Origin of the sequence: Actinomadura rudentiformis (assembly GCF_008923185.1) — a bacterium.
GTDB classification, from domain to species: Bacteria; Actinomycetota; Actinomycetes; order Streptosporangiales; family Streptosporangiaceae; genus Spirillospora; species Spirillospora rudentiformis.
On record NZ_WBMT01000033.1, the window covers coordinates 1 to 56,063 of the forward strand.

General features: G+C 66.9%; 59 protein-coding genes and 1 pseudogene (1 of these 60 running past the window's edge). 31 read left to right on the plus strand and 29 right to left on the minus strand.

Annotated features, from left to right (window positions below; translation table 11 throughout):
* The 6 genes from F8566_RS50650 to F8566_RS46640 form a co-directional block, all read left to right on the plus strand.
* Nucleotides 1-294 (plus strand): hypothetical protein (locus F8566_RS50650; protein ID WP_225994159.1); only part of this gene is annotated, 294 nt, incomplete at its 5' end.
* A complete protein-coding gene (locus F8566_RS46620; RefSeq protein ID WP_151570380.1) occupies nt 281-739 on the plus strand; it encodes a hypothetical protein in 459 nt (152 codons plus the stop codon). The genes F8566_RS50650 and F8566_RS46620, both read left to right, overlap by 14 nt.
* A 239-nt stretch (nt 740-978) precedes the next feature.
* Nucleotides 979-1,947, plus strand: coding sequence for a hypothetical protein (locus tag F8566_RS46625; RefSeq protein ID WP_151570382.1), 969 nt, complete (start codon nt 979-981; stop codon nt 1,945-1,947).
* 54 nt (nt 1,948-2,001) lie between these two features.
* A complete protein-coding gene (locus F8566_RS46630) occupies nt 2,002-2,769 on the plus strand; it encodes a vWA domain-containing protein (protein WP_151570384.1) in 768 nt (255 codons plus the stop codon).
* Between the two features lie 39 nt (nt 2,770-2,808).
* Nucleotides 2,809-3,627: a PP2C family serine/threonine-protein phosphatase gene (locus tag F8566_RS46635; protein WP_225994160.1), complete on the plus strand. Its 819-nt coding sequence runs from the start codon at nt 2,809-2,811 to the stop codon at nt 3,625-3,627.
* The gene (locus tag F8566_RS46640; protein ID WP_225994161.1) at nt 3,624-4,823 is read left to right on the plus strand and encodes a hypothetical protein; all 1,200 of its coding nucleotides are present in this window, start codon (nt 3,624-3,626) and stop codon (nt 4,821-4,823) included. The genes F8566_RS46635 and F8566_RS46640 overlap by 4 nt, the downstream gene beginning before the upstream one ends.
* 50 nt (nt 4,824-4,873) lie before the next feature.
* Here the strand turns inward: F8566_RS46640 and F8566_RS46645 are convergent, their stop codons facing one another.
* The 3 genes and pseudogenes from F8566_RS46645 to F8566_RS52005 all read right to left on the minus strand — a co-directional run.
* Nucleotides 4,874-5,332, minus strand: coding sequence for a hypothetical protein (locus F8566_RS46645; RefSeq protein ID WP_151570386.1), 459 nt, complete (start codon nt 5,330-5,332; stop codon nt 4,874-4,876).
* Entirely contained in the window at nt 5,322-6,698 is a 1,377-nt protein-coding gene (locus F8566_RS46650; protein ID WP_264159547.1) for a WD40 repeat domain-containing protein, read from the minus strand. The genes F8566_RS46645 and F8566_RS46650 overlap by 11 nt, the downstream gene beginning before the upstream one ends.
* 85 nt (nt 6,699-6,783) lie before the next feature.
* Nucleotides 6,784-7,578: pseudogene (locus F8566_RS52005) on the minus strand (CHAT domain-containing protein); the annotation flags it as partial.
* A 132-nt stretch (nt 7,579-7,710) separates the two neighbouring features.
* Between F8566_RS52005 and F8566_RS52010 the strand changes: the two are divergent.
* Complete coding sequence (locus F8566_RS52010) at nt 7,711-8,064, plus strand: nucleotide pyrophosphohydrolase (protein WP_225994162.1); 354 nt, start codon at nt 7,711-7,713, stop codon at nt 8,062-8,064.
* A 528-nt stretch (nt 8,065-8,592) separates the two neighbouring features.
* Here the strand turns inward: F8566_RS52010 and F8566_RS46665 are convergent.
* Complete coding sequence (locus F8566_RS46665) at nt 8,593-9,018, minus strand: ATP-binding protein (protein WP_151570390.1); 426 nt, start codon at nt 9,016-9,018, stop codon at nt 8,593-8,595.
* A gap of 333 nt (nt 9,019-9,351) precedes the next feature.
* Between F8566_RS46665 and F8566_RS46670 the strand changes: the two genes are divergently transcribed.
* The 7 genes from F8566_RS46670 to F8566_RS46700 all read left to right on the plus strand — a co-directional run bounded on the left by F8566_RS46670 (nt 9,352) and on the right by F8566_RS46700 (nt 12,603).
* Nucleotides 9,352-10,233, plus strand: coding sequence for a helix-turn-helix domain-containing protein (locus F8566_RS46670; protein ID WP_151570392.1), 882 nt, complete (start codon nt 9,352-9,354; stop codon nt 10,231-10,233).
* Nucleotides 10,230-10,412, plus strand: coding sequence for a DUF397 domain-containing protein (locus F8566_RS46675; protein ID WP_151570394.1), 183 nt, complete (start codon nt 10,230-10,232; stop codon nt 10,410-10,412). Before F8566_RS46670 ends, F8566_RS46675 begins: the two co-directional genes overlap by 4 nt.
* 13 nt (nt 10,413-10,425) lie before the next feature.
* Nucleotides 10,426-10,674 (plus strand): DUF397 domain-containing protein, encoded by a 249-nt coding sequence (locus F8566_RS46680; protein WP_151570396.1) that lies wholly within the window; start codon nt 10,426-10,428, stop codon nt 10,672-10,674.
* Complete coding sequence (locus F8566_RS46685; RefSeq protein ID WP_151570397.1) at nt 10,631-10,813, plus strand: DUF397 domain-containing protein; 183 nt, start codon at nt 10,631-10,633, stop codon at nt 10,811-10,813. Before F8566_RS46680 ends, F8566_RS46685 begins: the two co-directional genes overlap by 44 nt.
* A 13-nt stretch (nt 10,814-10,826) precedes the next feature.
* On the plus strand, nt 10,827-11,012 hold the full coding sequence (locus F8566_RS46690) for a DUF397 domain-containing protein (RefSeq protein ID WP_151570399.1): 186 nt from the start codon (nt 10,827-10,829) through the stop codon (nt 11,010-11,012).
* A gap of 23 nt (nt 11,013-11,035) precedes the next feature.
* Entirely contained in the window at nt 11,036-11,221 is a 186-nt protein-coding gene (locus tag F8566_RS46695) for a DUF397 domain-containing protein (RefSeq protein WP_151570401.1), read from the plus strand.
* Nucleotides 11,222-11,646: 425 nt separating this feature from the next.
* A complete protein-coding gene (locus F8566_RS46700) occupies nt 11,647-12,603 on the plus strand; it encodes a HEAT repeat domain-containing protein (RefSeq protein ID WP_192810249.1) in 957 nt (318 codons plus the stop codon).
* A gap of 178 nt (nt 12,604-12,781) precedes the next feature.
* On the opposite strand, the gene F8566_RS46705 is transcribed toward F8566_RS46700, so the two are convergent.
* The 5 genes from F8566_RS46705 to F8566_RS46725 all read right to left on the minus strand — a co-directional run bounded on the left by F8566_RS46705 (nt 12,782) and on the right by F8566_RS46725 (nt 16,674).
* A complete protein-coding gene (locus F8566_RS46705; protein ID WP_151570405.1) occupies nt 12,782-13,366 on the minus strand; it encodes a dihydrofolate reductase family protein in 585 nt (194 codons plus the stop codon).
* Between the two features lie 387 nt (nt 13,367-13,753).
* The gene (locus tag F8566_RS53210; protein WP_192810250.1) at nt 13,754-13,981 is read right to left on the minus strand and encodes a helix-turn-helix domain-containing protein; all 228 of its coding nucleotides are present in this window, start codon (nt 13,979-13,981) and stop codon (nt 13,754-13,756) included.
* On the minus strand, nt 13,948-14,490 hold the full coding sequence (locus F8566_RS46715) for a Crp/Fnr family transcriptional regulator (RefSeq protein WP_151570407.1): 543 nt from the start codon (nt 14,488-14,490) through the stop codon (nt 13,948-13,950). Before F8566_RS46715 ends, F8566_RS53210 begins: the two co-directional genes overlap by 34 nt.
* A 6-nt stretch (nt 14,491-14,496) precedes the next feature.
* Nucleotides 14,497-14,691 (minus strand): hypothetical protein, encoded by a 195-nt coding sequence (locus F8566_RS46720; protein WP_151570409.1) that lies wholly within the window; start codon nt 14,689-14,691, stop codon nt 14,497-14,499.
* Between the two features lie 603 nt (nt 14,692-15,294).
* Nucleotides 15,295-16,674: a cytochrome P450 gene (locus tag F8566_RS46725; RefSeq protein ID WP_151570411.1), complete on the minus strand. Its 1,380-nt coding sequence runs from the start codon at nt 16,672-16,674 to the stop codon at nt 15,295-15,297.
* 569 nt (nt 16,675-17,243) lie between these two features.
* Between F8566_RS46725 and F8566_RS46730 the strand changes: the two genes are divergently transcribed.
* Nucleotides 17,244-19,127, plus strand: a complete 1,884-nt coding sequence (locus tag F8566_RS46730) for a DUF2075 domain-containing protein (protein WP_225994163.1) — start codon at nt 17,244-17,246, stop codon at nt 19,125-19,127.
* Between the two features lie 140 nt (nt 19,128-19,267).
* Here the strand turns inward: F8566_RS46730 and F8566_RS46735 are convergent, their stop codons facing one another.
* Nucleotides 19,268-19,564, minus strand: a complete 297-nt coding sequence (locus F8566_RS46735) for a hypothetical protein (RefSeq protein ID WP_151570413.1) — start codon at nt 19,562-19,564, stop codon at nt 19,268-19,270.
* Between the two features lie 377 nt (nt 19,565-19,941).
* Between F8566_RS46735 and F8566_RS46740 the strand changes: the two genes are divergently transcribed.
* Nucleotides 19,942-21,105, plus strand: coding sequence for a hypothetical protein (locus F8566_RS46740; protein WP_151570415.1), 1,164 nt, complete (start codon nt 19,942-19,944; stop codon nt 21,103-21,105).
* A gap of 215 nt (nt 21,106-21,320) precedes the next feature.
* On the opposite strand, the gene F8566_RS52520 is transcribed toward F8566_RS46740, so the two are convergent.
* On the minus strand, nt 21,321-21,449 hold the full coding sequence (locus F8566_RS52520) for a hypothetical protein (RefSeq protein ID WP_264159548.1): 129 nt from the start codon (nt 21,447-21,449) through the stop codon (nt 21,321-21,323).
* Between the two features lie 252 nt (nt 21,450-21,701).
* Nucleotides 21,702-22,661, minus strand: a complete 960-nt coding sequence (locus F8566_RS46745; RefSeq protein ID WP_151570417.1) for a hypothetical protein — start codon at nt 22,659-22,661, stop codon at nt 21,702-21,704.
* Nucleotides 22,662-23,300: 639 nt separating this feature from the next.
* On the opposite strand from F8566_RS46745, the gene F8566_RS46750 reads away from it, so the two are divergent.
* Together F8566_RS46750 and F8566_RS46755 are read left to right on the plus strand one after the other, a co-directional pair.
* Complete coding sequence (locus tag F8566_RS46750; protein WP_151570418.1) at nt 23,301-23,486, plus strand: hypothetical protein; 186 nt, start codon at nt 23,301-23,303, stop codon at nt 23,484-23,486.
* Between the two features lie 313 nt (nt 23,487-23,799).
* Nucleotides 23,800-25,257, plus strand: a complete 1,458-nt coding sequence (locus F8566_RS46755; protein WP_151570420.1) for a lysyl oxidase family protein — start codon at nt 23,800-23,802, stop codon at nt 25,255-25,257.
* A 160-nt stretch (nt 25,258-25,417) separates the two neighbouring features.
* Here the strand turns inward: F8566_RS46755 and F8566_RS46760 are convergent, their stop codons facing one another.
* Complete coding sequence (locus F8566_RS46760) at nt 25,418-26,356, minus strand: LysR family transcriptional regulator (RefSeq protein ID WP_225994164.1); 939 nt, start codon at nt 26,354-26,356, stop codon at nt 25,418-25,420.
* A 68-nt stretch (nt 26,357-26,424) separates the two neighbouring features.
* On the opposite strand from F8566_RS46760, the gene F8566_RS46765 reads away from it, so the two are divergent.
* Entirely contained in the window at nt 26,425-27,372 is a 948-nt protein-coding gene (locus F8566_RS46765; RefSeq protein ID WP_225994165.1) for an EamA family transporter, read from the plus strand.
* A gap of 248 nt (nt 27,373-27,620) precedes the next feature.
* Entirely contained in the window at nt 27,621-27,923 is a 303-nt protein-coding gene (locus F8566_RS46770; protein WP_151570422.1) for a hypothetical protein, read from the plus strand.
* Nucleotides 27,924-28,154: 231 nt separating this feature from the next.
* Here F8566_RS46770 and F8566_RS46775 read toward each other — a convergent pair whose 3' ends face one another.
* Nucleotides 28,155-29,402: a vanadium-dependent haloperoxidase gene (locus F8566_RS46775; protein WP_225994166.1), complete on the minus strand. Its 1,248-nt coding sequence runs from the start codon at nt 29,400-29,402 to the stop codon at nt 28,155-28,157.
* Between the two features lie 114 nt (nt 29,403-29,516).
* Here F8566_RS46775 and F8566_RS46780 point away from each other — a divergent pair, with 114 nt between their 5' ends.
* The 3 genes from F8566_RS46780 (at nt 29,517) to F8566_RS46790 (ending at nt 31,805) form a co-directional block, all read left to right on the plus strand.
* Nucleotides 29,517-30,077: a hypothetical protein gene (locus F8566_RS46780; protein ID WP_151570426.1), complete on the plus strand. Its 561-nt coding sequence runs from the start codon at nt 29,517-29,519 to the stop codon at nt 30,075-30,077.
* A gap of 88 nt (nt 30,078-30,165) precedes the next feature.
* Nucleotides 30,166-30,780, plus strand: a complete 615-nt coding sequence (locus tag F8566_RS46785) for a TerB family tellurite resistance protein (protein ID WP_192810251.1) — start codon at nt 30,166-30,168, stop codon at nt 30,778-30,780.
* Between the two features lie 146 nt (nt 30,781-30,926).
* Complete coding sequence (locus F8566_RS46790; protein ID WP_225994167.1) at nt 30,927-31,805, plus strand: DUF72 domain-containing protein; 879 nt, start codon at nt 30,927-30,929, stop codon at nt 31,803-31,805.
* 32 nt (nt 31,806-31,837) lie between these two features.
* Here the strand turns inward: F8566_RS46790 and F8566_RS46795 are convergent, their stop codons facing one another.
* Nucleotides 31,838-32,641: an SAM-dependent methyltransferase gene (locus tag F8566_RS46795; RefSeq protein ID WP_151570433.1), complete on the minus strand. Its 804-nt coding sequence runs from the start codon at nt 32,639-32,641 to the stop codon at nt 31,838-31,840.
* Between the two features lie 252 nt (nt 32,642-32,893).
* On the opposite strand from F8566_RS46795, the gene F8566_RS46800 reads away from it, so the two are divergent.
* The 4 genes from F8566_RS46800 (at nt 32,894) to F8566_RS53215 (ending at nt 37,248) form a co-directional block, all read left to right on the plus strand.
* A complete protein-coding gene (locus F8566_RS46800; protein WP_225994168.1) occupies nt 32,894-33,751 on the plus strand; it encodes a helix-turn-helix domain-containing protein in 858 nt (285 codons plus the stop codon).
* Between the two features lie 325 nt (nt 33,752-34,076).
* Entirely contained in the window at nt 34,077-35,432 is a 1,356-nt protein-coding gene (locus F8566_RS46805) for a hypothetical protein (protein ID WP_151570437.1), read from the plus strand.
* A 287-nt stretch (nt 35,433-35,719) separates the two neighbouring features.
* On the plus strand, nt 35,720-36,346 hold the full coding sequence (locus tag F8566_RS46810; protein ID WP_151570439.1) for a hypothetical protein: 627 nt from the start codon (nt 35,720-35,722) through the stop codon (nt 36,344-36,346).
* Entirely contained in the window at nt 36,343-37,248 is a 906-nt protein-coding gene (locus F8566_RS53215) for a J domain-containing protein (protein WP_192810252.1), read from the plus strand. Before F8566_RS46810 ends, F8566_RS53215 begins: the two co-directional genes overlap by 4 nt.
* Nucleotides 37,249-37,370: 122 nt before the next feature.
* On the opposite strand, the gene F8566_RS46820 is transcribed toward F8566_RS53215, so the two are convergent.
* From F8566_RS46820 to F8566_RS46860, 9 genes are all read right to left on the minus strand, one after another.
* Nucleotides 37,371-38,138 carry an SDR family oxidoreductase gene (locus F8566_RS46820; RefSeq protein ID WP_151570441.1) on the minus strand — a complete coding sequence of 256 codons (768 nt, stop codon included), beginning with the start codon at nt 38,136-38,138 and terminating at the stop codon, nt 37,371-37,373.
* The gene (locus F8566_RS46825; protein ID WP_192810253.1) at nt 38,135-39,136 is read right to left on the minus strand and encodes a sugar-binding transcriptional regulator; all 1,002 of its coding nucleotides are present in this window, start codon (nt 39,134-39,136) and stop codon (nt 38,135-38,137) included. Before F8566_RS46825 ends, F8566_RS46820 begins: the two co-directional genes overlap by 4 nt.
* A gap of 69 nt (nt 39,137-39,205) precedes the next feature.
* Nucleotides 39,206-40,696, minus strand: coding sequence for a sugar ABC transporter ATP-binding protein (locus tag F8566_RS46830; protein WP_151570443.1), 1,491 nt, complete (start codon nt 40,694-40,696; stop codon nt 39,206-39,208).
* 92 nt (nt 40,697-40,788) lie between these two features.
* Nucleotides 40,789-41,736 (minus strand): sugar ABC transporter substrate-binding protein, encoded by a 948-nt coding sequence (locus F8566_RS46835; protein WP_151570445.1) that lies wholly within the window; start codon nt 41,734-41,736, stop codon nt 40,789-40,791.
* 98 nt (nt 41,737-41,834) lie between these two features.
* Nucleotides 41,835-42,848 carry an ABC transporter permease gene (locus F8566_RS46840; protein WP_151570447.1) on the minus strand — a complete coding sequence of 338 codons (1,014 nt, stop codon included), beginning with the start codon at nt 42,846-42,848 and terminating at the stop codon, nt 41,835-41,837.
* Nucleotides 42,849-42,863: 15 nt separating this feature from the next.
* Nucleotides 42,864-43,631, minus strand: coding sequence for an SDR family oxidoreductase (locus tag F8566_RS46845; protein ID WP_151570449.1), 768 nt, complete (start codon nt 43,629-43,631; stop codon nt 42,864-42,866).
* Complete coding sequence (locus F8566_RS46850) at nt 43,628-45,115, minus strand: FGGY family carbohydrate kinase (RefSeq protein ID WP_151570451.1); 1,488 nt, start codon at nt 45,113-45,115, stop codon at nt 43,628-43,630. Before F8566_RS46850 ends, F8566_RS46845 begins: the two co-directional genes overlap by 4 nt.
* The gene (locus tag F8566_RS46855) at nt 45,112-46,062 is read right to left on the minus strand and encodes a transketolase family protein (RefSeq protein WP_151570453.1); all 951 of its coding nucleotides are present in this window, start codon (nt 46,060-46,062) and stop codon (nt 45,112-45,114) included. Before F8566_RS46855 ends, F8566_RS46850 begins: the two co-directional genes overlap by 4 nt.
* The gene (locus tag F8566_RS46860; protein ID WP_151570455.1) at nt 46,059-46,940 is read right to left on the minus strand and encodes a transketolase; all 882 of its coding nucleotides are present in this window, start codon (nt 46,938-46,940) and stop codon (nt 46,059-46,061) included. Before F8566_RS46860 ends, F8566_RS46855 begins: the two co-directional genes overlap by 4 nt.
* 582 nt (nt 46,941-47,522) lie before the next feature.
* On the opposite strand from F8566_RS46860, the gene F8566_RS46865 reads away from it, so the two are divergent.
* Nucleotides 47,523-47,942 carry a hypothetical protein gene (locus tag F8566_RS46865; protein WP_151570458.1) on the plus strand — a complete coding sequence of 140 codons (420 nt, stop codon included), beginning with the start codon at nt 47,523-47,525 and terminating at the stop codon, nt 47,940-47,942.
* A 42-nt stretch (nt 47,943-47,984) separates the two neighbouring features.
* Nucleotides 47,985-48,455 carry a hypothetical protein gene (locus F8566_RS46870; protein WP_151570460.1) on the plus strand — a complete coding sequence of 157 codons (471 nt, stop codon included), beginning with the start codon at nt 47,985-47,987 and terminating at the stop codon, nt 48,453-48,455.
* Here F8566_RS46870 and F8566_RS46875 read toward each other — a convergent pair.
* On the minus strand, nt 48,421-49,599 hold the full coding sequence (locus tag F8566_RS46875; RefSeq protein WP_225994169.1) for an ArsR/SmtB family transcription factor: 1,179 nt from the start codon (nt 49,597-49,599) through the stop codon (nt 48,421-48,423). The genes F8566_RS46870 and F8566_RS46875 overlap by 35 nt on opposite strands.
* Nucleotides 49,600-49,886: 287 nt before the next feature.
* Here F8566_RS46875 and F8566_RS46880 point away from each other — a divergent pair, with 287 nt between their 5' ends.
* On the plus strand, nt 49,887-50,330 hold the full coding sequence (locus F8566_RS46880) for a lamin tail domain-containing protein (protein WP_151570462.1): 444 nt from the start codon (nt 49,887-49,889) through the stop codon (nt 50,328-50,330).
* A 55-nt stretch (nt 50,331-50,385) separates the two neighbouring features.
* Here the strand turns inward: F8566_RS46880 and F8566_RS46885 are convergent, their stop codons facing one another.
* Nucleotides 50,386-51,423, minus strand: a complete 1,038-nt coding sequence (locus tag F8566_RS46885) for a peptidoglycan-binding domain-containing protein (protein WP_151570464.1) — start codon at nt 51,421-51,423, stop codon at nt 50,386-50,388.
* Between the two features lie 150 nt (nt 51,424-51,573).
* Between F8566_RS46885 and F8566_RS46890 the strand changes: the two genes are divergently transcribed.
* Nucleotides 51,574-52,863, plus strand: coding sequence for a hypothetical protein (locus F8566_RS46890; protein WP_151570466.1), 1,290 nt, complete (start codon nt 51,574-51,576; stop codon nt 52,861-52,863).
* A 35-nt stretch (nt 52,864-52,898) separates the two neighbouring features.
* Here the strand turns inward: F8566_RS46890 and F8566_RS46895 are convergent, their stop codons facing one another.
* The 3 genes from F8566_RS46895 to F8566_RS46905 all read right to left on the minus strand — a co-directional run.
* Nucleotides 52,899-54,716 (minus strand): ABC transporter ATP-binding protein, encoded by a 1,818-nt coding sequence (locus F8566_RS46895; RefSeq protein WP_225994170.1) that lies wholly within the window; start codon nt 54,714-54,716, stop codon nt 52,899-52,901.
* 141 nt (nt 54,717-54,857) lie between these two features.
* Nucleotides 54,858-55,418, minus strand: coding sequence for a TlpA family protein disulfide reductase (locus F8566_RS46900; protein ID WP_151570468.1), 561 nt, complete (start codon nt 55,416-55,418; stop codon nt 54,858-54,860).
* 400 nt (nt 55,419-55,818) lie between these two features.
* Nucleotides 55,819-56,063: the 3' portion of a pentapeptide repeat-containing protein gene (locus F8566_RS46905; protein ID WP_151570470.1), read on the minus strand. 1,723 nt of this gene lie beyond the right edge of the window; the window shows 245 of its 1,968 coding nt (coding positions 1,724-1,968); its start codon lies beyond the right edge, outside the window; it ends in the stop codon at nt 55,819-55,821.

Here is a 56,063-nt window from a genome sequence, read left to right on the forward strand (position 1 = left end):
CAGCAGGCCGCGCCGCAGCAGGCCGCGCCGCAGCAGGCCGCGCCGCAGCAGGCCGCGCCGCAGCAGGCCGCGCCGCAGCAGGCCTGGCCGCCGCCGGAGGCCGCGGAACGGATCCGCACCCGTAACGAGGAACTCGCCGCCAAGAGCGGCTCGCAGGCCGGTGTCTCACAGACCGGTGGCTCGCAGACCGGGACGTCGATGCGTTCCTGCCTGTTCCTGCATGCCCAGGCGCTCCTCGATGCCGGGCTGACCGGCCAGATGGTCACCGAGGCGGTGTCGCGTGGCAGGTCATGAGGCGTTCGGCGGTCCGGCCGCGCTCGAGGTCGGCGCGCACTGGCATTGGATGGTCGAGAATTGGGCGACGCGCAATAACATCCGCGCCACGACCGGAACATCCTCGATCAGTCTTGAAATCGATCTTCCAAAGGCCGATCGCGTCGTCACGATACGATTCACCACGGCCAGTGGATTGCTCGTCGCGTTCATCACCGACGGCCGTTCCCTCCAGCGAGATCAATTGGCTCTCGCCGCGGCGGCCGCGAACGCGTGGAACACCGAGCAATTGATCCCGATGCTCTCGGTGTGGGACGTCCGCGGGCCACACCCCTTCCTGGCCGGAGTGTGCGTATTGCCGCTGGCCAGCCAGATGAGCCAGCCGATTTTCGACGATCTCGCTGATCATTGGCTGGCGCAGGTGCGGCAGATGTTCACCCGGTGCCATCAGGTATTCAAGCTCTAGGGATTCGCCCCGAATACGGCTGAATGACCGGGCATCTGGTGGCGGTCTTGTCGTACAATCAGGTGCCTTCACGACCCAAAGGGGGCACCATGGGTCAGAGGATCTTCAGCACTGCGATCCGGGGGATCTCTCTCGCAATTCTGATCACGGTGCTGCTGCCGCCCGGGAATGCGGCAGCGACCTCATCAGAGCCCGCCTGCCCGGCAAATGATCCTTACAGCGCACAATTGCCCTGCCTGATGCGGCAGGTCGCGGCCGCGAAGGGAAAGCGGATCACCGCCCCCCTCCCGGCGCCCCTCGCGATCGACAAGGAGATCGCCGACCCGGCTGCCTGGAAGGAGTACGCGCAGGATCTGAAGGGCGGCGACCTCGTGGTATCGGTCCCCGCTCGCGGTCAGAAGGGCGAAGGTCAAGGCCGGGGCCAGGGCGAAGGCCGGGGCCGGGGCCAACCTCAGGTGTCCGAGGAAACCGGGCCTGGCGGGACCGTCCTGCTGATCCTCGCGCGCAAGGAGAATCGCCGCATCTCACCGGACATCACGGTCAGCGCGCTCAGGCCAGAGACCCTCAGGCCGCTGATGGAAGCCGGGCTCTGCGACGACGGCCTCTGCGACGCAGTCAGCAAGAACACCAGCCCGTCAGCGCGGGACCTCATCAAGAACGACCTCGCCACGGACATCGAGGACTCGGGCGGCGGAGGGCCACGGATCCTCTGGTTCCTGGTCGCGTTCGGTGTCGGGCTGGCTCTGCTCGGGTGGCTGCTTCTCATGGTGCGCCGAGGCTCGGGACGCGCACGCCGCCCAGCATTTGCCACCGAGCCCTCCGAGCGCCTCCAGCCCAGGCCCATGTATCACGGCGTCCACCCCGAGCCAGCCGGCCACGCCGGTCCAGCCGGTCCAGCTCAATGGGAGAGCCGCCGCATACCGATGCCGCGCGGCCCCAAGCGCACCGCCACCGTGCGCACCGCACTTCACCCCCAGGGATACGTCGAACTCGACCGCTGCCTCTACCGGGCCGTCTGGGCAGACCTCGTCGCGCCGCCACCGACCTTGGGCGACGACGTCGACGTGGTCGAGGGAACGGGTAAGGACGCCGACATCCTCTTCGCTTTCGCACGCCCGTCACGGACCCGGCCAGGCCCCGGGGCCGGCCCGGGGTCCCGACCTGGTTCTGGACCTGGTTCCGGACCCGGCCGACGGGTCGACCACTGACCGGCAACACGACAGACCGACGACACAACATGGGGAGAACGGGGAGAACAGCACATGCGACGTGACCAGCAACCACGCCCCAAAAGCCCTCCGGCGGACTTCGCTCACATCGAGATCGGCAACAACGCGCAGCGTCTCCCGCTCGTGCTCTGCCTCGACACGTCCCATTCCATGCGAGGGACCCCCATCGAGTCGCTGAACGAGGCGCTCCGTTCCTGGACCCGAGACCTGCGCGACGACGTGAGCCTCAGCGCCAGCGTCGAGATCGCGGTCATCACGTTCGGCGGTCAGTGCGTCAACGCCTGGCAGGGCCCGTACCCGCTGCCGCCCCAGGCAGGGGTCAGCCCGTTCGTGTCGGCCGGAGCCTTCCAGCCGCCGCAGCTCATGGCGTCCGGGGTCACGCTGATGACCGAGGCGCTGGAGCTCGCCATGCAGATCGTGATGGCGCGCAAGCAGGAGCTGCGGCAGTCCGGACTCCAGCACTACCGCCCGCAGATCTGCCTCGTGACCGACGGCATCCCGACCGACCGGAACGGTCACCCGACCGACCGCTGGCGGCGGCTGGTCCCGGTGCTGTCCCACGAGCAGCAAGAACGTCGCTTCCGGCTGTACGCCATCGGCGTCGGCGGCGTCACGTCCCACGGCGCGCAGGTCCTGGAGGCGCTCGCACCCAAGTTCAACGCCCGGCTTGAAGGCTTCCCGTTCCGGGATCTCCTCCAGATGATGTCGGCCAGCGCCAGCGCCGAGCAGAAGGGCGCGGGCGACGAGGTCTTCGAGAAGATCTTCAGCCGCTTCACCCAGCGGCCGGCATGGGAACACTGAGCGGGAGGCCGGGGTCGTGACGAGCGAGAGGCCGGGATCGTGAGCGGGCGCGGCGACGGGATCGTGAACGGACGTGGCGAACGGCGGCGTACGGCATGGCGGGTGCACGGCCTGAGCGTCACGGGATACCGGCACCGGCGCGACGGCGTTCCCTGCCAGGACGCATGGCGCGCCGATGACACCGGACCGGTGACGGTGCTGGCGGTCTCCGACGGCGCGGGCAGCCGCTCCCGTTCCGCCGAGGGATCCAAGATCGCGGTCAAGCTGGCCACTGACCGCTTCGGCCGGCGCGTGTCCGGCCGCCGCACGGAGGCGACGGCGGTGCACGGGCTGCTGCGCGCGGCCTACCGGGAGGTGCGGGACGAGTTCCTGCGCCAGACCGCCGAGGCCCCCGACGACTTCGCCGCGACGCTCACCGTGGTGGTGCTCGCGCCGACCTGGATCGGTCACTTGAGCGTGGGCGACGGCTTCGTCCTCCTGCGCGCCGGAGTCGAGGACGGCGAGCCGCAGTTCCATCTGCTTCCGACCGCGCCGGAGGTCAGCGAGTACAGCAACGAGACCGTGTTCCTGACGTCGTCCGACGCCGAGAAATGGGTGCGTACCGCCTGCGTACGCGACAGCGGCGTCGATGGGGTCCTGCTCTCCACCGACGGTCTCGCCCAGGCCGCGCTGGCGAACTCCCACGGGCGGCCCCAGATACCCAACGCCTCGTTCGCCTCGACCATGTTCGCCTCACTCGAAAACGCGGGAGACGATCCCCACGCCGACACCGAGGCGCTGGCCGCCTTCCTCCGTTCGGACCGGGTGACCGCCGTCAACGCCGACGACAAGACCGTCCTGCGGGCGGTGCGGTCATGACCGGGCCATTGGGAAGCACGCCCGTGACCGGGCCAGCGGTCCTCCTCGACGGCGAACCAGTAAAGCTCGCCGACCGTCCACTCAAAGCCGGTGGTCAGGCGGCGGTGTTCCCCGTCATCTCGAACGAGGGCATCGTCGTCAAGCTCTACCGCGAACCTCCTGGCGCAGACCAGGAGCGCCGCCTCCAGCGGATGCTGACGATGGCGCCCCTAGGGGGCCGTCCTACACACTCGTCCCAGCCGCCAGAACTGGCGTGGCCGACCCAACTGGCCCGTAGCCCGAGCGGTCAGTTTCTGGGATACGCCATGCCGAAGTTCGGCGAGCCAGAGCATGTCCAGTTGGTTGCGCTGTTCGGACGTTCAATGAGACTCCGGCACTTCCCGCAACGCGCTGATTGGCGTTTCCTGCTCGGCATCAGCTGGAACCTCGCCTTCATGGCAGCACGCATGCACCAGGAACACCTGGTCATCGGCGACTTCTCCAGCAACAACGTCGTGGTGGACCGCGACGGCTTTGTGACGTTCCTTGACTGCGACTCCATCGCGTTCACCGATCCGGGGACAAGCGAGTACTTCCCTTGCCTGATGCAGACTGCCGACTACAGCGCGCCTGAACGCCAGAAGGGCAGCCCAGCATCTCCTGCCACAGACGACTTCGCCTTGGCCGTCCTCATCTACCAGCTACTGACCGGCGGCAACCATCCCTTCGGGGGCGTACGCAGGGACAGCGACTCGGAGGCGACCGTTGCGGACAACATCGCCGCAAGCTGTTCCTACGTCGTCTTGCCGCAACAAGTCATCGTCCCTCGCGGCGTCATCGATCCCGTCGTTCTGCCACCGTCACTCCTGGAATTGGCCCGTGAAGCCTTCGGCCCAGGCGTGCTCAACCCCGCCGCGAGGCCCACTGCTCGTGACTGGCTACGCGCCCTCAACGCAGAACGGAGCCGCGTCCAGGTGTGCCCGGATCGTCCAGGCCACACGTACGGCTCGCATCTTCAAAGCTGCCCTTGGTGCACCCACACCGCCGCGACAGGCCAAGACCTCTTCAACGAGATGACCACGGCGCCTTCGCCTGCCTACCCACTCGCACCAGCGCCAGCCGGGGGCCTGCAAACACGAACAGCCCTGATCGCGATCAGCATCACCGTAACGATCCTGGTCGTACTCCTCCTCATAGCCCTGATAGCAAACTCCTGACGCCCGCCCGGCGAACGCCCTCCGGACGCCGCTCCGGACGCCAAGGCTCCCTACGAGCCTTCCGACCGCCAAACACCACGGTGCCGGTCGTAGCGAATCGTCCCCTTGCCAAGGCTCGACAGGTCTGTCGAAACCAGCGCCGCGTACGCCTCGTCCGGCAGGTCGGCTTCCAGTGCGATCTGCAGGCGCGTCACGGGATCTTGCAGAACGAGAACGGGCGCTTCGCCGGCCGCCCCGCGGCGCCCACCGACCGCTTTCCCGACCAAGCCCTTGAGCCCACGCGTGGCCTCGCCCGCCAAGGTCGTGCCGATCCCACTCAGGAACGCGTGCAGCGGCAATGCCGCCAGCACCAGCCACTGCAGATCCCCCGGCCCTCGCCGGACGGGAACGACCCGTACCCGCGGCTCGACCCCGAGTTGAGCGAAGGCCGACGCCACGGCACGTTCCTCGCCCTCCCGGAACTCCGAGCTGACCAGAATCTCGGCCGCGATCCGCCCCTCACCAACCATCGCCGGTGTTCCCCTCCGTGATTCGCCAGATATGCGCGGTGCTGTCGCTTCCGGCGGTGGCCACCCGGTGCCCGTCCCCGCTGAACGTCACCGCACGCAACGAACTGTCGTGGTGAAGCCCGAAAAGCTCTCGCCCATCCCCCGCATCCCACACTCGCGCGACGTTGTCCCAACCCGCAGTGGCCAGCCGTCGCCCATCCGGACTGAACGCCACGGCCCGCACCGAGCTGTCGTGCGCAAGACGCAACAGCTGCTTCCCGCTACCCGCGTCCCACACGCGCACGGACTTATCCTCGCTGGCCGTCGCAATCCGACGCCCATCGGGATTGAACGCAACCCCTGGCACCGAAGCCTCATGCCCCAACTGCACAATCAAACGTCTACTCACCACATCCCACACACGCCCAACCCCATCCTCACTACCGCTGACCAACCGCCTCCCGTCCAGGCTGAATGCGACGCTCCGCGCCGAAGCACCAATCGCAAGGCGCGACAGCTCCTGGCCGTTGACCGGATCCCACAACCGCACCGACTTGTCCTGGCTGGCCGTCGCTACACAACGCCCATCCGGGCTAAAGGCCACACTCGCCACCGAGCCCTCATGGCTCAGCCGCACAACCAAACGTCCACTGGCCACATCCCACACACGCCCAATCCCGTCCTCACTACCTGTGGCCAGCCGTGTCCCATCCGGGCTGAAGGCCACCGAGGTGACGACGTTGAGCCAACCTGGGTGCTTAAACGAATGTGTCTGGCGCCCACTGACCGAATCCCACAATCGCGCCGTACCGTCACTACTTGCTGTGGCGAGCCATTGCCCGTCAGGACTGAACGCGACTCCAATGACGCTCTTGCGATGCCGCACGGTCAGCTCATTTCGGAATCGCCAAGGCGACCGTGCCGAATCCTCGCTGGTGACCGAAGCCCGCGTCTCCGCAAGAGCCGCCCTCGCCGAAACGAACAATCCATCCGGATCCTCCGCAGCCGGATCCAATGCGAGCAGCCGTTCCCTCACTTCCAGAACAGCATCCCAGCGTCCAGCCGCGTGATGCCCTCGTGCCTCCTCGTACAACGATTGCCGCTGCCGAAGCGCACCCTCATCAGGCGCTTCCACCCGAAGCGTGTAGGTCGCCTTCTTCAACAAGGTCTGCGGGCCAGGCGCGCCGTCAGTCGCAAAAATATGGCCGTCATCCGTGGCTCGCAGGTAGAGCACCGGAGTGCCCCACTCCAGCGTGTCCTTCTTGGCCCTCCGCATGGCCCGCCGCGCCCGCATGACACTGGTGTCGACCGGCAGGCCCTTGGCCACGTACTGATAGAACGTCGTCCCGAACGTGATCGCGGCCGGATCGCTGATCCCGAACTGCATGGCCACCACGGCCGGGATCCCCCTGCGCACAGCCGCCCCCGCCGTGCTCGAAAAGACATCCAGAGCACTCATGCCCGGTGTCACAGGCATTCAGCACGACCAACCTCAGCGTCGAATGCTCGCCGAGCAATCGGCTCAGGTCATCCGCGCCAACCGGATCCGTCCCACCCCGCTCGTCCGCCAGCGAAATGGTCCCCTCTCCGCTATCCCGATCCCATCCCCCATGGCCCACAAAATGAAAAACGTGCCAGGGCCCTTGGTCCAGCGCGTCCTCCAGATCCCCATAAGTCTGGCCATCGACCCAGGCCAGCTCGACAAGCCCCCGACGTTCCAGCTCAGCCAGAGCCGCGGCCAGCAGCCGCTGCTCCTCCTTGACTTCCAACGCAGCCTGATCCCCAGGCCGCGCCACCATCCCAAGAATCCGCAGCGGCGCCGCGACGACCAGCGGCTGACGCCCAGCCAGCACATGCGGATATCTCACCACCGGTTGGCTCAGCCCCAGATAGTCATGCCGCACCGGATCGAACAAGAACTCCCACGGCAGCCGAGCCAGCTCCGGCGCCCTGATCCGCAACACGAGCCGCGGCACGGTCCGCTCATGAAGGCTGGCCATGTAGAGCCCGTGCACCCGCCCGGTGAACAGCGCCTCGAAAAGCCGCCGCCCCAATTCCTGCACCGGCTCTTCGTCCCTGGACGCCACCCGCCGCGCGACCGCCGACGAGGCCAGCACGAACCCACTGATCGCCGCGAGCTCGTGGTCCAATTCGTCCACCGGCAACGGCAGCCGCATCGCACTGTCAACGACCTCAGCGGGCGTGCGCACCCTGACCGGATAGATCCCCGCTTCCCCCGGCCCGATCTCGATCTCGAAATTCTGCATGCTCGCCCCTCGGGCGACTACCCCCGCAGCCTAAATTGCGAGCCCTGCCCCGATCGTACGCAATCCCCCAAAAGGCGTCATCAGCTTTGCATTGATCACTCCGCACACTTTGATCGCCCGTACGCTGGCCCTGTGACGAGCATCAATGACCTGGCCGACCGTCTCCGCGCCTTCGCCACGGAACGCGACTGGGAGCAGTTCCATACGCCCAAAAACCTGGCGATGGCCCTGGCCGGCGAAACAGGCGAACTCCTAGCCGAGCTCCAATGGCTGACTCCCGAAGAGTCCTGGAAGGTCATGGACGACCCCGAAGCCGCCGCCCGCCTGAAGGCCGAGTTCGGCGACGTCTTCCTCTACCTGATCCGCCTAGCGGACCTCCTGAACGTCGACCTCCTGGAAGCCGCAGCCACCAAGCTCGACCAGAACGCCCAACGCTACGACGCCGACACCTACCGAGGCTCAGCCCGCAAGGCCCCGCCCCTCTAAAGCTCGCCCCGCACGTAAGTGCGATAACTAGAGATCAGCTGCTCACCGGTCAACTCCAAAGGCCATCGGCTCATCACACCACTACAGCGGTCGACCACCAGCAACGTCCCACCGGCGCAAGGCCGAGCAACAAAGACCTCCTCAAACTCCTCGATCACCAACGGGTCCCACCAAAGAAGACATCAGCCCGCCGCCAAGCCTCCGCCCGATCCACGACCATCGGCCGAACGGAGTAGGCGGCGAAGACGTCCCTCACACTCTTCAGCGTCCGGCACTCAGACGTCCCGCACCCACGGCAGACCAGGCGCCCATACGGATCGCCCCCTGGCCGATGCGCTCCCAAGATCGTGGACAGCGCCGCACTGGATGCCAGAACAAGCCGCCGGCTCTCGCGAACGAAATCCCGGCTACAGACATCAAGCTGCGATTCATCAAGGCCGACCAAGACCCTGTCGATCGCAGCCGGATCAGCCCGCAACGCCCCGGTCATCATCGAGTGAACGCATTGCTGGACGCGTTGCTGCGTCGTCACGATGCCCACTCCCCCGCGAATACGGCAGTGACCGTCCGCCCCTCCTCGTTCCCGTGCCAGCTCCAACTCGCCGCAGTCAGCGCCACGGTCCGCAAACCACGCCCCGATTCATCGAGCTCTTCGGCGTCTCGCGCCACGACCTCGCCCGGACCGCCCTGGTCAGCGACCGAGACCGCGACCCCGTTGGCCCCGCGCATGATCTCGATGGTGAACGTCCCACCATCCTGACCGGACTTCGTGTGCCGGATGGCATTGACGACAAGCTCACCGGCGACCAGCAGCACCTCATCGAGATAAGGACAGCCGTCCAGCAAACAGGCGACGAACCTCCGTACGGCGCGAGCCTGCTCCGGGCCGCCGGGAAAGGATCGCCGCCAGTACAGCGGCACGGGTCCAGCCTCGAAGACCATCGCCGTGGACATGAGCACTCCTCGATGTGCAGATCACGTGGAACCCGGGCCGTTCCGCAGTTCCATCGTCACAAGAGGTTGCCATCAGCTCACGAGAAATAGCCGTTAGATGGCCTTCCAGGCTCGATTCGCACAATCCACTCCGCAACATTCACGCCGCGCACGTCCAGTAACCGCACGTGCAGTACCTGAACGTGCAGAAAAATCTTGACGCAATCGCCTGGCCAGCACCTTTACCGTCGCCATGACCTGATCCGGCCATACCATTGCCCATCAGGCATCAGTTGCAGAAAGTTATTGATCCATACGCACCGTAATCAAGGCTCCGTTCAAGGGAGAACGGCCATGCCAAGCCCCTACGTCCGCCGTCGCCGTCTCGCAGTCGAACTCCGCAAGATCCGCGAGGAGCGCGACATGACCGCAGACGAACTCGCCCGCATCGTCTACCAGTCCCGCACCAAGATCACTCGCCTGGAGACCGGCGCCATCCGCCCGGACCTAGCCGAGATCATGGACCTGCTAGACCGCCTAGGCGTCACGGGTCCGCGATACGACAAGGTCGTCCGCCTAGCGCGAGACGCCGCCCAGAAGGGATGGTGGGATTCCTTCGGCGATTCCATGGGCGCCCGCCAGCGCCTCTACGCCGACCTCGAGTCCGGCGCCGCCACCATCCGGGGTTACAACCAGACCGGCTTCCCTGCGGTCTTGCAGCTGCCCAACTTCATCAAGGCCCTTGTTCAGCTCGACGAGCACCAAGGGCTACTGGACTATCGACCAGACCGGATGGCGGATGCTCGTGCACACCGCCAGCGCCGCCTTCTTCAACCGGACGGTCCCTCATACGAGACCGTGCTTGACGAGTGCGTTGTTCACCGACTGGCCGTGCCACCAGCATTGATGGCTGACCAGCTGAGACACTTGATCGACGTGGTCACAGAGGAGCCGCGTATCTCCATCCGGCTTCTGCTCCACAACGCTCGCGTTCCTGGAGGGCTACTGCCCAAGTCGTCCTTCTTCCTCTACACCTTCGCCGAGCCAGCCGACCCGACGATGGCGGTGATCGATACTGTCGCGACCGACCTTGTGCTTACTGACCGACGCGCCGTGGCTCGGTATACCGAGCACTTCAATCGGCTTCAGGAAGCTGCACTGTCCAAGGCAGACAGCCTCGCCTTCCTCGACCAGGTAGCCGACCGGCTGATAAACGAGGCAGGATCGGAGGCATGACCAAGCACTACACCGGCTGGCGCAAGGCAAGCCACAGCGACCCCAACGGCGAGTGCGTCGAAGTCGCAAAAAGCCCGGACGGCAGCATCGGCCTCCGCGACTCCAAGGCACCAGGCCCCATCGTCGAGCTGACTCGGACCGAATGGATCTCCCTGCTCATGGCGCTAAAACACAGCTGATCGAACATGCGCCATGAACAGTCACGCGAGCTGGCGCAAGTCAAGCCACAGCAACCCCGATGGCGACTGCGTCGAGGCAGCCCAGGCGAACGATGACAACATCGGCACCCGTGACTCCAAGGACGGCGCCGGGCCGATCATCGAGTTCGCTCCTACGGCATGGGCCGCGCTGATCGCGGCCTCCGTCTCCGCTGACCAGGCGAGGCAGGATCGGAGGCATGACCAAGGACTACACCGGCTGGCGCAAATCAAGCCGCAGTGAGCCAAACGGACACTGCGTCGAGGTCGCCCTCGCCGTCGATGGAGCCGCCGGGCTCCGCGACTCTAAGGCGCGGGCCCCAATCGTCGAGCTGACTCGGACCGAATGGACGTCCCTGCTCACGACACTGAAGAACGAGTAATCAAGGCGCACCCATGAGCACCGACGGCACAGGATGGCGCAAGTCAAGCCACAGCGACCCCGATGGCGACTGCGTCGAGGCAGCCCGGGCGAGCGATGGCAGCATCGGCGTCCGCGACTCCAAGGACGGCGCCGGGCCAATCATCAAGTTCACCCCCACAGCATGGGCCGCACTACTAGCGACCCTCCGAACCCGCTGACCACGCGAGGCAGGATCGGAAGCATGACCAAGCACAACACGGGCTGGCGCAAATCAAGCCACAGCGAACCGAACGGCGACTGCGTCGAAGTCGCCCGCGCCGCCAACGACACCTTCGCCCTGCGCGACTCCAAGGCGGCCACTGGCCCGCTCCTAACGCTCACCAACACGCAATGGGCGGCCTTCCTCGCAACTCTCCGCAACCACTGATCCGTCGTACGCGGCCGCTTCTCGCTCGAGCGCCTCGCCAAACGTTCTCAGGCGCAGCTGTCTGAAAGTGTGTTGGCGGGTGCCAGGCACCGGAAACGCTGCACCGCGAGGTCGATGCCCTTCCGCGTTCGTTCGAAGCAATGTCGTCCAGCCTGCGGCGGCACCGGCCATGTCGGTGCCTGGGCACGGCCCCGCGAGCCGGGCACATGGCCTTGGTCCTGATCGTCCGGGCGGAGAGCATCACAGCAGATGGCGCCTCGCGGCCACAAGCCAGGATCCCCCCGAATCGATTCGACGCAGCGTGAACGATTCGCCACAATCTGATCTGGACCGTTGGTACGACCGGCATCACACACCGCCAGAGTCCCGAGATGGAGACAGTCGGTAGGGGTAGGCAAGAACTCACAAGGTGCTCAGGGGAATCGATGGCGTGGTGGAAGAGAAAACCTGTCACTCGCTGCGAACTGTGCAGCACAAAGCTGCCGGCGGGGTCGGTGATTGCGGGCTTCGAACAGGTCTATGTGGCCGACGGGGAGACGAAGCTTATTGAGCTAATCTGTGATGCTTGTTGGCAGCGCCATCTGCCCTTCGCGGCTGAGGCTGATGCCAGATTCCGGCGCGAAAACCCGTTCGAGGAGGTATGCGCCCGGCTCCGGGATGGCGACGCGGAGGTGCGTGGCACCGCGGCACGGCAACTGGCGCGCCTGGGGGACGAGCGAGCGGTGGCCGCCTTGTGCGATGCCTTCGCGCGGGAGGAGTGGCGTTTTCCAGTCGCCGGGGAGATCCTCGACGCGTTGGCCGCGCTGGGCGGTCCCGAGGTGGAGAGCACGCTGATCGCCGAGTTGAACGACGTATCGGCGTGGCACAGGCCGTCCTCCGGCGACCAACCGATGCGATCTCATGCCGACTACATCGCTCGCGCCCTGCTGAAGATGGGCGGGGCGCCACTGCTGTTGCGGGTCCTGTTCGACACGATGGCATCGACGACCCTCCAGCCCGCCATCAGGGCGGGTGCAGCGAGTTACCTGTCCCACATCGCCTACAACTCCGCAGTCGGCTACAGCATGACCGGATGGGGCGACGGGAAAATGACCGCCGTCGACCGCGATTCGATGGTCGAACCCCTGATGCGCGCGCTGCGCGACGAGTCCGCGAGGGTTCGGGAACATGCGGCAAGAGCCTTGGGGCACCTCGGCGACAAGAGGGCGCTGCGGAGCCTCCTCGAGCTGCTCGGCGACGAGAATCGCAGTGTGCGCTATCGCGCGGCGCAGGCGTTGGGCGACCTGCGCGACAAGCGCGCGGCCCCAGCGCTCCGCCAGGCACTGAAGGACGACCGCGAGATCGGCGCGGCGGTCCGGGAGGCGCTGGCCCAGCTGAGGTGAGCTCAAGCTGTTCACCGATCCACTCGTGGTGGAACATGCGGTGAACCTGGTCGCGTTGTACCACAACCTTCCCGGGCGGGCGGGTTGTGCGTGGATGCCGATATGGGAGACCGTCACGGCCACCGCCCGCGAGGTAACGAACGGCGATCGCTGTGGTCGTTCGACCTCCCCCGCAGATTTATGCCGCAGCCCCCTCCTTCACGACGCGGAACCGCAGGTGCGTGACCGCGTTGGAGGCGATCACCTGCGTGCGCTCCAACTCGATGTGCCCCAGGTCGTCCAGCAGCCGGGTTCCGGCGCCCAGCACGACCGGCACCAGGTTGATCTGCAACTCATCCAGCAGCCCCGCGTCCAGGAACTGCCGTCCCGCCTGGGCGCCCATCACGATCACGTCCTTGTCGCCGGCAGCAACCTGGGCGGCCTTGAGCGCGGTCTTGATGCCGTCGGTGACGAAGGTGAACGTCGCGCTCTTCATGACAAGTTCGTCGCGGGCCTGGTGGGTGAGCACGAAGGTCGGCACCGGATACGGGGTGTCCTGCCAATGGGGCAGACCGACGTCGAACGTACGCCTGCCGACCACGACCGCGCCCGCAGAGGCGTTCATCCCGGCGACGACCTCCTTGTCGCGCGGATCGGGCCGGTCGGTGAACATCCACTCGTGCAGCCGCATGCCGCCCTTGCCCATGGGATGCTCCGCGCCGATGTCCGGACCGGCGACGAAGCCGTCCAACGACATGCTCTTGTACAGCACCACGGTGCCCATCGAGACCTCCTGAACGTCGTCCTCAGGAGTTGGACCGCCCGGTCTCCCCAAACTCATCGGCACAGCTGGGAGCGGATTCCACAAGATCCTCCGCAGAATCATGCGAGACAGACGGACCAGCACCAGCAGCGCTTGACGGCCAGGAGCCACAATCCGCCAGCACGAACCGATCCGGAGCCGATGCCTGGAACGAGTTCGGCCACGAACGCACGGACCTTGCAGGACCTCACCCACGTAGCCGCATCCGTATGGGATGAGCACCCAGAGCAGGGATGGCGAGCGCCCTGTCCATTACGCCGTCCTAACCCACCTTGTGCGTGCGTCGCGCAGTAGGGCAGCTGACTTCGAGACGCGCCCTAGACGCAGCCCAGCGCCCCCACCATCGAGCTAAGCCGCCCCCGGGTGGGGAAAGCTCCTGCCGTGACCACCTTGCGCCGACTCGAAGTCCGGCATCGCAACACGAGCGGTGCGTGCCAGCTCGCGCACCCGAAGAACCCGGATCGACCGGTTCCCGGTGGCGATGAGCCCGCGCTGCCGCCACTCCCGCAACTTCTGCTCGACAGCCTCCCGCGTGCAACCGATCAGGCTGGCCAGTTCCGCCTGCGACAGTGGCACCCGAATGGCGCTACCCCCTCGGCCACAGCCTGATCAATGACGATCAAGTCCAGCAGGGCTTTCGCCAGCCGCCACCCGACCGGCTCGTAAGCGATCTGAGCCGCGTGCTGCTGCGTCCACGCCGCACGACGCGCAAGATCGCGAGTGACCGTCTCCCAAGCCGTCGGTTTGCTGTTGAGAAACGACATGAAGGTGACCTGGCTCATCACGACGGCGTCCACGTCGGTGAAGGCCGACGCGGTGCCCAGCGCGTAATCATTCACGGCATCGCCGACTCCGGCGATGTCACCGGGGCCGATGACCGGAAACATCAAGGCCGATCCGCCGGGCGCGGCCACGGTCACCTTGACCAGGCCGGTCCGGACAAGGGCCACCACGAGTGGCCGCCCTTCACCGTAGATCACCTCACCCGGGCCGAAACGCCGGCTGCGGCCGACCCTCATCAGCTCCACCCGCTCGCCTGGCCTCAGCCGGCCGTAGAAGGAATGCTGAGGCCACCACACCGCCACGCCGGCTCACCTGCCCCGGAGAGCTTTGATGATCGGCGGCACGGCTCCCAGCAGCGCGCCGAGCGCGACAAGCACCCCCGCGATCACCTCGGGCTCGTTCGGGCCGAGCCAGAAGATCACAAAGGCTGCCAGCGCAACCACGACCAGCACCACTACCGCGCCGACCCACAGCGCCAGCGGATCGTTCACATGCTTCTGCACCTGCGTGTCCCTTCGTGCCATTCGCCGAGTCCATGCGACGTGCGGGGAAGTCACGAGTCGGCGCCGCCTGTGGAAGTGGAGGCGATCCCGCACCGGGGCCCGGGGGGCTCTCTCGTGATGCACGTCACTGCTGCGGGATCAACGGTAGACGTTGGCCGTCACGCTGAATAGCCGGACGAATACCATGCGGTATACGAAAGTCACTAGCAGTGATCGCCGGTTACCCCGCGCACCGAGGCGCTGGAACATGTGCGAACATGCAGAAAGCCCCCGGGCTTCCACCCCCAGGGGCCCTATCTGCGGCGATGCATCGGACTCGGCGAAGAGACACGACCGCGCCTGTTCACACCGTAGGCCAAACGCTGAGTGAACCCCTCCGACCAAGTTCGGAGTGCACGGACATTTCGTCCAGAGTTACGAAACCGCGACCTTTGCCGCGCGCCTGCCATCCAGTTTCGAAACCGCGGCTGATGCATGTTCGGAGGCCGACGCGTCTCCTCTGCAGACATGCGGTTCATCCAGGAAGAGCCAAGAAACGGCGGCACCGCCGGGTTTCGTCCGCCCCGGTCGGTGACCGCCAGAGAGCTACCGTGTCGCGCACCGTCACCAGGCGACGGGCAAAGCCTTCGGCTGCCGGATGACGCCTGTCCACTGCCAGACGAGGTCCTCAGGCGCCGCGGCAAGACGCAACGCGGGCATTTCCTCCAGGAACAGTTTGAAGGTGACTTGAAGCTCCATGCGGGCCAGTGGAGCGCCAGGGCAAACATGGGCTCCCGACACGAACGCGAGGTGCGGGTTCGGTGACCGCTCAAAGTCAATCCGCTGCGGGTCGGCGAAGACTCGCTCGTCCCGCGCCGCCATGTCATGTGACGGGATCACAAGCTCTCCGGCTCGGACAAGGACACCGCCGAGCTCCACGTCAACGAGGGCGCGCCGTGGCTGCGACGCTCCATAGATGCTGTTCGGAACGACGCGCAGCATCTCCTCGACCGCACCCGGCACCAGATCCGGCTGGCTACAAAGCCGACGGTAAAGCAATGTGCCGTCCTCATCGAGGCTGGTCAGCAGGAGGTAGGCGAACATCACGATGGACGCGGCGGTGCTCTCCCAGCCCGCCACGACCAGGCTCGCGCCGAGCAGAGCAGCCTCCTCCGCGGAGACCCCGGCGGCATCAGCGTTCGTGATGATCACCGACAGCAGGTCGTCGACCGGAGCAGAGCGGCGCGCAGCCATGACCTCGGCCATGTAGCCACACATCGCGTACACGGCCGCCTGGTTCTTCTCGTGAGCACCGGGCCCAGTGGCCATCAAGCCCTGCCCCCATACCCGGAACTTGGAGCGATCCTCCTCAGGGATGCCGAGTTGCCCGCCGATGGTCCCCAGCGTCAACGGCATCGCAAAATCCTCGAACAGGTCCGCCTTGCTGCCGGACGACATCATCCGGCGGAGGACATCAGCCGCGAGGCTCTCCACCATCGGCCGTAGCCGTTCGACCCGCGACGGAGTGAACTCCTTGGCGACCAGCCCGCGGATCCGCCGGTGATGCTCCCCGTCCAGCGCGTTGATGATGGGCGACATCTTCAGGAAAGGCTTGACACCATCCGCCTGGGCCCGGCTGAACACCTCGCCGTTGCGGTACACCTCAAGACATTCCGGCATGCCCGTGACCAGCCACGCCTCAGTATCGGGCTGCCCCGCCGGAAGTGTGACCTTGGCGAGGGGATTGCCCGCCAGCGCAAGGTGCGCCTGGGCGAGATCGAGAGGACCGGAGCCCGACCGATCGAACGGGAAGTGCGGACACTCGGACGCAGAAACACCAGGAGTATCGATCAAAGCCACGTCGGCACCTTCCGAACGGGCTCCTCTGCTGCTGAACAAGAGATCATCAGAGAATGGAAGTTCTGTCAACGGGTGGCTTCGTGAGAATTCAATGGGCGGTGAGCCGCCGTCGACCGGAAGAGCACATCCGTGCTTTATGGTCATATTTGCTCGCCGTTACGCGGGTAGGCAGCGAGGTCCCAGAACAAAGCTCCTCTGCTGCAACTGCCTACTCCGGCGTGGCCGAGCCCTCCAGCAGGAAGCTGACCCCCGTACCTTCAATGTTGACGGAGCCGCCGAACGCTCGCCTCGATCAACCAGTTACCAGCCCCACGGCAGTCCCAGCGCCGACGCCGGCCTGGCGTTCACCTCGCGCACCTTGGGACTGGCTCGGGCCGCCGTGTCCGCTGTCGGCCGCGGCATCGACGTCGCCGTACAGGCACGGTGGAGATGGGAGAGCTTGTCGAGCACTGCACGGTGCTGGATAGCGGGCTGGAGCGTTCCCCCGTGGCGACGAGCCGATACCCGCCAAGCTCTTCCGTCACCACACCTGCCAAGCTACGACAGCCCTCGCCACTCGCGACTTGACCGCCAATGTGACCTGAAATGTCGTTGATCGTCGATAGTCTTTCGCCGTAACCGAGATGCGGACCGCCGGACTTCCACCGATCCCCTGATCACGGACATGTCCCCAATACCGCACGAGATCTTCGTGCTGCCTGGGGGTAGGTCCCGTGACGGTCTTCCGTCGCACCGCGGAAGCGCTGCTGTCTCCGTTGGAACAGCAACTCAGCTCGATCCTTGCCGAGCATCTGAAGATGGCCGCGAACCTCAACGTGTCGGACTCGGAGAAGCGGGCCTGGGACCGAAGCCTCCCCATCCTCGCCCACGACCTCGTTGAGGCCGGGCTCGGCCAGGTCGAGATGCTCATCGAGTACCAGCTGCCCCTGACGAGCAAACGCGCCGACGTAGTCCTCGCCGGAGTAGATCGCCGCACCGGTGGCGACGCATACGTGGTGGTCGAGCTTAAACAATGGAGCCACGCCGAAGTCTGGGAAGACGATGAGCGCCGCGTCCTCGTCCAGAACATGACGGGCAAGCCCAAGCTGCACCCGTCCCTCCAGGCCAAGGGCTACAGCGACTACATCCTGGACTTCCTCTCGGTCCTGGCCGACCACCCGGACGCACTCCACGCCGTCGCCTACCTCCACAACGCGGCGCGCAACGACGTCATCGACCTCTACGACGTGGTCGAGGACAACCGCACGCGTCTCTTCACCCAGACCACCCGCGGCGCGTTCGTCGATTACCTCCGCGACCGATTCGCCCCCGCACCCGGCGCCCCCGCGGCGGACCGCCTCCTCTCCAGCGAGGTGAGGCCCTCCAAGCAGCTCCTCAAGCTCGCCGCCGAAGAGATCAGGAACCGCGAACAGTTCACCCTCCTGGCCGAACAGCGCCTCGCGTACGAAATGGTCCTGCACGCCGTCGACAAGGCTCAGCACGAAGACCTGAAGACCGTCGTCGTCATCACCGGCGGTCCAGGCAGCGGCAAGAGCGTCATCGCCCTCTCCCTCCTGGGCGAACTCTCCCGCCAGGGCCGCTCAGTACTCCACGCCACCGGCTCCAAGTCGTTCACCCAGACCATGCGGCGCTACGTGGCCAAGGGCTCCAGCAAGACCAAGGCCATGTTCAAGTACTTCAACAACTTCATGGAGGCCAAGAAGAACGGCCTCGACGTCCTCATCTGCGACGAGGCTCACCGCATCCGCGAAGTCTCCGCCAACCGCTACACCGCCGCCCGCCTGCGCACCGGCCGCCCTCAGGTGGACGAACTGATCGACGCCGCCCGCGTCCCCGTCTTCCTCCTCGACGAGCACCAGGTCGTACGCCCCGGCGAGATGGGCACCGTCGCCCAGATCCAAGCCCAAGCCGAATCCAAGGGCCTCACCGTCCACCACGTCTCCCTGGACGAGCAATTCCGCTGCGGCGGCAGCCGCAAATACGAAGAGTGGGTCCTGGCCCTCCTAGGCCTAGATGGCGACACCCCCACCCCCTGGGAAGGCGACGACCACTTCGACGTAACCCTCGCCGACTCCCCCTACGACCTGGAAGCCCAGCTCAAAACCCAGCAGTCCCACGGCTATTCCGCCCGCATGACCGCCGGCTTCTGCTGGCCCTGGAGCGACCCCCAGAAGAACCACCTAGGCCAGCCCACCACCCTCGTCTCGGACGTCGTCATCGGCGAGTGGGCCCGCCCTTGGAACGTCAAAGGTGATCGCTCGATCGGCGACGCCCCGCCCAGCGACCTCTGGGCCACCCACGAGGGCGGCTTCGACCAGGTCGGCTGTGTCTACACCGCGCAAGGCTTCGAGTACGACTGGAACGGCGTCATCCTGGGCCCCGACCTCATCTACCGCGACGGCTCTCTGATCACCGTCCGCTCAGCCAGCAAAGACCCCGCCCTCAAACCCAAAACCGTCACAGACACCCAAGCCGACCGCCTGATCCGCAACACCTACAAGGTCCTCCTAACGAGAGGCATGGCCGGCACCATCCTCTACTCCACCGACCCCGAAACCCAGACCTACCTCGCAGGGCTACTCCGAGCCGAACACTGACCAAGCACCCCTGTCGAGATTCCGAAGGAACCTCAGCTTCTTGGGCGGCTTGGCCGATCTGGCTAGGGCCGGTACGAACTCAGGAGGGCCGGGAGCTGGGCAGCTAGGTTCAAGCGTGACTGCACCAATGCCCGATGTGTTCAGGTGTCCTGCTGAGCGTAGGGCGGCACCGAAGCGCGGAGCCGTCGGGCGACGCGCAGCACCTCATCGCGATGCTTGGCTGAGACCAACCAGCCTGGCAGTCTCGGCAACATGCCGTCCGGGTCGGGGCCTGACCTGCGAAGGCGGGCTCCGATGTAGGAGTCCAGCAGATCAAGGTGTTCGAGGTTGTAGGCCCACAGAGTGCGTCTGCGGCAGGTGCTCCGCAGCCACAGCGCGAATCCGGCGTGAGGATCACGCCATGGTCTGGTCAGCACACGCTGCTCGTCTTTGAACATGCCGCAGTTCGGGCAACGCAGACGGCGTTCGAATTCTGGGGAAGCCGTGTTCGGAGGAGCCAGAGCCACCTGTAGGCACGCAAAGGCGTTCAGTTGGCTCGCCACGATCGCGCAGCCATCGCACCTGGGACATCGCACGAGGATCCGATTCGAGAACTGCTGCGCCCAAACGCCAGGATCACGAAACTGGCCAACATCCTGCCGCTGCGCCTGCATGGCCCAAGTGTCGAACGGCCCATTGAAATCGGCAATCCGAATTGGGTGTGGTCGGTCTCGTCGACCTTGACGCGCTGCTTCGTAGCGGGTTCGGGTCTGGGTCTTTGCCCCTCAGTGGCACCCGTTGACAGGGTGATCGCGGTGGCGCCAGCATGATCGACATGCTTCGGCGACTTTCGATCATCGCGGTGACCGCGGCGGTGGCCATACAACCGTTCGCCCACGTCGGCGCGGAAACGCGAATGCCCGCAGCCGGCTCTGCGAAGGCCCCCACGTCAGGAGCCCTGGGCGCGAACTTCAACCAGAACCTGGACGCGCTGGACTATCGCGAGTTGAACGAGGCGCGAGTCAGGTGGGTGCGCGGATTCTTCCCGATGCCGGCGGCCGACCAGGGTGCCCCCGCCAAGCACGTCGCGATCCGCACGATCAGCGACGCGGCCAGGCGTGGCCACGACACGATCCTGAGCCTGAAGTTCCCCTACAACGGCACGTCGTTCCCCAAGCCGGGCAGCCCGAGGATGCGGGCGGAGCTGGTCAGGCTGAACAAGGTGCTGCCGCTGGTCATGGGCAAGGTCGACATTCTGACCATCGGCAACGAGCCGTTCATCGAGAGCAAGCCGGCCGAACGTGACCAGCGGCTCAATGTGTTCTACGAGACCGTCGCCAAGCACGTGATCAGCTTCCGGAGCCAGCGCTGCGGCGTGAAATGCGGCACGGCGCTCTACATGGGCGCGCTCAACCGGATCCACCAGCCGGCCCAGCGCACACCCGCGGTCGCGCGCTGGATGGCCTTCGTACGCAAGACGCCGGAGATCAAGGGTGTGGACATCCACCCGCACGTCCCCGCCTCGCGCGACGCCAAGGCCTTCGTCGACTACATCCTGCCGAAGATGCGCAAGGACCAGAAGTTCCTGGTGACCGAGTTCTCGCTGATGCCGCTCTGGCGCCAGCACATGACCGACTCGGTCCCCGCCTCGTTCACCACCAAGTACGGGTTCCCGAAGGGCACCAAGGTCTGGCAGGTGATCAAGGCCGCCATCGATAAGCCGTTCAGTGAACGGAAGTGGGCCGACTTCCTGGGCGCCTGCCCGTGGTTCGCCAAGCAGTCGGGCTTTCTGCGCGAGCAGATGAAGCTGTACCGCGGCACCGGCCGGCTGGCGGTCGCCACATACGCCTTCAAGCAGGACGACCTGATGGTGAAGAACTGGGGCCCGAAGAAGGACCCGTGGCTGCTCAACAGCGTCTACGCCCGCTACACCGTGCAGCCGCGCGGCGAGCTGTCCGGCCGCAGCCCCTGGTTCCGCTCCTTCCGCGCCCTGCAGTAGGCCCCGACCATGACGGCATCACCGTCCTCACTGAAATCCGCGCTGTCCCTAGCCTGGTCGACGGCTGGCGCTCCACCCGTGCCAGCTCCAGGGCCTTTGGTGTCGAGGCGGAAAGAACTGCTCATCCAAGCGAACGTCTGGCTGCAAGTAGCCACAGATGCGACGGCCGACGCGCGGGTCTTCGCCGCCAACACTGATGCTCTGGCCGACCGCTTTCACGCCTGAACGACCAGGTCATCGACGCTCGGCGTTCGCACTAGCTGGCTGATGCCAAGCGTGAGGCCGAGCAGCACAATCGTCGCATTGACACGTTGGCGGCGGGTCTCCGCGAGGGGGATCGGCATGCTGTCAGCGAATACATGGACATGGTGCTTCGGCGGTCGTACTATCCGCGAGGTTTCCTAACGAGCGCAAAGCCGACGATGTGCCCGAGTCCTCGTTGGGACAGCGAACCCTGGGACCTGCTCAATGCCGGTAGTCCATGGTCATTGGGCTGTTACACGGTGAGGGCGCCGACCCAGAAGATGATCTGGATTATCAGGAGGCTTGCGCCGATGATGCTGAGCGCTCTCGGGAGACGATGCACCAGTCGGACGTTAGCTCGCCTTAGAGACGATGGAGAGACCCGCCCGGCGGGCCTCTTCGACACTCGCATGCAGAGCCTCCTCAATGAGACGTGCTCGTTCGGTCAAGTCGTTGATCTCGGCCAAGGCCAACTCGTCGCGGACCGTGCGGGCCAAGAGCTCGCGGTAGTCGTCGTTGCTTTCGGCCAAAGCTTGGATGGCGCGCAACTCGAGCAGTGCCTCATCAGCGGCACGAGTGCGTGCGGCGTAACCTTCCAACGACTCGATGCGTTTGGCCACTGATTCGGTTGCCAAATGCAATGCCTTTTGCTGCGGTCTCAGTGCCTCGACGACCCTCGGGGTGCTCAGGCCAAGTGATCCCCTCGCTTGCATCGCGCGAAGACGGCTCACCTCCGCAAGCGTCTGGGCGACGTCCCAGAGTTGGCGCGGAAGCGTCACTGTGTTGCGCACCTCGTCCAGCAGTCCTTCGCGATGCACGTGTGAGCCGAACACCGTTGCCACAGCAGTTTGCGCACGTTCCAGCAATACTTGCGCCTGGTCATCCAGGTCCTGGGGCCGGATGTACCGCCCTTGGTACCGACGCATCAGTTTTGGCAGCTGCGGCTCACCCGACAGCGTCAGAACGACCAGGAATGCGATCAGTTGCAGCGGCACCCCGATCACGGTGTTGAAGGCAAGGCCGTAGAGGCCGAAGAACAAGATGGGGCAGAAGACCGCAACCTGGGCCGCGAAGCCCAGGAGCCTGATCCACTTGGTGAACGGCCAGCACGCCAGGGTCGGCAAGTAAACCCACACAGGAGCCTGCGCCAACGCCAGGCCAGCCACCTTCAGTCCACGCCCACCGAATCGCGGCCGGGGAATCGTGATGAACGGCGGCGGCAGCATCCGCTCGTGAGCGACGAGGATCGTTCGCTCAGGCTCGGGGATGTCCGGATCGAATACCACGGGGACCGGATGGACAGGATTCGTCATGGTGTCCCCTCGTAGAGGCGGAACCGGGGCACCCTGCCCTCATCGGCCGCCTGCGATCGACAAGTGTCCACCTTCGCCCTACAGCCTAGGTCTGGCCTTTCCGCTGCGCCTCCGTACGTTCGCTTACGCCAGGCGGTGAGCGGCTTGGGCGGTACGCGGGGTATGTCGCCAGCAAGCCGAGAGCTCCCCATGGAACCTCCCTGAGTCGAGAAGGACGAACTGGCGTCCGTCTGACGCACTACAAGGCGACTTGGTTCGCTTCGTGCCCGCGGCCCCGCTGATGCTTGGCGCGCGGCACCGTGCCAAGGCTCGCATGTGATGCCGACGATGGCGCTGTCCATGCCCAGACGCAGGAAGACATCCGTGGGCAGCACGTCCGGACGGCTGGAACGACGGCTATCCCTTTGGCGCCAGCGGCCTTGGCGGTGGGCGAGGCCTTGAGTGCGGCGCGCCATCATCGCCGGGCGCGTTGAGGCGAGGGACCGCGCTCTCTCCCAGACCTCCGGGCGGTCGCAGATCGGCAGCAGGTTCAGGCGTCCATGGCTTGCCGGGAGGAACGCTGGGGCGCGATGACGGCGCCTGGCAGCGGTCGGGGGTGAAGGCCGTCACTGCCGGGAGCAGGCGGCTATCAGCGGGCGAGTGGAGATCCGAGATCTGCGGGTGGTGGCGCTGTGTGCTGGTCGACGCTGGCGCCGGGGCAAGGCGGCCATGAAGCCGGAAGATCGTTTTCTTGGGCGCCCGATTGACCTGCGGGGCAGCGAACTCTATTCGGCCATCCTGCTCGGCCAGGCCGTCGATCAATTAGCCATTTTAATCGAGCGATAAGTCAGCTGAATTCTTGGGACCTCGTGCCGGGATGGCACTATGGCGGCCGCAAGGCGACAGATCGACCAGCCTCGATCACGATTTGTGTCCGCGCGAATACTTTTTAGTTTTGGGCAACCATTGGGAGCCTCTCGGACATCTATAGATAAGTCATGGAGTTCAGGCGGTCGCGGGTCTGCGTTCCTCATTGGAACGGCTCGCGGCCGCACCCCCGCCTGCCCCGAAGTTGCGCGATAGCTCGCGAATATGTGTCTGGAGGATTCCCATCATCCGTTCTCTTCGTCCGGCGGGTTCCCTCGCTCTCGCCGCCGGAATGCTCCTGCTTGCGGCCGGCGGAACGCAGGCGGCGACGGCCGCTCCTCCCAAGCCGGGTCTCCAACTCCTGGTCGCCTCCAACACGGTTACCCTCAACACCACTCCGAACTCGCCCGGCGTGGAGTTGAGTCTCGGCACGTACCTGGGCGCCACGGGTGCGCCTTTTGAGATCCACGTCAAACGCACGTCGTACGGCGATCCCGTCGTGGCGACGCAGATCATCCGGCAGGGCGGCAAGGTCCGGACACGGACGCTGCCGCGCAGCATGGTCAGTGATTTCCTGGGTCTGAAGAAGTTCCTGCACGTCACGCTGACCGACGCCCGGGGCAAGAAGGTCCTCGAACGCGACCAGGGCGTCTGCCCCGCCGGTGAAGGCGCGCGGACGAAGCCTGGCGGGCCGGCTACGTCCCCGTATCCGGCGGGCTGCTCGGCCAATCCGTTCACGCTCGGGTCGGTCTGGGGAATCCAACGCGACTGGGCCATCGCCGCCGGGGGCGACGAAAGCGAGAAGCCGGTCAAGCTCGCGGCCGGCACGTACACGGCCACCCTTACCGTCAACAAGGCCTATCGGGACCTGTTCGGGATCCCCGCGAAACCAAGGACTGTGAAGGTCACAGTACGCATGAGACCGGACGACGAGCGCCCGCAGCCGCGTAAGTCGGCGCCCACGCTCAGGGCGGCGGCCTCGCGGCCCACCGGACCCAACGTTGTGCCCAAGGGCCCCAAGCCCGACCTGCGTTCCCTGCCGGCATGGAACATCAAGCTCACCGACGGCGAGGGCGGCGGGCACGGCCGCGGCGGCGGGCACGGCCGCGGCGGCGCGCACTCGAAAGCCGCGAAGAAGGATTATCTCGCTTTCAGCGCCAACGTCTGGAATGCGGGCCCATCCCCTCTCGTCGTGGACGGCTTCCGTGTCAAGCAGGGCCTCATGGACGCCTACCAGTACTTCTACGACGCCAAGGGCAAGCAGGTCGGCCACGCCAAGACCGGCACCATGGAGTGGGACGCCCGGGACGGCCACGAGCACTGGCACTTCACCGACTTCGCCAGCTACCGGCTGCTGAAGGCCAACAAGACCGAGGTCGTACGCAGCCAGAAGGAGGCGTTCTGCCTGGCCAACACCGACGCGATCGACTATCTGGTCAAGAACGCCAACTGGAAGCCGGAGAACACCGATCTGCACTCGGCCTGCGGTGACCTGTCATCGTTGTCGGTCCGCGAGGTGCTGGACGTCGGCAGCGGCGACACCTACAACCAGGACCTGCCCGGCCAGTCGTTCGACGTGACGAACCTGCCGAACGGGACCTACTACATCCAGGTGATCGCCAACCCCGACCGCCGGCTCTTCGAGTCCAACCTGAAGAACAACGTCGCGCTCCGCAAGGTCATCCTCGGCGGCACGCCCGGCGCCCGCACGGTGAAGGTGCCGCCCCACCAGCTCGTCAACGCCCCCTGACCGCCCCGGCGGACCCGGCTGGTCACACCACCGGCCGGGTCCGCCCGCCCGCTGGCGCGTGCACAGCTTCCGGCCGTTCACACCATCACCACAAGACCACGTGCCTGCCGAGGCGCCTGTCAGAGCAAAGGCCCTCCGTATGGACGCGCCACGCACGCTGTCATTTTTCCTGCTTGCGCCCGGCTTCGCGGCCGGAGCTGGTTGCGTGGGTGGCGAGCAGGTCGAGGACGAGTGCCACCGGGGGCCAGAGTTTGTGGCCTTGGCGTACGACGGCGTACGAGCGCAACTCCACCCGCGGGCCGGTCAGTGGCAGCAGCCTGATGTCCGGGAGTACGGGCTGGTGGGCTGGGAGCAGTCCGATGCCCAGACCGGCGGTGATCAGATCTTGCACCAGTTCAAGGCTGTCGACGTGGTGAGTGATTCTCGGATGGAATCCGGCCATTGAGGCGAGGATGCCCACGACCTGCTCGTCGGCGCTGCTGCGGGAGTTGACGATCCAGTCTCGGTCGCGGAAGGCTGCGAGCACCTCCGGGGCGTCACCATGGGGTACGGAGGCGGTGCGCGGCACGGCCAGGCTCCAGGGCACCGACCACAAAGGCCTGGTCTCCAGAGTCTGGTCCGCGGTGGCCGGGGCGAGGTTGTAGTCGTACGTCAGGGCGAGGTCGATCTCGTCCGCAGCCAGTAGCGCCAGCGCCTCGGCGGGTTCGTGCTCGCGGATGCGCAGCCGCACTTGGGGATGGTCGGTCGCCAGGTTCGCCGTGACCGGCAGCAGCGAACGGCGTACGGCCGTGGCGAAACCGGCGACCCGTACGGTGCCGGCCGGTTCGGCTCCCGGGTCCAGGTCGAGCCGGGCCGCTTCGACGGCGGCGAGGATCGTCACGGCGTGATGCGCCAGGCGGCGGCCGGCGGGAGTCAACCGGACCCGCCGGCCGTGCGGCTCGATCAAGACCGTGTCCGTTTCCCGGGACAGCGCGGCGATCTGCTGGGACACCGCCGAGGTCGTGGTTCCCAGTTCTTCGGCGACTTCGCGCATCGACCCCAGCCGGGACAGCTCCAGCAGCATGCGCAGGCGACGGACGTCCACCTCCACATCATTCATGAATCGTGAACGGTATGTCCAGTATCCTCGCGTGGACACGAACGTTCGCGTTCCCTTCTACTGGGGTCATGACCACGAGCCTTTCCTCTCCGACCCCTGCCTTGTCCGCCGGCGCAAGACCCGCCGCCGGCATCGGCGCCCTCATGGTGCTGGCCTCCATGATCTGCGTGCAGCTGGGTCTGGCCGTCTCGGTAGGCCTGATCGACCAGCTGGGCGCCGAGGGCGTCGCCTGGCTGCGGCTCGCGTGGGCCGGGATCCTGCTGCTGATCATCGTGAGGCCCCGTCCGTCGGCTTTCAGCCGCGCCGACCTGCTCGCATGCACGGCGCTCGGGGTGGCGACGGGAGGCATGACCCTGTTCTTCATGGCCGCGGTCGAACGGCTGCCCCTGGGCACCGCCGCCGCACTCGAGTTCCTCGGCCCGCTCGGCGTCGCCCTGGTCCGCGGACGCGGCGGGAGCAAACTGTGGCCGCTGCTGGCGGCGGCGGGTGTCCTGCTGCTCACCGAGCCCTGGCACGGCGGAAGCGATCCGGTCGGCGTGGTCTTCGCGCTGGCCGCCGCAGCCTGCTGGGCCGCCTACATCCTGCTGACCCAGCATGTCGGCGACCAGGTCTCCGGGCTCGGCGGACTCGCCGTCTCCATGCCGGTCGCCGCGCTCGTGGCCACCGTCGTCGCCGGCCCCTCGGTCGTGGACCACCTCTCCTTGCCGATTCTCTTGGCCGGGCTCGGCCTGGCCGTACTTCTGCCCGTCGTGCCCTTCGCCCTCGAACTGATCGCTCTGCGCCGGCTCACCACCGCCGCGTTCGGCACGCTGATGTGCCTGGAACCGGCCATCGCCACCGTCATCGGACTGGCCTTCCTCCACCAGATACCCGGCTGGGTCCCCATCGCCGGAATCGCCTTCGTGGTCGCCGCCGGAATCGGCGCCGAACGCACCGGCGCCCGCGCCGACAACCAGCAAGTTCCAGTGGAGGCCGCTAGCGTTCGCCACCCCACTTGCGACAACGCGGCAGCGTGACCTGCTAGATAGACGAGCCAAGGCCCCCGGCCGGACTACAGGGTTGGCTGGCCCTGGACGACTTCCTGCGTATCAAGCCTTGAGCGGTCAAACGGCCTCTGGCCCGCTACGCCCAGGAGGCCTGCGCGTCGGCCGACTCGTCCACACGTTGATGATCAACATCGATGTCTTGACCAGCCCGATCGCCCCTTGACCAGACCGGGTTTGAGAAGCGTCCGCAGGGCTCTGATGGTGGTTACGCTCGTCGGGTGGAGTCAATCGTGGCGGCGGGCGTATGGCTCTATGACGGCGTCGTGCCCACGACGGTCAATGTGGTCATGCTCGACTACGACTTCTGGCACGTCATTGCGGAGGCCAACGGTGATCTTGAACCGGGAGAAGTTCCGCAGTTGAACGAGGAGGGCCGCCTCTACTACCTGAAGTATCTGCCGGCTGGACGGCCTGATGACGGCGGCCGCCCGTTTTGGCCGAGTTCTCAGGGATTCCACACGTTGGCGGAGGCGGTCGCCGCCGCCGAGGCGGCCCTGCCAGGGCCCGTCGTGTGGAAGTAGGCGACGACCGAGGCCGGCCGGGCAAGTCTGTCTGGACCGGCCCCCTGGCTGGCACTCTCACATACGGAAGCGTCGGCTCCACCCGGGACTCGGATGTACTGGAAGTCCCAGATGGAGCCATCGCTATTTCATTGATTCGTGCAATCTAGGTTCGCCGAATGCGCAACCCAGTTGGAGCGTCCTCCTCGGCCGTGCGGCCCATCGGCTGCGTCAGGAAGCGATCTTCTCTCGTCAGTTGCCGCGACGGACGAACGCGTTGTTGAGGACGTCGCGGGTGACGGTTGAGCCGAGCCGATCGCCGTCCACTGAGGCGAAGCGGTAGTGCACCCCGGCCCAGACCCTGGCCTGGAGCAGTTCGGCCGTGGCTTTGGAAAGGCTGTTGTAGCGGCGGGTCGTTCCGGAGTCGGCGCTGTAGGCGCTGAAGGAGACGTTGTCGCGACCGAAGAACTTCCGCAGGCTTGCCGTGGTCGCCGACGTGAAGCAGGCGTGCCCTGACGGGTACTCCGCCGACGGTGCCGTGGTCCGCAGCGGAGTCCAGTCCCGATCTGCCTCGGTGGCCGGATTGCCGTCGGTGTCGGCCAGCGGGATCGCCGTCACCGGGCGCCAGAACCTCCAGAACTTCTTCTCCTGGTAGCAGGCGATCAGCGCGTCGGCGGCGGCCACGTCCACCATGGCGAACATGCGGGCCGTCTGCAGGGTGCCGAGCCGGTGGGTCGTGGCGAGCTGGCGCTTGATCGCCCACTCCACGAGTCGCGGGTCGTCCCACCAGATCGCTGCCTCTTTCTGCTCAGGCGTACGGACCGTGCTGGTGGCCGAGCCGAGAGTCTTGACCTCGTTCAGGTCGCGGGCATAAGCGGCGCTGGCCAGGGCCGGCGGCCCTGGGGCGCGGTAGTCGCCGACGTCGTCGATGACGAACGGCTTGAGGGTGGCGAACCAGGCGCCGGTTTGGAGGAAGCCGGGCGGAGTCGGCCGCCACTGGCCCGGGGCGTTGCCGACGGGCCAGGTCGCATCGGAGAACGCGCCGTCGTTGCGGCGGGCATCGATCATCGCCGCGGCCGCGGCCTCGCCGACCGCGATGCCGCCGCGCTCGGAACGGCCGTCGGGGATCGCGGCGAGTGACTTCTCGTACTGTGCGCGCAGGGAGTCGGCCTGGGCGGGGAAGAGCCAGAGGAGCGTACGGTAGGCCGCGGCGGCCACGGCCGCGGGGGTGGAGTCACCGGGCCGGCTGCGCGGAGCGATCAGGTACGGCTTGAACGGAGTGCCGGCGATCGCGTTGACCGCGTCGTACACGGCGCCCTGCACGATCGCGAAGCTGCGGGCGGACGCGGTCGGTGACTGCCGGGCGACCTCGTAGACGGCGGTCTCGGCGTGGCTATTCCAGGTGATGACGGCGTTGGGTTTTGCGGCCCCCTGGGCTTGTGCCGCAGTCGTCGTAAAACCCGTCGGCACGGTCACAATGAGCGCGGTCATCACCGCCATCCCGCGCATTCTGCGGAATGGTCCAGACTTACGAAGACGATTCGTCATGGGATCCCCATCGGCTGATCGGTGCCCGAGAAAAATCCAGTGTCCAACCACAGCAAGGCCTGAGAAATGAGAAGGACTGACCGGAACCGGCCTGGACAGCAGAGCATTTTCGAGCACAGGATCGCAGCGGCACAGCCGCAACAGTCAGGGGTCATCGCCGACCTTGTCGCGAATCCTGGGATAGATGTCCGGAAGATGCCAGACAACCGGCTCGACGAGATCGTGGAAGCCTTCGCACTCGCTCAGGTCCTCCTGCACCCGACGATGCGTGTCGATCTGTGCTCCGGGTCTCGGGGGCACGTTGCATCACCTGCAGTGACGGTCACCCCGGCGCCCGTAGGATCGGATCCGTTGTCCGCTGATCCGAAGGCCTGGAACATGACCGTCTGGCACGAACAGCAGCACGACCCGATCACCTGGGAGATGTTCCTTGAGATCGACGAGGACATCCGACGGGATCTGGAAATCGTGGACGGGTTCGTCGTTCCCCGCGAACAGCGTGGTCGGGACCACCAGAAGGTGGGAACCCGGCTTTCGCTGGCCTTCGAGCAAGCAGCGATGAACGCGACCGACCCGTTCCCGCTGGAAATCCTCTGGGAGCAACTCGAGGTCGCCCCACGGGTGTGAGCCCGGCTTGGCGAGTGTCAGGAAACGAAGGGGCTGTTCTGATCGTTTGTCGCTACGATGGCCGACCTCGGCGACGGAAGGGCATGTTTTGATCATCTTTGGGCTGCAGGTCGTGTACTTCACGCTGAGCAAGGGGGTCTTCCACTGCCCTGACTGCGGTGGTGATCGGGAGTACCGGCGCCGGCAGGGACGCAACTTCTTCAGCCTGTTCTTCATCCCGGTGATCCCGCTCAACAAGACCGGCGGCGAGTTCGTTCAGTGCAGCACGTGCAAGGGCCGCTGGAACATGGGAGTGCTCGAGGCGCCGACCACCGCCCAGCTCGCCTCGATGCCCGCCCTGCTCATGCGGCTGGCCGCCGCCCAGGTGCTGCGCTCGGGCGATGTCACCCATCCGGGAGCCCGCGAGCACGCCGTCGCCGTCGTTCGGCGGGCAGGCGACCATGCCTTTGACCCCGCGGCGCTGGACTACGACCTGTCCCGCCCGTTCGACCAGATCCGTGTCGAGATCGCGAACGCGGCCGGAGCGCTGGCACCTGAGGCTCGCGAGAACATCCTGGGCGCCGCCGCCGAGATCGCCTTCGCCGACGGCCCGCTCAGCGCCTCGGAAGAGGAGACCCTCGCGGTGATCGGGGCCGACCTCGGTCTCACGCGGGTGCAGGTCACCGGCGTTCTCACGCTCGCCCGGCAATCGACCGGTCGCTGACAGGCGGGAACGTTCTGCGGGTGTTCACGGCTGCCGAACGTCGGCAGTCGGGATCGCGGCGAGCGATCTTCTCCGCGCCGACGATTCCTTGACGGGGGCAAGGGAAGTAAAAGGGATTTCCTAGACTTTCCGGCATGGGTCAAATTTTGGTCGGCACGGCCTCCTGGACCGACAAGACGTTGCTGGAATCGGGTTGGTATCCGCCCACGATCAAGACCGCCGAGGATCGGCTGCGGTATTACGCCACGCAGTTTCCGCTGGTCGAAGTGGACGCGACGTACTATGCGCCGCCCGCCGAGCAGAACGCCTGTCTGTGGCGGGACCGTACACCCGACGGCTTCACGTTCAATATCAAGGCGTTCTCGCTGCTCACGCAGCATCCCACGAAGGTCGCCGCGCTCTACAAGGATCTGCGCGGGTTGGTGCCGGCCAAGCAGTCGGTATATCTCAAGGACGTGCCCGCTCACGTTGCGGAGGAAGTGTGGGAACGGTTCCTGAGCGCGCTGTGGCCGCTGTATGAGGCGCGCAAGCTGGGGGCGGTGCTGTTCCAGTTCCCGCGCTGGTTTCCGTTCGGGGAACGGACCCGGGCCTACATCCTTGAGGTGAAGGAGCGCTGCGCGCCTGTGCGGATCTGCGTGGAGTTCCGGCACCACAGCTGGCTGAACGAGGAGAACGAGGCCGCGACGCTGGAGTTCCTGAGGCGCCATGACGTGCCGTACGTGGGTGTGGACATGCCGCAAGGGCATTCCTCTTCGGTGCCGCCGGTGCTGGATGTGACGTCCGATCTGGCGGTCGTGCGTTTCCATGGGCACAGCGCCCGGTGGGACAGCCGCAACGTCTACGACAAGTTCGCCTATCTCTACAGCGAGGACGAACTGCAGGCATGGGCGCGCCGCATCGAGGAACTGGCTGCGGACGCCGCGACAACGCACGTGATCTTCAACAACTGCTGCGCCGACCATTCTCAGCGCAACGCGGCGCGTATGGCCGCGTTGCTGAACGGCGATCGGCCGTCGGAGGCATGACCGGAAAAGGGTTTCACCTCCGGGCCACCCGATCAGGGTTTGCGGGCAAGACCGCAGATCTGATTGACCTCGGGGGGCAGGCCTTGGGAAGTGAGTTCGGCTCGCCATCGTGAGCAGGAGACGACACCTGGCTCCACCAGCTCCAGGCCGTCGAAGAAGCTAGCGATCTGGGGGATGGTGCGGAAGGTCATCTTGGGTTCGCCATGCTCATTCCAATGGTGCAGGGAGCGGAGCGAGTCCTCGGTATCGACATCCCCGGTGGCGTGAGCGATGGCCAGGTAACTGCCTGAGGGTAGGGCCTGAACGAGTTTGTCCACGATGGCGTGGGCATGGTCGTCGTCAAGCAGGAAATGCACAATGCCCAGCAGCATGAGCGCGATTGGCTGGTCGAAGTCGAGGGTGCCGCTGGCGGCGTCCAGGATGTATTCGGGGTCCCGCAGGTCGGCGTGGACATAATCGCAGGCGCCTTGGGGGGTTGAGGTGAGCAAGGCACGGGCGTGCATCAGCACGAGCGGGTCGTTGTCGACATAGACGATCCGGGCCTCGCCGGCGATGCGCTGGGCGACCTGGTGCGTGTTGTCGTGGGTGGGCAGCCCGGTGCCGATGTCCAGGAACTGCCGGACTCCCGCTTCGCCGACCAGGTACTGGACTGCGCGGCCCAGAAAGGCGCGATCTTGACGGGCGGTCTGCACGATGCCGGGGAACATCGCGGCGATCTGGTCGCCGACCTCGCGATCGATGAGGTAATTGTCCTTGCCGCCCAGCCAGTGGTTCCAGATCCGAGCCGAGTGAGGAACATTCTTATCGATTGGCAACGCCGGGGAATCATCAGTCACGGGAAAACTCCCTTAGTCGGAGCAAGTGGAATCTCATTCTGCCCGATCGCAGCATGGCCCGGCAGTCCTGGCAGCTGTCTGTTTTCCGGTGTTATCAGCGGTGCGTTCCGGATGGGGAGGCTAACGTGAGGGGTGAGAGAGCACGGCACGGCTTCGCACCAAGGCGGCGAACAGGCAATGGATCAGATCTGGACGACACCGAATCATCCCGAGCGTGGTCCGGCCGATTCGCGGCGGCCTGGGCCGATGGTGATGCGCCTGCTGTTGGGGACACGGCTGCGCCTGCTCCGGGAACAGGGCAACGTCTCCGTCGCCAAGGCGGCGGCAGCGATCCGCGGCTCACAGTCCAAGATCAGCCGGATGGAGCGGGGTCACGTCGGCTTCAAGACCCGCGACATCACCGACCTGCTGCCCCTGTACGGCGTGATCGACCCAGCCCGGCGGGAGGAGTTCATGGATCTGGCCCGCCAGACTGATGTACGGGGCTGGTGGCACGACTACAGCGACATCGTCACCAGATCGGCGGAAACCTATCTCGGCCTGGAGCACGGCGCCGCCCTCATCCGGACCTTTGACGGCCACGTGATTCCCGACCTCCTGCAGACCCCCGCCTACGCCCACGCCGCACTCCGGGTACTGCACCCGGCCGCACCGGACGAGGAGGTCGAACGCCGGGTCCGCCTGTTGATGTGCCGTCAACAAGCCCTCACCCATCCGGAGCCGCTCCGGTTGTGGGCTGTCCTGGACGAAGCCTGTCTTCGCCGCCCCCTTGGAGACGCCGCAGGCATGCACGCGCAGGTCCGGCACCTCATCCAGGCCTGCGAACAGCCCAACATCACCATTCAGGTGATTCCGTTCAGCCGCGGCGGCCACGCCGGCCGCTATGGACCGGTCACCACTGTGCGCTTCGACGAACCAGAACTTCCCGACATGGTCTACCTCCAGCAGCTCATCGGCTCCCGTTTCACCGACCAGCAAGCGGAAACCGATCGATACCTGGAGCTGATGAACGAGATCACCTACCAGGCCCTGCCTCCCCAGGCCACCCCGATGCTCCTCAACCAGATCCTCCACGAGGCGGCACAGGCACCTGCGACAACGACGGCCTAGGCGATTCGGGCCGTCACGGAGCCGCACCGCCCCTCCCCTGCCCTCCCCTCGCCGCCCCTCGCCTCCCCTCCCGGGACCAAGCGCATGCAGGACGTGCGCATGGAGGTCATGCCGTTGAGGTGGCCGTAATGAGGCCATCACCACGGGATCCCATTCGCCGTGAGGAACGACAAGCTCTCGTGCCTAGAAGAGCCGCCCTTGACTCCCAGCAAGGGCGGCGTGGATGCGAGATGTCGACGGGGTCAGGGATGGCTCTGCGTTAGTGAGGGTTGGATAGACGGAAAGCATCACCAGTGTGTGGTCGTTAGCCTACGCTTCGTGATTTGTGAGACCTACGCACGGGATCCGCGAGGAGCTGGCAGGCCGCGCCATCGAGCAGCGCACACCTCGGCGGACCTATCTGAGTGACAGCCAGGAGAACGGTCGTTTCCCCATTCCTGCGGTCCGGATCGCGGGAACGGACGATCTGATCGCCGTGATGCGCGGGTCCGGTCTTCATGGGGTGGTGGCGTCACAGATCGAACGGGCTCGCTCGGGCTTCGAGGTGGACGCGGAGGGGAAGCCCACGCTTGAGAGCTTCGCTGAGCTCCTCAGCGTGCTGGACGAAAGTGACCGGGAGGCCGTCCGCCAGTCGGAGGAGAAGACGCGGGCGACGATGCGGTTCTGGGATCTGCTGATCCGGACCGGCATGCTGCACGTCGATCGAACGCGGTCGCTGGCGTGGCCCGGACCTGCGGCGCTCGCGATCACGGGGTCGGATGCCGACGCGGCGCTGGACGCGTGGCAGACGTTCCTCATCGCCATGCTGGATCACTGGAGTCTCTCGGAACGCCAGGACGTCGAGGAGATCGGGCTCTGCACCAATCTGCTCGTCTTCCTGTACACGCAGGACGATCTGGTCATGCATGAACACCTGTCACCGACGCCCGACCCCAAGGCCCGGGAATGCGTTCGTGTCCACGTCGGCCTGCTCACGCACGCAGGTCTTGTCGAGCAGGATGACGTCGGCGTCTGGATCAGCCCGCTGGGGACGTTGGTGTGCCGTGCCATGCTCGAGGAGGCGAGCGGGCTGACGATCCCGGCGGTCGGGTCGTACGCCGGCGCCGACGCGACCACGCTGTTGGAGGCGCTCTCGTCCTACCGCGTCGATCACATCTCGGACGAGGTGCGGGCCTGGTTGTCCGAACGTTCGGTCGAGGCGGGTGCCGCGGAGATCCGGAACGCGCTGCGCGGGGTGGACCCGATCGCTCGTCGTGCGGGGTTCGATCTGCTGGCCGGGACGATGGACGAGGCGTTCGGAAAGGTCGGCAGGCGCGTTCTGCTGGAGCTCGTGGAGGACGATGAGCTCGGTGCGCTGGCCTTCAACTTCCTGACCGCGAAGGAGAAGGAGCAGGCCTCCGTTCCGGACACGGCCGCGAACGCCTGGGCCCTTGTCGACCTGGCGGCGGTCCGCCTTCAGGCCGGCACGCCTGCGGCCGAGATGATCGAACGGCTCGGATACGTCGACCAGGACCCCGAGAAGATGGCCAAACTGATCTCGCTCTTCGGCGACGTCGACCATCCATGGAACGTGCGTGTCCTTGAGGCGATGGTCGCCCACCATCCTCAACCGGAGGTCGCCGAGGCGGCGCGTCTCGCTCTGCATCGCCTCGTTCCCACGGCAGGGTCATCGCTGCCCTAGCGGCGGGACCAACCCTGATCGGCTGGCACCGTTGGACGAGCATTGCTTACTTCCGCACAAGCCCTGCACGCCGCCGGATTCGGCCAGCCAGAGCGGTGACGATCTCGGGAACCCGTGGAGACAATCACCTTAAGCTTTGACAATCGTCGAGCAGAGTGCAGAAGGCGGAACGGATGTCCCCCTCGTCCTGGCTTGTCCCGTCCCGGCCAGGCCCTCCGGATCGCAGCCGCGGCCGGGATCTCACCAGGAACCCTCCGGGCAGCGCTCCCGTCCATCAACCCGGTGAGATGGGGCTGTCCTCCGGCGGACCACTGCGCCAGGGTCACTGGGATGCGATCAGCCCTGCGGTCCGCGACCGCCTGCTCCAGCGAGCCGGGAACATCATCGAGTGGTGGGCCGACGAGGACCAGTCCGCCCCGGACCGCCGTCCATTCGCGGTGGTCTTCGGGGACCGCGGCCTCTTCATCGCCGAGCCGCGCGTCAACACCGAGCACCGCCCCGTTTATGCGCTGTCGTCGTACGAAGTCGACCCCGCGTCGTTCCGGCGGATGACGGTGGACCATCGCCCGCCTCCACACGCCGCCGCCGCGGCGGCGGCAACCGATGACGCAGGCCCGGCGAGTCCCGATCTCGGGATGTCGGCGACTGCGCGCGGGGTGCTGGGCAACCTTCCGCCGAAAGCCCAGGAGCTCCTACAGGCTCCCTTCCTCGCCGGAGAGCGGGTGCTGCGCTACGACTGGTACTACGAAGGCCACGAGCACCACCTGAAAATGTTCATCTTCTATCTCGCCGGCTCCAAGACCGTCACCGTCGCCAACGGCACCAGAATCATCCCCGCAGGGCACACCGCCGACACGGCGCATTGGAACCTCGAATGCCGGCGCGCCACCGTGACGCGCCGCACCGGGAAATGAGCCGCCCGAAGTCGACGGGCCGAGACTGGGGATTGGACGGCCGCGACGCCTACGAGGTGCTCGGCGTCGCCCCGGACGCTTCGACCGCGGAGATCAAGCGTGCGTACCGTCGGCTGGCGCGCACGCACCACCCGGATTCACGAACGAACGACGGCTCGGCGACGGTAGAGATCTTCCATCTCTGCGCCACCGCGTATGGGATTCTCAGCAAGAGCCGCGCCGAATACGACGCGTACCGCACCCGCTGCGCCCAGGCGGAACCAGACGAGTCCGACGAACCATCGTGGGACGAGCCCGAGGTGATCTCCGATCCCTGGGAGACCGCCCAAACGGGAGCCGCACCGCCTCCGCCCATGCCGCAGCCCCCGCCGCCCATGTCGCGGCCGGCACCACCGCCTCCCCGAGTGCCGCCGCACCCACCTTTCCCTCACTACCAACCGATCCCTCCCCGCCGGAAACGTCGTGCGGCGAGCATCATCGGAGTGGGTTGCGCCATCGGGTGGGTCCTGGTGCCCGCCTTCATGCTGGTCTCGTTCCTCATCGGTGCCCTCTCCGAGAAGGAACCCGAGATCGGCGCTGCGGTACCCGAGAAGTTCGCCGGGACGTGGAAGGGCACCTACGGCAAACCCAAGGGTCAGAAGATCAAGGTCACTCTCGCGCTGCGAGCCGGGCGTGTCCGGGGTGAAGTCCTCTACCCGGGCAGGAGTTGCGGGGGGTCGGTGACGCCGACCTCGTACGCCGACGGAGCTCTGTGGCTGCGGGAGCACGCAGCAGACCAGGACCAGGGCTGCGACGACGCCGATATCCGCCTCACGCTCAAGAAGAACAAGCTCCACATCGCCTACCACCATGACGGGGCAAAAAGCCCCAGGACCACCGGCGTCCTGACCCGCGACTCCTGACCACCCACCTGAGGTTGTGATCAGTCAGGGCGACGGAAGCCGGGGAATCTCACGGGACGGGTCATCGATCTCGTGTCAGGCGCCTTGGCGAGCCGCGCGGAGGAGGACTCTCGGGACGCAGGTCACCAGGCTACGAAGCCGCCGTCTACCAGGAGGTCCATGCCGGTGACGAAGGAGGCGGCCTCGCTCAGCAGGAAGACGGTCGGGCCGGCGATCTCGTCCACGGTGGCCATGCGCGCCATGGGGGTTTCGGATTCGAAGCGTTCGACGCGGTCGGCGACTTCGGGACGGAGGTTCATGGGCGTGGCGGTGTAGCCGGGGCTGATGCTGTTGACGCGGACGCCGCGGTCGGCCCATTCGGTCGCGAGGCTCTTCGACAGGTGCATGACGGCGGCCTTGGAGGCGTTGTAGTGCGCCTGGGTGAGGCCGCGGTTGGCAATCGTTCCGGACATCGAGGCGATGTTGACGATGGAGCCGCCGCCGTTGCGCAGCATGGCGCGGCCCTCGGCCTGGCAGGAGAGGAAGACGCCGGTGAGGTTCACGTCGATGACCTTCTGCCACTGGGCGAGGGACATGTCCTCGGCCGGAGCCGCGTTGGCGATCCCGGCGGCGTTGACTGCCAGGCGCAAGGGGCCGAGTGAACGTTCGGCCAGGTCTACGGCCTCTTCCAGGTCGGTGGCTTGGGTGACGTCGCCGTGGAACGCCAGGGCGCGCCGGCCCGCTTTCTCGATGGCCTCGACGGCCACGTCCAGGTCGGCGCCGGGCAGGTCCAGGCAGGCGACGTCGGCGCCCATCTCGGCGAGCGCGATCGCCAGGCGCCGGCCGATGCCCGATCCGGCGCCGGTCACGAGGGCGACGCGGTCGTCGAGGCGGAACGAGGGTGCGGTCACGGGGTGCTCCTGTCGGGTTCGTCGGCGAGGCGCCGGGCCACGCCCAGGTCGGTGATGAGAACGTCGATCCAGCCGCCGCGCAGGGCGGCACGGATGGCGGCGTACTTGCGATGGCCGCCGGCGACGCCGATGCGCCGGGGGATGCCGCGGAACGTGTCGGGCGCGATGCCGATGACGCGTTCGTCCAGGTCGGTGTTCAGCAGGGTGCCGTCCTCGTCGAAGAAGTGCAGGCTGATGTCGCCTACTCCCCCGAGGCGCCGCAGCTCTTCTTGTTCCTCGGCCGAGAAGATGTTGCCGCTCTGGCGCAGCAGCGGGGACGGCTCCAGGCTGCCGATGCCGACGAGCGCGACGGTCAGCCGGTCCCAGGACGCGATGACGTCGGCGACCTTGGGATCGGCGACGATCGCGTCGCGGGCCGCGCGGTTGCCGACGACCCCGGGCGCGGAAATGAAGATCGGCTCGGCACCGGTGATGTCTGCGAGGCGGCCCATCAGGCGCGTGGCCTGCACCTGCACCTTGGGGTCGCCGACGCCGCCGACGAGCTGCACGACCTGCTCCAGGAAGCGTCCGCCGGGTTTGGAACGCATGGCCTCCACGGTGGCGAGCAGCGTCGCGCTCCAGGAGGAGATGCCGACCCGGTCGCCCTCCATCAGGGTGGTCTCCAGGTAGACGGCGGTGGCGGCGCCGAGGGCGGGCAGGACCTCCTCGCCCTCGCCCTCCACGTCGACGATGGCCATGTCACGGAGCCCGTACCTGGTCTGCACCGCCTCCTCCAGATCGGTGAAGACGCCGGCGGGCGGCACGACGATGGTCCGGACGATGCCCAGCTCGACGGCCTGCTTGAGCAATCGGGACACCCGCGGCTGGGAGATGCGCAGCTCTTCGGCGATCTGCGGCTGGCGCATGCCCCGCTCGTGGTACATGCGGGCGACCCGGGTCATCAGGCGCAGCTGCTCGTCGGTGGTCGCCATGCGGGTGGCGCGGCGGATGCTGGTCATCGTGGCCTTTCGGACGGTGGGCCGGCGCGGACGTTCCGGCACTGAGCATCATGCGTTCGGCACTGAGCATCATGCCGTGGCCAGCCGCATGACGGCGGTGTCGGTCGCCTCCGCCCCGGCCAGAACGCCCCGCAGGCGCCCTCGGCTGAGCACCAGGACGCGGTGCGACAGGCCCAGCACCTCGTCGAGGTCGGAGCTGACGACGACCACCGCCATCCCCGAACGGGCGAGATCGGCGATCACCTCGTAGATGGCGGCCCGGGCACCGACGTCGATGCCGCGAGTCGGCTCGTCCAGGATCACGACCTTGGGGCGGCGCGCCAGCCACTTGGCGATGACGACCTTCTGCTGGTTGCCGCCCGAGAGCGTGCGCACCAGCTGGGACGGTCGTCCCTTGATGCCCATCTCGGTGATCGCGGCGCCGGCGGCGGAGGCCACGCCCTGCGGCGTGAGCCAGCCGCGCTTGGCGACGCGGTCCAGGTTGGGCAGCGCGACGTTGTCGCCGATGGACAGGTCGAGAACGGCGCCCTGGTTCTTGCGGTCCTCGGGAACGAGCACGACCCCGGCCTCGATGGCGTCGCGGGGGCCGCGCAGCCGCAGCACGTCGCCCTCCACCGCGACCGTTCCCGCCTTGACCGGGTCGACTCCGGCGACCGCCCGGACGAGTTCGGTGCGGCCGGCCCCCACGATGCCCGCGATCCCGAGGATCTCGCCCTCATGGACGTCGAACGACACGTCCTGGAACGTCCCGTCCGCCGCCGTGAGCCCGTCCACGCGCAGGACGGCGCGTTCGCGCGGCGCCCCGGTGTCGGGGAAGATCCGTTCGATGCTGCGGCCGACCATCTCCTCCACCAGCTGGGCCACCGGCACGTGCGCGGTGTCGTGCGAGGCGACTCGCTGGCCGTCGCGCATCACCACGATGCGGTCGCAGATGCGGGTGATCTCCTCCAGCCGGTGGCTGATGTAGATGAACGCCATGCCCTCGCCTTTGAGTGCCTCGATCCGTTCGAAGAGATGATCGGTCTCGTCGGAGCCGAGCGCGGCGGTGGGTTCGTCCAGGATGAGCAGCCGGGCGTTCAGCGTGAGCGCCTTGGCGATCTCGACCTGCTGCTGTTCGGCGACGCGCAGCGTCCGCACGAGCCGGGTCGGCGGGATGTCCAGCCCCAGCCTTGTGAGCTGCTCGCTGGCCCGCCGGTTCATCTCCGCGCGGTCGATCCTGCCGCCGCGCTGGAGAAGGCGCCCGACGAAGACGTTCTCCGCCACCGACAGATCCGGCAACAGCCGCATCTCCTGGTGGATGAGGCCGATGCCCCGGCCGATCGCCTCGCCGGGCGAGCCCGGGGCGTAGGGCTCGCCGTTCCACGTCATGTCGCCGGTGTCGGACGGGAACGTTCCGGCGATCACGTTGGAGAGCGTCGACTTGCCCGCGCCGTTCTCGCCCAGCAGCGCCACGACCTCCCCCGGCCGGACGTCAAGGTCAATGTGGTCGAGCGCCTGGGTCGCGCCGAAGCGTTTGGACACACCCCGAACGACCAGGCCACGGCTGCCGTTGTCAGTCATTGCACGTTCCTACCGAGTCGGTGCGTTCCTACGGGGTCGTGGCACGTTGGTACGGAGCCGCCGCGCGTTCGTACGGGAGTCATGGCGCGTTCCTACGGGTGGGTGGCGATGTATTCGTCGGCCTTGGCCGTGTCCTTCTTGGTCAGCAGGAACGCGGGCTGCAGCTGCTGCGCAGGCACGGCCTTGCCGTCGATGACGCTGATCGCGGTGTCCACGGCCATCCGGCCCATCTTGCGGGTCTGCTGGACCATGGTGGCGTCGATCGTCCCGGCGCGGACCGCCTTGATCCCGGCCACGTCGCCGTCGAACCCGACGATCGTGTACTTCTTGCCCGTACCGGCGGACTTGACCGCCTGGGCGGCGCCGAGCGCCATCGCGTCGGCCTGGCCCCAGAAGATGTTGATGCCGGGCTTGGCCTGGAGCATGTCCTGTGCGACCGAGAACGCCTTGTCCTGCGCCCACTCGGCGGTCTGCTGCGCGACGACCTTGACCCCGGGCGCGGCTGCGAGCGCCTCACCGAAGCCTTTCTGCCGGTCGACCTGCGGCGTCGTCCCGATCTGGCCCTGGAGGATGGCCAGCTGTCCCTTGCCGCCCACGCTCTTGGTCGTCCACTCGCCGAGGGTCTTGGCGGCGGCGACGCTGTCGGTGGCGATGAACGACTTGCCGGGCTGGTCCGGCGGGTTGCGGTCCACGGTGATGACGGGGATCTTGGCGCGTTCGGCGGCCTTGACCGGCACGCCCGCGGCGGTGGCGCCCGCCGGGATGTAGATGATCGCCTTGACCTGGCGGCTGATGAAGTCCTGGATCTGGTTGACCTGGGTGGCCGAGTCGCCCCGGGCGTCCGCGACGACGACCTCGACGTTCTTGGTCTTGGCCTGCTCCTCGACCGCCTGCTTGATCTGGTTGAAGAAGTCGGCCTGGAGGTTGGCGACGGCGAGACCGATGACGATCTTGCCCTCGCCGGACGAGCCGCCGCGTCCGCAGCCGGCGACGCCCAAGGCGAGCACAGCCGCCATTCCTATGGCCATGGGGGTTTTCATGGGGTGGATACTCCTTCTGCTGGTCAGCCTCGCGGCTTCTGCCAGTGAGCCTCGCGGCCAGCGGGCCTCGGGCTTTGCTAGTGGGTCTCGCGGTTTCGCTAGTGGGCCTCGCGGCGCCGGAGCACGTCGAGCATGACCGCGAGCGCGATCACCGCGCCGATGACGATCTGCTGGACGAACGGGGAGACGCTGAGGAGGTTGAGGCCGTTGCGCAGCACTCCGATGATCAGGACGCCGATCACCGTCCCGGTGACGCGGCCGACGCCGCCGGACAGGCTGGCGCCGCCGATCACCACCGCGGCGATGGTGTCGAGTTCATAGCTCAGGCCCGCGCTGGGCTGGGAGGAGTCGAGCCGCATGGTCATGAAGACACCCGCCAGCCCCGCCAGCAGCCCAGCCACGACGTAGACGAGCGTGGTGGTCTTCTTGACGCTGATGCCCGCCAGCCGCGCCACCTCGGGGCTGCCGCCGATGGCGTAGATCGAGCGGCCGCCGGAGCGGTAGCGCATGTACGCCCAGCCCGCCACGTACAGCAGCACGAGCACGATCGAGGTGACCGTGAAGATGCCCAGGTAGCGCACGGTGGACAGGTTGTCGAACCAGTCGGGGTAGCCGACGATCTGCTGCCCGTCGGTGATCACGTTCGCGACGCCGCGGGCGATCGACAACATCGCCAGGGTCGCGATGAACGGCGGCAGCTTGGCCATGGTGATGCCGAGGCCGGACAGCAGCCCGCACAGGCCGCCGACCGCGATCGCCGTGATCGCGCTGAGCCACAGCGGCCAGCCCGCCTCGTGCGACAGCCAGCCGACGACCATCGTCGCCAGCGCGAGCACCGCGCCCACCGAAAGGTCGATGCCGCCCATGATGATCACGGCGGTCATGCCGAGGGCCAGGATCCCCAGAATGGTGATCTGGTCGACGATGTTGAGCAGGTTCGGTCCGGTCAGGAAGTGCGGCGTCGCGATGAAGAGGGCGACGCACAGGGCCACGAGGCCGAGCGCCGGCCCGCGTGAACCTGTCAGCAGCTGGTCCGCCCATGGAGGTGTTCTCCGGCGCCCCCTGACCGGCGGTGTGTCAACGGCCGACACCGTGTCGTGCGTCGTGCTCATCAGGATCTCCTCGTACTAGCTCATGAACATGCCGCCGTCGACGTTGATCGCCTGACCGGTGATGTAGGCGGCGTCGTCCGAGGCTAGGAAAAGCAGCAGGTTGGCTATGTCGTCGTTGGTTCCGGCGCGGCCGAGCGGGATGTTCGCGACCCATTCGGCCATGAGTTCGCCAGGCTTGTATCCGCCGGGCTTGGACTCGCCGAGCAGGCGGCCCCACTCGCGGTCGTTGTAGTCCCACATGTCGCTGCCGACGATGCCGGGACAGTAGGCGTTGACGGTGATCTGATCCTTGGCGAGTTCCTTGGCCAGGCTCTGGGTGAGGCCGACCACGCCGAACTTGCTGGCCGCGTAATGCGGGGTGTAGATGAAGCCCTGTCTTGCCTGGCCCGAGGCGGCGTTGAGGATGCGTCCGCCTCGCCCGTTCCGCCGCATGATGGCGGCGGCGGCCTGGGCGCAGAGGAACGTGCCGGTGGTGTTGACGTTCAGGACCTTTTGCCAATCGCTGAGGGTGAGGTCCTCCAGGCGGCTGATGGTGATAACGCCCGCGTTGTTGACGAGAACGTCCAGGCTGTCGAGCGCGCTGAAGGCTGCGGCGACGTCGCCGCGGTCGGTGACGTCGGTCTTGACGGCTCGCGCGTTGTGGCTTTTGGCCGTTTCTTCAATGCCGTCGTCCAGGTCGATCATCAGGACGTCGGCCCCCTCCTCAGCGAAGCGCCGAGCGATGCCCAGGCCGATGCCCCGCCCTGCCCCAGTGACGGCCACGGTCTTGCCCTCGAATCTCATGCCGGTGCCCCTCCCTGGTGGCGCGCACGGTTCACGGCGTCGTGCCAGTGGCGGAGGCGGCTTTCGCGTTCGGCCTCGCTGATCTGCGGCGTATGGGTCTCGCGGGTACGCCGCAGGGTTTCCAAGTCGCCTTGGCTCCACAGGCCGTGTGCCAGGCCTGCCAAGTAGGCGGCGCCCAGTGCGGACAGGTCACGGTCCAGAGGACGTTCGACCGTTCTGCCGCTGGTGTCGGCCTGGAGTTGCATCAGGGTCTCGTTGGCCGTCGGGCCGCCGTCCACCAGGAGTTTGGTGATGGGCGCCGACTCTCGTTCGACCGCGCTGAGGACGTCCTCGATCTGGAAGGCGATCGATTCGAGCGCGGCGCGGGCGAGGTGTTCCGCCTTGGTGCCGAACGTGACGCCGCTGATCAGGCCAACCGCCGCGTCGTCCCACCACGGGGCGCCCAGGCCGCTGAACGCCGGGACGATGACGACACCCTCGCTGCTCTCCGCGGCCTGGTCGGCCAGGTCATCCGGCTCGAGTCCCAGGACGCCGGCCAGCCAGGTGAGCGTCGCGCCGGTGGACCTGATGTTGCCTTCGATGGCCCAGGTCGGCTCGCCCACGTCCCAGGCGACCGTCAGGCACATGCCCTGGGGAACGCGGGCCGACGGGGATGCCACGGCCATGACCGAGGAACCCGTGCCGTACGTCGCCTTGACCGTGCCTTCCGTCCAGCCGCAGTGGGCGAAGAGTGCCGCGTGGGAGTCACCGAGCACCGCCGTTACGGGGATGCCGTCCGGCAGGGGCCCGAGTCCTTTGGCGCTGGGGAACGGGCCCTGCGACGAGACGATGGTCGGCAGAACCTCATGTGGGACGTCGAAAAGCTGAGTGAGGCGCTTGTCCCAGGCCCTTTCCCTGACGTCCATGAGCTGGGTGCGGGCCGCGTTTCCCACCTCGATCAGGTGGTCGCCGCCGAGCTTGTGGAGCAGCCAGGAGTCGACCGTTCCGAGACAGAGTTCTCCCGCCTTGGCGCGGCGGCGGTCGGGGTCGTACTCGTCCAGCAACCAGCGGGCCTTGGGAGCCGAGAACATCGGGTCCAGGGGCAGGCCGCTGACCTCCTTGACCATGGCGGCGGCGTCCAGGCCCGCATCATCGCCTGCCGAACGTTGCTCCAGGCTCAGGTCGCCTGCCGTACGGCGGTCCAGCCAGCTCAGCATTGGACCCAGCGGCCGCCCCGTGGAGCGGTCCCAGAGCAGTAGCGATTCTCGCTGCGTGCTGAGGCCGACGACGGCGACATCGCGGGGGTCATGGCCTTCGAGGCAGCTCGCGACCGCCGTCCCGCAGCTCTCCCAAATCTCCTCGGCCGATTGCTCCACCCATCCCGGTCTCGGCGCGGAGAGGGCGACCGGGGCGGAACCATGGGAGACGATGTTCCGCTCGCGATCGACGAGGATCGCCTTGGTGGCGCTCGTTCCCTGGTCAATGGCCAGAACGTAGGGCTTCATGGCTGGAGCAGCTCACGTACGGCGCGGCTTATGCCGTCTGCGGTCAGCCCGAAGTGCTCCAGCAGGAACGAGGCACTTCCCGTGGGCGCGAACTCCCGGTTGATTCCAAGGATCCGCATCGGAACAGGCTCGTTCTGCACGACCACATTCGCGACCGCCGCGCCGAGGCCACCGGTGGTCGTCGCTTCTTCCGCGGTGACGATGCCCTTGGTCTCGCGGGCCGCCCTGAGGACGGCCTCCACATCCATCGGCTCGATGAACGTCATGTTGAGCACACGTACGCCGATGCCTTCGCCGCGCAGGGTCTCCGCCGCCTCCACAGCACGCGAGACGAGCGTCCCGACCGCCATCACCGTGACGTCATCGCCCTCGGTGAGCTGGACGGCCCGTCCTGGCTCGAACGGCGCGTTCTCCGGCGTCACCTCAGGCACTTTGAACCGGGGAATCCGCATGTAAACGGGCTTGCTGTAGCTCGCCGCCCACCGTACGGCCTGCCGCGTCTGCGCCGGATCCGCCGGAACCACCACGGCCAGGTCGGCGATGGCCCGCATCCACGAAAGGTCCTCAATGGAATGATGCGTGGGGCCGAGCTCGCCGTACGCCATGCCCGGGCTCTGGCCGCAGAGCACGACCGGCACCCCGCTGTACGCGGCGTCGGCCTTGATCTGCTCGGTGGCCCTCCCGGTGAGGAACGGCCCGGCGGCGCTGACGAACGGGACGAATCCGCCATTGGCGAGCCCCGCACCGACGCCCACCAGGTCCTGCTCGGCGATCCCCACGTTGATGAGCCGTTCCGGGAAGATCTCCTTGAACTTCACCAGGTTGCTCGACCCGACCGAGTCATTGCAGACGGCGACGACCCGTTCGTCCTCCTTCGCCAGGGCGATGAGCTCCTCCGCGAACGCCTGCCGGCAGTCAAAGGTCTCCCGTACGAGTTCGGCGGTCATCGGCTCAGCTCCTCCAGCGCGGCGTGCACCTGATCACGGCTTGGGACCTTGTGGTGCCACTCCACGCGGTCCTCCATGAACGACACGCCCTTCCCCTTGATCGTGTGCGCGATGACGGCGACGGGCCGGCCGGTGTCCGAGGGCCGGAACGCCTGGAGCAGCTGCGCGTGGTCGTGTCCGTCGGTCTCCCGGACGTCCCATCCGAAGCTGGTCCACTTGTCCGCGAGCGGCTCCAGGGACTTGGTCTCCTCGGTGCCGGCGCCCTGCTGGAACCGGTTCCGGTCCACGATCGCGGTCAGGTTGCCGAGGTCATGATGGGAGGCGGTCATCGCGGCCTCCCAGTTGCTGCCTTCTTGTAGCTCCCCGTCCCCGAGCACCACGAAGGTCCGCCAGTCCTGGCCGGAGAGCTTCCCGGCGATCGCGCACCCGACCGCGACCGGGAATCCGTGCCCCAGGGGCCCGGTGTTGGTCTCCACCCCCGGCACCTTGGTCCGGTTCGGATGCCCGTTGAGCGCCGACAGCGGCGCCATGAACGTCTCCAGCTCGCTCTTGGGGAAGAACCCGCAGTGTGCGAGCGTCGCGTACAGCGATGCGGCGCAGTGGCCCTTGCTGAGCACGAACCGGTCCCTGGTCGCGTTCCGGGGATCCCCGGGGTCCACGTTGAGCACACCCCCGAACAACGTCGCGAGGATGTCGGCGACCGAGAAGTCCCCGCCGATGTGCCCCATCTGAGCCCGATCGATCATGCGCACGACGCTCCGCCGCACCTCTCCCGCGAGCTCCCGCAGCACCTGCGCCTGCTGCCCCACCGGAAGCCCAGGGGTCCGCCCCCGCCGCCCTCGGTAGAGCGCGACTTCGCCCGGATCCGCCGTCAACATGTCCCCACCCTCATCTTGAATATCTATTCACGACTGAATGTAATTCAACGCTAGGACGCGCCGCGAGCGTGTGTCAAGGGTCACTTTCCGTTTCCGGACACCCGCATGTGCTGCGACAACTCGAACCTAACTACAGTCAGGTCCCTTCGATCACACACTGTCACCACGCCCGACGGCGCGCCCCCTGGACGCGGGCGGGCGACACATCGCCAGCGGTTGAGCGTTCCCGGCGGGAAAGACCCGGATGGGGACGGCTCCCCGCCGATGATCTTCGCGGCGTGCCGGTGAGAGCTTTCGCGCACCCGGAGGCGCGCCGCAGCGCTGGCCTGCGGGAGGCGTTGCGGGCGATGGCACTGGCTGGGGGTGGTCGTACGAGTGAGCGCCTGGCTGCCCGTGCGGGTGTCGGCGGGGGCCCGGGATCGTGATCCAAGGTCCACCTTGTCTCATCTGCGTCTTTCGGCGCTGCCCAAAACAGACCCACCCCCAGCGACCGCCACGGCGATACTTCCGACGTGAGAGTCGACCAGATTCCGGGGAGGCAATATGCGTTGGACAAAGCCAGTCGCAATCGTCCCTGTCGCCATGGCCACCACAATTGTGGGGCTGTCCACGCCCGCACAGGCGGCGCCTTACACCTGGGCCCAGTACAAGTGGAGCAACGGGGAACACATCAGCGCCGACATGGAGCTGAGATGGGCCGGCGCCAAGACCGTCAGGGACATCACCATCAACGTCATCGACCGGCGATGCGATGGCCGAGGCCCCTACGCCCACATCATGGTGTGGGACGTGAACGGCAACCACTTCCGAGGCAAGGCGCGTTTCAACAGGAAGGGCTGCAGAGATGGCTGGGCGACGTATTCCGGCCTGCGCTGGGACGCCAGTAACAACATCGATGGTGTGACGATCTCACTCCATCTCGATTCCAACGGAAACGGAAAGCGCGACGACGCCGACCGCCCCAGCGCAGTGGGCTCCTACCTGAACAACCCCTACGCATGACGCGACCAGGCCACACCGTCAAAGTATGACTGGAGGAAGAACGTGCGCAAGATCGGATCTAAGCAAACGGTTTCGATGGGAAGGATGTCGCTCGGCAGTGCGATCTTCCTGGGCATGCTGGCCATCGCAGGCCCGGCCGAAGCCGAAACCGCAGCGGGCTGCTATGGCCCAAAACTGGTGAAGTCCACCGACGGCGGAGCCAACCTCTATTACCAGTGGTGCAAATACACCGGAGATTACCAGATAGAGTACACCCTCTCCGATGCCAAAAAGGACGGCCGCGCGCCGCGACTTTGCGTAGTGCCGGAAAGCCCGTCGTCGGAGGACGAGTGCAACCCGGAGGGGCGAAAGCTACTTCACGTGTCAGCGGGCTACCCGAACAGCAAGACAGGAGAAAGGAAATACACTTCCCGGGCGCAGGCCAAGAAATGGTTCGGGTCATTCTATGTGTGCAACGGCCTCAACCAGTGGGGGCACGTCAAGAACTGTCGGCGCGAGAACGTCGCCTGGTAGCCGTTTCGTCCCCGTTACCGGCCGTCGCCTCCCCTGCTCCGAGGAGCGCGGCGCCGAGCGGCGTGAGCGTGTGGATGACCGCGTTCGTGTCACGACGGCTGGTGATGAGACCGACCTCGCGAAGCACACCGGCGTGCTGGCTTGCCGTTGCCACGGATATGCCCGCGCTGCGGGCGAGTTCGCTGGTCGTGGCTCCCTGCGTGGTGAGGCCCAGCACACTCGCCCGGGTCCGTCCGATCAGGCGTCCCAGCGCCGTGCTGGGAGTCGACCGCGCGTACAAATCAGGCGCGCCCGGACCAAGCGGGCCGGACGCCGGGTGCAGCGGGTAGACGAGGGTCGGCGGCAGAATCGGGTCGGCCAGGGCCACCGGGTGGTACCAGCAGAAGAAGGAGGGGACCAGGATCAGCCCGCGCCCGCCGAGATGAAGGTCCTTGTCGAACGGCTTGGGCACCTCGAGGACCGGAGGCCGCCACCGCATCATCGGCCAGAACCCGGCCAGCTGAGCGTCGATCCCGCCAAGCCGCCGGTGGCGGCCACGACTGGCGTGATCGACCTGCGCGTCGTTACAGATCCGGTCCCAGTACGGGGCGATCGCCGTTCGGAAATAGGCGGCGAGCCCATCGCCGAGTTCGGACAGCATGTCCCGTTCGCCGGCGGCCAGTCGTCCGGCCCAGGACGGTCGCGGCTTTGGCAACTCCAGGCGGTGCAACTCGCGGCTGATCCGCTGCCGGGGAGTGGCGAGCACGGCCTCGATGCCGCTCCCCAGGCCCAGCAGCCCCTCCGGCGGCGTCAGGAAGTCAGGAAAGTACGATGCGTCCGGCGTGAGCGGGAACAGCAGATGCCGCACCGTCTTTGCGAGACCGGCGCGGTGCAGGTCGTCGCGCACCCGCCGCCGCCAGCCGTTAAAAATCGCGGAACCGTAGCTGGCCCGGAGAATCTGCAGGCTCAGCACGGTCTCCCACATGGGGTCGGGGCGATCCGCTAGTTGCAGGCGTACCAGGTCGCCATCAGTGAAGTGGATCCTCAGCATGACGGTTCCCCCGTTTAGGTCCTGTGCTTTTAGGACGGCCACCCCCGGGAAGCGGTTCACCATGGTGTCCTGACTGCGGCACAGCTGCCACTGTCGGTGCCGGAACCCGGTCATCGGCTCTGATCCGCGGCTGAAGTGATGCGTTCGGGCCCTTCGACAAGGGCCATGCACGTTCGAAGCGCAGGCGCTTCTGGGCCCATGATTCCCCGACAGGCCCACTGTGGCCCCGCGGCGGCTCACAGTCCGACGCGGCGGGCGGAGGCGGTGGGGCGGGTGGGCAGTGTCGGTCAGGGACGCCGCGAAGTGGCGATCGGGTTACCGTGACATATAGCCAGAAGCGGACCTTTGACCTCTGTGGGTTTTTCTTCATAAATCGGCCGCGTCTCTCTACCGTTCTCCGCATGCGTACACGACTGATCACGACGGGGGCCGCGGTGTGCGCGGCTGCGACGATGCTGGCGCCGACACCGGCGGAGGCCGCCTCGGCGGTGCAGATCTACAGGGTCTATTACGACTCCCCCGGCAAGGACAACCGGAGCAACGCCAGCCTGAACGGGGAGTGGGTGCAGCTGGTCAACAAGTCTCGTACGGCGCGGCAGCTGAAGGGCTACCGGCTGCGCGACAAGACCGGTTACACGTACACGTTCGGCTCGTTCGTACTGAAGGCGGGCAAGACGGTGACCGTTCACACGGGGAAGGGACGCAACACGGCCGCGCACCGCTACTGGGGTCGGCGGGCCTATGTGTGGAACAACACCGGCGACACCGCCTACCTGCGGTACCCGAACGGGAAGGCCGCCGACTCGTGCTCGTGGGGCAGCAAGGGCGACTGGAAGCGCTGCTGACGGGTTCGTGCGACCGGCCCGGGGAGTGGCGTCTCCCCGGGCCGGTTGTGGGTGCCTATGGGCAGGTCCAGTGGCGGAAATCTCGTGTGCGGCTATAGATGCTGTAGGCCTGCTGGATGTTCCATTCGGGATTGAGCGCCTGGGCCGGAGTGGCGCGGAAGTCCAGGAGCTCCAGGTCTGAGAACTGGAAGAGCCCCCAGTAGCGCACCATGTGCTTATCGGCGATGGTCCAGAACGAATCCAGGTAGGAAAGGCATCGGGCCAATGTCACGGCTTGGCCGGGCGCCTCTTTGAAGACTTCCCGGATGCGGCGTTCGGTCGCTGCGGTGCTCCATTGGGGAGGCGTCACCGGCTTGTCGGCGAGAAGGGCACGCTGGGTCTGCCGGTCGGCGATGCCGGTGGGCGGCAGGCCTGCCAACGCCTGGAACGCCAGGATGCGCTGTTTGGTGAACGGGCCGTACCAAGCGTCCTCTGGAAGGCGAAGGCCCTTCCGCTGGAGGCCGCGCTGGAGTTCCCGAGCGCATTTCCCGTAGGTGTTCAGCCCCATCGAAGCCGGGCACCTGTCCGAGAGCAGCATGCTTTTGCCGGTGTCACCGGCGCTGAGGGCGTTCACTGCACCCGTGGTCCCTACCAGGAGCAGGAGTGCGCTGGCGATCGCCAGGGCACAGAACTTCCGCCGTGACCTTCCGAACATCGACGCCGCCCTCTGGCGCCGGGGTGCGAGTGCGGTTGACAGGCACTGGCGAAGTCCGGGCACGGCAGGCTGCGGCGGTGCGGGCTGCGGCGGGAGAGCGGCGGTCGCCGGTGATGCGGCTATCCGGCGGCGGGCCTCGATCCAGCCCGATATCTGCTCGGGGGTGCAGCCGCACGCGCGGGTGAACGCGGCGATCAGTTCTTCGCGCGGGAGGCCGCGGCGGCGTGGGCTGAGCATCGCCGAGCCGGTGCTGTACGGGAGGACGTCGCCCGCCGAGTCCGCGCGGCGTTCCAGCTCGCGGAAGGACAGCCCTGACCATGCCTTGAGGCGCCGGAGTTGGGCCTTCAGCTCCTCGGTGGTGCTGGCGTCCTTCGGATCCGGGATCGAGGCGCTACCCATCTGCACCTTCCTTGCCAAGCCTGTGACCTGTGTAGACAGCCGCGTGGACGATCGTGCACGTTCATGGTCAGCCACCAGCCTTGCCGACCTCCGTGGGTGGATCAAGGGTCATTCCTGACAGACCACGGCTCCGCTGTGTGAGGACGGCGTATGGCTCCTTTCGGCTCGGACATGGCTCCCGACCCTCATCACGCCACCACCCCGCAGGATCTCGTCGAACAGCTCCGGCTGCTCAAGGCCTGGTCCGGGCTGACCTACCGGCAGTTGCAACGGCAGGCTGCACGTGAGGCCGAGATCCTGCCTTACAGCACGATCGCTTCGGTGCTCCGGCGTACGGCGCTTCCGCGTTTGGAGTTCGTGCGTGTGTACGTCCGGGCGTGCGGTGTGGCGCCTGAGCGGGTCACCGAGTGGGTGACGGCCTGGCGGAGGATCGCGATGGGAGAGGCGGAGCTGTGCCCCGACGCCGGCCGGATCAGCGAGCTGGACCTGCGCCGCCTGGCGGCGTCGACGCTGAGGCTGCGGCGGCTTGAGGACCGGTACGGCGGTGGCGCGGTCGCGGACCAGGCCATCGCCGTTCAGGAGCGGTGGCGTGAGCGGGTGGACGGCGCGCCGGCACGGGCGTTGAGGCTGGTCGCGGAGGACGCGGTCAGCGCGGGAGTGATCTCTTTCTCGGCCGGACGGGACGTGGCGGCGGAACGGCTGGGACGCGCCGGGCTGGAGATGGCGCGGGCGGCGGCGGCCGTCGACGTCGAGATCTATGCGCTGAGTCATCAGGTGGCACGTGAGTGCGAGGCCGGGCGGCTGGGTGGGACGGGACGGCTGGGTGAGGCCGTGGCGATGGCCAGGAGGGCGCAGTCGCTCGGTAAGGGTGTGATGGCGCCGCGCGTCCTGAGCCTGCTCGCCGCGCAGGAGGCGATGTGCCTCGCAGCGGCAGGGGACGGCGCCGGCTTCTGGCGCGCGATGCAGACCGGCTTGGAGTGGTTCGTGCGGGGCACGGATGGCTGCCCCGACTGGTGCGAGTGGTTCGACGAGGGCGGGATGCTGGCCGCCAACGCCGCCGCCAGCGAGGCGTTCCACAGATGGGACGTCGCGGCCGCCTGTTACGAGAAGGCACTTGAGCGGTCGGCTGTTCGGTATGGGCGCGATCGGCTCCGGCATCGGCTGCGGCTGGCCCTGTGCCTGCTGGCCACGGGAGAGGTCGAGCAGGCCTGTCACCACGGTGCGCTGTGCCTGCCGGACGTGGCAGAGGTCGCGGACGTCCGTGTCGATCAGCTGGTGACGGTCCTGCGGCGCGAGCTCAGCGGGATTCGCTGCGCGGCCGCCGCCGACTTCGCCGATCGTTGCGACGATCTCTTCGAGGGCACACCCGAACGGCCCGGAGATGTGGACGGGGTGAGGGATCTGATCATCACGCCCGGTACGAGATCTGCGCGGACGTAGCCCAGGTGCCGGAGTCGCTGCTTACCGACTGCGCTTCACTGGATCCCGGCCCCTGGTCGAACGTCGTCGAGGTGGTAGTTCTCGGCCTGGAGACGGAAGAGCCCGGCGTACGTGCCGTTCAACGCCATGAGGTCGCGGTGGTCACCCCGTTCGACCACCTCACCGCGTTCCAGGACGACGATCTCGTCCGCGTCGCGGACCGTGCCGAGACGGTGTGAGATCAGCAGGCTGGTGCCACCGGCCCGGCGGCGGCGGAGCTGGGCGTGCACCTCGTACTCGGCTTCCGCGTCGAGCCCGGCGCACGGCTCGTCCAGGATGACCAGATCGCGGCCCGTCCTGATGAGCGCCCGCGCCAACGCCAGCCGTTGCCACTGTCCCCCGGACAGCACGACTCCCATTTCAGGATCGGATTCCTCGCCCGCCTCGTCCACGAACAACGTCGACAACAGCGTGTCGTAGCCGCGAGGAAGCCGGGTCAGGGTCCGGTGGATGCCCGCGTTCATCGCCGCGTCCTCGATGCGGAACGGATCGTCCAGCGCGGTGAGATCGCCGAGGGCGATGTTCTCGGCAGCCGTCAGGTCGTACTGCATGAAGTCCTGGAAGACGGCTGCGATGCGGTCGCGCAGTCGCTCCGGATCGATCGTGCGGATGTCCACACCGTCCCAGTAGATGGTGCCGCGCGTTGGCTCGTAGAAGCGGCACAGGAGCTTGACCAGCGTGCTCTTGCCTGCGCCGTTGCGGCCCACCAGCGCCATGGAAGTGCCATGGGGAATGTGCAGATCGACGCCGCGTACGACCCACGGGTGGTCATCGCGATACCTGAACCAGACGTCGCGGAACTCGATCCCCTTCCGCAGCGGAGGCGCGGGATGGGAGGCCTCGGCCACGGGGGCGTCGGGCCCGGCCCGCATCACGGCACAGTGGTGGTCGAAGGCCAGCAACTGCTGATGTGCGTACGCGATGTCCGTGATGAGCGTGGTCAGCGCGTTCTGCACCCCGGCCACCGCCACGATGAAGAGCGACAGGTCACCCGGGGTCAGCGTGCCGCCCTTCGAGCCGAGGACCACGGCCACCAGGCCGCCGCCCGCGACGAGCGCACCCATGAGCGCGAGGCCGCCCTGGGTGAACAGCTCCCGGCGATCGGTACGGCGATGGGCGGCGTCGGCCGTCCGGCGTTCGGCGAGCATCCGGCCGCGCAGGAACGCGCCGGTGCCGTAGAGCCGGCTCTCCTTGGCCGCCTGCGAGTTCGTCAGCAGATGGCTGTAGAAGAACGCGCGGCGTTCGGCGGGACCGATCTTCCAGAGCATCGAGGCGCGCCTGCGCGACAGGAACAGCTCGGCGACCAGGGTCGGGACGGCGGCGGCCAGGACCACGGCCACCATCGGCGGGCTCAGGACCGCGAGGGAGATCATGAAGCCCGTCAGCGTCAGCGCCGCCCGGCCGCCGGTCACGACCCGGCCGACGATCTGGGCGGGAGCGGCGGTGCCCTGGTCGGCCAGCCGCACCCGGTCGATGAAGTGCGGGTCCTCGAAGCGCCGCAGCCCGGTGAACGCGGACACCGCCTGGTAGAGACGGTCGGTCGCCCGCAGGCCGGACCGCCTGGCCACCTCGGTCCGGAGATACTCCTCGGCTTGCGGCACGAACGCCACGACCATGCCCAGCGCCGCCAGGAACACGACGATCCAGACGAGCGTGGAAGTGCCTCCGGCCGCGAGGTTGTCGAGAGCCGCCCTCGTCAGCCAGGCCGCGCCGATCGGTGCCGCCGCGCCTGCGAGCATCAGCGCCACAAGTCCCGCGACCTGCCCCGGAGAAGTACGGAACACGATGCCGGCAGCGCTCAACGCACTGTTCACAAGTTCACGACGCCCAGGCCTGATCGAGCTCGATTCCCGCCGTTGCCGGTCCGGGCCCGCCTCCTGCGCCTGCCGTTTCTCGCCCGCCGTCTGTGCCTGCCGTTTTGCGCTCCGCGCCGGTTTGCGGCGACGCAATTCAGATCACCGCCCGACCGGGGCGCGCGAACCGGCCCGCCTGGCTCTGTCGCGCGACCCGGCCGGTGTCAGTGCCTCGGGCCCGGTGGCCGTCACGCGACCGCCGGGACCGAGCCGGTAGAGGGTGGGGAACGCCTGGACCTGGAACGCGGCGCAGACGGGACCGCTCGTGTCGTCCTCCACCACCACCCGCGCCACGGCCGACAGCTGTGCCGCCAGTTCCCTGCTGCCTGGGCCCGACACGACTGCCAAGGCTTGCGGCTCGCCGTCCATGCCGGCTGCCTCGACGAAGCGGGGCTTCATCTCCTCGCAGGGCGCGCAGCCGGAACTGAGGAAGGCCACCAGTGTCCCGGCCGGAAGGGAATCCCGCGTCACCGGCCGGCCGTCTGTGTCGGCACCTGCGAACTCATCGACGATCGACCCGACCGGGAGGCCGCCGGGAGGTTCGTTCCGGACCCTGAGCAGTTCGGTGTGTTCGCGCAGCCGCCGGATCACGCCGATGGTGAGCAGCAGGTCGATCACGCACAGCAGCCCGACGAGGACGACCAGGGCCACGAGGAAAGCCATCCCGCAACTCCTCACACGGTTGGTTTGTCACGGGAAAGTGTCGAACGGCGCGGTCGTCGAGAAAAGGATTCCTGTGTTCGCGTTTGTTCGAGTGCGTGCGAGGTTGTGCGAAAACGGAATTACGGCGGACGGGGCCTTGCCAAGCGTTGTGCGTCCTTCATATATGTCGAACGACCAATAGATTGGAGCCCGGTATGACACGACTCATCGACCGGATGCTGGAGAGGCTGGTGCCCAGGGCCGAGGCACATGCAGCCTGCGAGCAAAGGTGCTGGACGACACCATGTCCCGGCGGCCTCGTCCACTACTGCTGCATCTACACCGATTGCAGCCGCCGCTGCACTCCCTGCATCTAAGAGGTGCCGAAGGGGGTCCGGAGACTTGCCGGACCCCTTTCTGCTCAGAAGGGAACGCCTTTCGCCCCATCCAGGCGGGTGCCGATGAAAAATGTGCCGGGGACCTTGGCGCCCGTCAGGTCGGCGTTGGTGAGGTCGGCGTCCGTCAGATCGGTGTTCTCAAGGTCGGTGCCGATCAGTTTGGCGCCCGTCAGGTCGGCGCCTCGCAGGTTGCTCCGGGAAAGGTCCGCATAGGAGAGATCCGCGTTGCGGAGGCTGACGTTCGGGAGATGGGCGTCAGTGATGGTCG

Coding starts and splice junctions, on each gene's coding strand:
- F8566_RS46625 (WP_151570382.1), top strand. CDS start 979: ATGCGGCAGGTCGCGGCCGCGAAGGGAAAGCGGATCACCGCCCCCCTC.
- F8566_RS46630 (WP_151570384.1), top strand. CDS start 2,002: ATGCGACGTGACCAGCAACCACGCCCCAAAAGCCCTCCGGCGGACTTC.
- F8566_RS46640 (WP_225994161.1), top strand. CDS start 3,624: ATGACCGGGCCATTGGGAAGCACGCCCGTGACCGGGCCAGCGGTCCTC.
- F8566_RS46645 (WP_151570386.1), bottom strand. CDS start 5,332: ATGGTTGGTGAGGGGCGGATCGCGGCCGAGATTCTGGTCAGCTCGGAG.
- F8566_RS46650 (WP_264159547.1), bottom strand. CDS start 6,698: ATGCAGTTCGGGATCAGCGATCCGGCCGCGATCACGTTCGGGACGACG.
- F8566_RS46665 (WP_151570390.1), bottom strand. CDS start 9,018: ATGTCCACGGCGATGGTCTTCGAGGCTGGACCCGTGCCGCTGTACTGG.
- F8566_RS46670 (WP_151570392.1), top strand. CDS start 9,352: ATGCCAAGCCCCTACGTCCGCCGTCGCCGTCTCGCAGTCGAACTCCGC.
- F8566_RS46675 (WP_151570394.1), top strand. CDS start 10,230: ATGACCAAGCACTACACCGGCTGGCGCAAGGCAAGCCACAGCGACCCC.
- F8566_RS46680 (WP_151570396.1), top strand. CDS start 10,426: ATGAACAGTCACGCGAGCTGGCGCAAGTCAAGCCACAGCAACCCCGAT.
- F8566_RS46685 (WP_151570397.1), top strand. CDS start 10,631: ATGACCAAGGACTACACCGGCTGGCGCAAATCAAGCCGCAGTGAGCCA.
- F8566_RS46690 (WP_151570399.1), top strand. CDS start 10,827: ATGAGCACCGACGGCACAGGATGGCGCAAGTCAAGCCACAGCGACCCC.
- F8566_RS46695 (WP_151570401.1), top strand. CDS start 11,036: ATGACCAAGCACAACACGGGCTGGCGCAAATCAAGCCACAGCGAACCG.
- F8566_RS46700 (WP_192810249.1), top strand. CDS start 11,647: ATGGCGTGGTGGAAGAGAAAACCTGTCACTCGCTGCGAACTGTGCAGC.
- F8566_RS46705 (WP_151570405.1), bottom strand. CDS start 13,366: ATGGGCACCGTGGTGCTGTACAAGAGCATGTCGTTGGACGGCTTCGTC.
- F8566_RS46725 (WP_151570411.1), bottom strand. CDS start 16,674: ATGACCATAAAGCACGGATGTGCTCTTCCGGTCGACGGCGGCTCACCG.
- F8566_RS46735 (WP_151570413.1), bottom strand. CDS start 19,564: ATGTTCAAAGACGAGCAGCGTGTGCTGACCAGACCATGGCGTGATCCT.
- F8566_RS46740 (WP_151570415.1), top strand. CDS start 19,942: ATGCTTCGGCGACTTTCGATCATCGCGGTGACCGCGGCGGTGGCCATA.
- F8566_RS52520 (WP_264159548.1), bottom strand. CDS start 21,449: ATGCCGATCCCCCTCGCGGAGACCCGCCGCCAACGTGTCAATGCGACG.
- F8566_RS46745 (WP_151570417.1), bottom strand. CDS start 22,661: ATGACGAATCCTGTCCATCCGGTCCCCGTGGTATTCGATCCGGACATC.
- F8566_RS46755 (WP_151570420.1), top strand. CDS start 23,800: ATGCTCCTGCTTGCGGCCGGCGGAACGCAGGCGGCGACGGCCGCTCCT.
- F8566_RS46760 (WP_225994164.1), bottom strand. CDS start 26,356: ATGAATGATGTGGAGGTGGACGTCCGTCGCCTGCGCATGCTGCTGGAG.
- F8566_RS46765 (WP_225994165.1), top strand. CDS start 26,425: ATGACCACGAGCCTTTCCTCTCCGACCCCTGCCTTGTCCGCCGGCGCA.
- F8566_RS46775 (WP_225994166.1), bottom strand. CDS start 29,402: ATGGCGGTGATGACCGCGCTCATTGTGACCGTGCCGACGGGTTTTACG.
- F8566_RS46780 (WP_151570426.1), top strand. CDS start 29,517: ATGAGAAGGACTGACCGGAACCGGCCTGGACAGCAGAGCATTTTCGAG.
- F8566_RS46800 (WP_225994168.1), top strand. CDS start 32,894: ATGCGCCTGCTGTTGGGGACACGGCTGCGCCTGCTCCGGGAACAGGGC.
- F8566_RS46810 (WP_151570439.1), top strand. CDS start 35,720: ATGGGGCTGTCCTCCGGCGGACCACTGCGCCAGGGTCACTGGGATGCG.
- F8566_RS53215 (WP_192810252.1), top strand. CDS start 36,343: ATGAGCCGCCCGAAGTCGACGGGCCGAGACTGGGGATTGGACGGCCGC.
- F8566_RS46825 (WP_192810253.1), bottom strand. CDS start 39,136: ATGACCAGCATCCGCCGCGCCACCCGCATGGCGACCACCGACGAGCAG.
- F8566_RS46830 (WP_151570443.1), bottom strand. CDS start 40,696: ATGACTGACAACGGCAGCCGTGGCCTGGTCGTTCGGGGTGTGTCCAAA.
- F8566_RS46835 (WP_151570445.1), bottom strand. CDS start 41,736: ATGAAAACCCCCATGGCCATAGGAATGGCGGCTGTGCTCGCCTTGGGC.
- F8566_RS46840 (WP_151570447.1), bottom strand. CDS start 42,848: ATGAGCACGACGCACGACACGGTGTCGGCCGTTGACACACCGCCGGTC.
- F8566_RS46845 (WP_151570449.1), bottom strand. CDS start 43,631: ATGAGATTCGAGGGCAAGACCGTGGCCGTCACTGGGGCAGGGCGGGGC.
- F8566_RS46850 (WP_151570451.1), bottom strand. CDS start 45,115: ATGAAGCCCTACGTTCTGGCCATTGACCAGGGAACGAGCGCCACCAAG.
- F8566_RS46855 (WP_151570453.1), bottom strand. CDS start 46,062: ATGACCGCCGAACTCGTACGGGAGACCTTTGACTGCCGGCAGGCGTTC.
- F8566_RS46860 (WP_151570455.1), bottom strand. CDS start 46,940: ATGTTGACGGCGGATCCGGGCGAAGTCGCGCTCTACCGAGGGCGGCGG.
- F8566_RS46865 (WP_151570458.1), top strand. CDS start 47,523: ATGGCCACCACAATTGTGGGGCTGTCCACGCCCGCACAGGCGGCGCCT.
- F8566_RS46875 (WP_225994169.1), bottom strand. CDS start 49,599: ATGACCGGGTTCCGGCACCGACAGTGGCAGCTGTGCCGCAGTCAGGAC.
- F8566_RS46880 (WP_151570462.1), top strand. CDS start 49,887: ATGCGTACACGACTGATCACGACGGGGGCCGCGGTGTGCGCGGCTGCG.
- F8566_RS46885 (WP_151570464.1), bottom strand. CDS start 51,423: ATGGGTAGCGCCTCGATCCCGGATCCGAAGGACGCCAGCACCACCGAG.
- F8566_RS46890 (WP_151570466.1), top strand. CDS start 51,574: ATGGCTCCTTTCGGCTCGGACATGGCTCCCGACCCTCATCACGCCACC.
- F8566_RS46900 (WP_151570468.1), bottom strand. CDS start 55,418: ATGGCTTTCCTCGTGGCCCTGGTCGTCCTCGTCGGGCTGCTGTGCGTG.